At 60.9% G+C, this 57,671-nt stretch carries 51 protein-coding genes and 1 tRNA gene (1 of these 52 running past the window's edge); 20 read left to right on the top strand and 32 right to left on the bottom strand.

The window, feature by feature from the left end; all coding sequences use genetic code 11:
• From ABSB13_RS02950 to ABSB13_RS02935, 4 genes are all read left to right on the top strand, one after another.
• Positions 1-326, top strand: partial view of a sigma-54-dependent transcriptional regulator gene (locus ABSB13_RS02950; RefSeq protein ID WP_428105381.1) — the end only. Its footprint begins 1,009 nt before the window's first position; the window shows 326 of its 1,335 coding nt (coding positions 1,010-1,335); its start codon lies off the left edge, out of view; it ends in the stop codon at positions 324-326.
• Between the two features lie 206 nt (positions 327-532).
• Entirely contained in the window at positions 533-1,954 is a 1,422-nt protein-coding gene (locus ABSB13_RS02945; protein WP_428105380.1) for an outer membrane beta-barrel protein, read from the top strand.
• A gap of 1,705 nt (positions 1,955-3,659) precedes the next feature.
• Entirely contained in the window at positions 3,660-4,688 is a 1,029-nt protein-coding gene (locus tag ABSB13_RS02940; RefSeq protein WP_428105403.1) for a DUF1646 family protein, read from the top strand.
• A 34-nt stretch (positions 4,689-4,722) separates the two neighbouring features.
• Positions 4,723-5,154 carry a universal stress protein gene (locus ABSB13_RS02935; RefSeq protein WP_428105379.1) on the top strand — a complete coding sequence of 144 codons (432 nt, stop codon included), beginning with the start codon at positions 4,723-4,725 and terminating at the stop codon, positions 5,152-5,154.
• Positions 5,155-5,760: 606 nt separating this feature from the next.
• On the opposite strand, the gene ABSB13_RS02930 is transcribed toward ABSB13_RS02935, so the two are convergent.
• A protein-coding gene (locus ABSB13_RS02930) for an IS3 family transposase (protein ID WP_428105378.1) occupies positions 5,761-7,145 on the bottom strand; the annotation gives its coding sequence in 2 pieces (ribosomal slippage) (positions 5,761-6,809 and positions 6,809-7,145; 1,386 coding nt in all).
• Between the two features lie 151 nt (positions 7,146-7,296).
• On the opposite strand from ABSB13_RS02930, the gene ABSB13_RS02925 reads away from it, so the two are divergent.
• Positions 7,297-7,506 (top strand): helix-turn-helix domain-containing protein, encoded by a 210-nt coding sequence (locus ABSB13_RS02925; RefSeq protein WP_428105376.1) that lies wholly within the window; start codon positions 7,297-7,299, stop codon positions 7,504-7,506.
• A gap of 432 nt (positions 7,507-7,938) precedes the next feature.
• Here ABSB13_RS02925 and ABSB13_RS02920 read toward each other — a convergent pair whose 3' ends face one another.
• Positions 7,939-8,427, bottom strand: coding sequence for an integrase core domain-containing protein (locus ABSB13_RS02920; RefSeq protein ID WP_428105374.1), 489 nt, complete (start codon positions 8,425-8,427; stop codon positions 7,939-7,941).
• 347 nt (positions 8,428-8,774) lie between these two features.
• On the opposite strand from ABSB13_RS02920, the gene ABSB13_RS02915 reads away from it, so the two are divergent.
• From ABSB13_RS02915 to ABSB13_RS02900, 4 genes are all read left to right on the top strand, one after another.
• A complete protein-coding gene (locus tag ABSB13_RS02915; protein WP_428105373.1) occupies positions 8,775-9,734 on the top strand; it encodes an integrase core domain-containing protein in 960 nt (319 codons plus the stop codon).
• A 688-nt stretch (positions 9,735-10,422) separates the two neighbouring features.
• Positions 10,423-11,775, top strand: a complete 1,353-nt coding sequence (locus ABSB13_RS02910) for a TolC family protein (RefSeq protein ID WP_428105371.1) — start codon at positions 10,423-10,425, stop codon at positions 11,773-11,775.
• Complete coding sequence (locus ABSB13_RS02905; protein ID WP_428105369.1) at positions 11,772-13,259, top strand: FixH family protein; 1,488 nt, start codon at positions 11,772-11,774, stop codon at positions 13,257-13,259. The genes ABSB13_RS02910 and ABSB13_RS02905 overlap by 4 nt, the downstream gene beginning before the upstream one ends.
• Before the next feature lie 10 nt (positions 13,260-13,269).
• Positions 13,270-16,416 (top strand): efflux RND transporter permease subunit, encoded by a 3,147-nt coding sequence (locus ABSB13_RS02900; protein WP_428105367.1) that lies wholly within the window; start codon positions 13,270-13,272, stop codon positions 16,414-16,416.
• A gap of 70 nt (positions 16,417-16,486) precedes the next feature.
• Here ABSB13_RS02900 and ABSB13_RS02895 read toward each other — a convergent pair whose 3' ends face one another.
• Both ABSB13_RS02895 and ABSB13_RS02890 read right to left on the bottom strand, forming a co-directional pair.
• Positions 16,487-17,083 carry a YbhB/YbcL family Raf kinase inhibitor-like protein gene (locus ABSB13_RS02895; RefSeq protein ID WP_428105402.1) on the bottom strand — a complete coding sequence of 199 codons (597 nt, stop codon included), beginning with the start codon at positions 17,081-17,083 and terminating at the stop codon, positions 16,487-16,489.
• Positions 17,084-17,189: 106 nt separating this feature from the next.
• Positions 17,190-18,275 (bottom strand): substrate-binding protein, encoded by a 1,086-nt coding sequence (locus tag ABSB13_RS02890; protein ID WP_428105366.1) that lies wholly within the window; start codon positions 18,273-18,275, stop codon positions 17,190-17,192.
• Positions 18,276-18,599: 324 nt separating this feature from the next.
• On the opposite strand from ABSB13_RS02890, the gene ABSB13_RS02885 reads away from it, so the two are divergent.
• Genes ABSB13_RS02885 through ABSB13_RS02875 form a run of 3 tightly spaced genes read left to right on the top strand, consistent with a single transcriptional unit; the run spans position 18,600 to position 23,540 of the window.
• Positions 18,600-19,424 carry an FAD binding domain-containing protein gene (locus ABSB13_RS02885; protein ID WP_428105364.1) on the top strand — a complete coding sequence of 275 codons (825 nt, stop codon included), beginning with the start codon at positions 18,600-18,602 and terminating at the stop codon, positions 19,422-19,424.
• A complete protein-coding gene (locus tag ABSB13_RS02880) occupies positions 19,421-22,150 on the top strand; it encodes a molybdopterin-dependent oxidoreductase (protein WP_428105362.1) in 2,730 nt (909 codons plus the stop codon). Before ABSB13_RS02885 ends, ABSB13_RS02880 begins: the two co-directional genes overlap by 4 nt.
• A gap of 7 nt (positions 22,151-22,157) precedes the next feature.
• Entirely contained in the window at positions 22,158-23,540 is a 1,383-nt protein-coding gene (locus ABSB13_RS02875; RefSeq protein WP_428105360.1) for a carbohydrate porin, read from the top strand.
• A gap of 9 nt (positions 23,541-23,549) precedes the next feature.
• On the opposite strand, the gene ABSB13_RS02870 is transcribed toward ABSB13_RS02875, so the two are convergent.
• Both ABSB13_RS02870 and ABSB13_RS02865 read right to left on the bottom strand, forming a co-directional pair.
• Positions 23,550-24,680 (bottom strand): hypothetical protein, encoded by a 1,131-nt coding sequence (locus tag ABSB13_RS02870; RefSeq protein WP_428105358.1) that lies wholly within the window; start codon positions 24,678-24,680, stop codon positions 23,550-23,552.
• An 83-nt stretch (positions 24,681-24,763) separates the two neighbouring features.
• Complete coding sequence (locus ABSB13_RS02865; protein ID WP_428105357.1) at positions 24,764-25,726, bottom strand: antibiotic biosynthesis monooxygenase; 963 nt, start codon at positions 25,724-25,726, stop codon at positions 24,764-24,766.
• A gap of 459 nt (positions 25,727-26,185) precedes the next feature.
• On the opposite strand from ABSB13_RS02865, the gene ABSB13_RS02860 reads away from it, so the two are divergent.
• Positions 26,186-28,051 (top strand): APC family permease, encoded by a 1,866-nt coding sequence (locus ABSB13_RS02860; protein ID WP_428105355.1) that lies wholly within the window; start codon positions 26,186-26,188, stop codon positions 28,049-28,051.
• Between the two features lie 96 nt (positions 28,052-28,147).
• Here the strand turns inward: ABSB13_RS02860 and ABSB13_RS02855 are convergent, their stop codons facing one another.
• The 13 genes from ABSB13_RS02855 to ABSB13_RS02795 form a co-directional block, all read right to left on the bottom strand.
• The gene (locus ABSB13_RS02855; protein WP_428105354.1) at positions 28,148-28,318 is read right to left on the bottom strand and encodes a hypothetical protein; all 171 of its coding nucleotides are present in this window, start codon (positions 28,316-28,318) and stop codon (positions 28,148-28,150) included.
• A 599-nt stretch (positions 28,319-28,917) separates the two neighbouring features.
• Positions 28,918-29,607 carry a hydrogenase nickel incorporation protein HypB gene (hypB, locus tag ABSB13_RS02850; protein ID WP_428105352.1) on the bottom strand — a complete coding sequence of 230 codons (690 nt, stop codon included), beginning with the start codon at positions 29,605-29,607 and terminating at the stop codon, positions 28,918-28,920.
• Positions 29,607-29,948, bottom strand: coding sequence for a hydrogenase maturation nickel metallochaperone HypA/HybF (locus ABSB13_RS02845; RefSeq protein WP_428105350.1), 342 nt, complete (start codon positions 29,946-29,948; stop codon positions 29,607-29,609). Before ABSB13_RS02845 ends, hypB begins: the two co-directional genes overlap by 1 nt.
• Before the next feature lie 13 nt (positions 29,949-29,961).
• A complete protein-coding gene (locus tag ABSB13_RS02840; RefSeq protein WP_428105348.1) occupies positions 29,962-30,798 on the bottom strand; it encodes an enoyl-CoA hydratase/isomerase family protein in 837 nt (278 codons plus the stop codon).
• Positions 30,799-30,818: 20 nt separating this feature from the next.
• Positions 30,819-31,859 (bottom strand): hydrogenase expression/formation protein HypE, encoded by a 1,041-nt coding sequence (hypE, locus tag ABSB13_RS02835; RefSeq protein WP_428105346.1) that lies wholly within the window; start codon positions 31,857-31,859, stop codon positions 30,819-30,821.
• The gene (gene hypD, locus ABSB13_RS02830; RefSeq protein ID WP_428105345.1) at positions 31,856-32,986 is read right to left on the bottom strand and encodes a hydrogenase formation protein HypD; all 1,131 of its coding nucleotides are present in this window, start codon (positions 32,984-32,986) and stop codon (positions 31,856-31,858) included. The genes hypE and hypD overlap by 4 nt, the downstream gene beginning before the upstream one ends.
• A complete protein-coding gene (locus ABSB13_RS02825; RefSeq protein ID WP_428105344.1) occupies positions 32,979-33,245 on the bottom strand; it encodes a HypC/HybG/HupF family hydrogenase formation chaperone in 267 nt (88 codons plus the stop codon). Before ABSB13_RS02825 ends, hypD begins: the two co-directional genes overlap by 8 nt.
• 14 nt (positions 33,246-33,259) lie before the next feature.
• Entirely contained in the window at positions 33,260-35,599 is a 2,340-nt protein-coding gene (gene hypF, locus ABSB13_RS02820) for a carbamoyltransferase HypF (RefSeq protein ID WP_428105343.1), read from the bottom strand.
• A gap of 64 nt (positions 35,600-35,663) precedes the next feature.
• Entirely contained in the window at positions 35,664-36,239 is a 576-nt protein-coding gene (locus tag ABSB13_RS02815) for a hydrogenase maturation protease (RefSeq protein WP_428105342.1), read from the bottom strand.
• Positions 36,236-37,936, bottom strand: a complete 1,701-nt coding sequence (locus ABSB13_RS02810) for a nickel-dependent hydrogenase large subunit (RefSeq protein ID WP_428105401.1) — start codon at positions 37,934-37,936, stop codon at positions 36,236-36,238. Before ABSB13_RS02810 ends, ABSB13_RS02815 begins: the two co-directional genes overlap by 4 nt.
• A 14-nt stretch (positions 37,937-37,950) precedes the next feature.
• Positions 37,951-39,135, bottom strand: a complete 1,185-nt coding sequence (gene nrfD / locus ABSB13_RS02805; RefSeq protein WP_428105341.1) for an NrfD/PsrC family molybdoenzyme membrane anchor subunit — start codon at positions 39,133-39,135, stop codon at positions 37,951-37,953.
• Entirely contained in the window at positions 39,132-40,022 is an 891-nt protein-coding gene (gene hybA / locus ABSB13_RS02800) for a hydrogenase 2 operon protein HybA (protein WP_428105340.1), read from the bottom strand. The genes nrfD and hybA overlap by 4 nt, the downstream gene beginning before the upstream one ends.
• A gap of 4 nt (positions 40,023-40,026) precedes the next feature.
• The gene (locus ABSB13_RS02795) at positions 40,027-41,193 is read right to left on the bottom strand and encodes a hydrogenase small subunit (protein ID WP_428105339.1); all 1,167 of its coding nucleotides are present in this window, start codon (positions 41,191-41,193) and stop codon (positions 40,027-40,029) included.
• A 346-nt stretch (positions 41,194-41,539) separates the two neighbouring features.
• Between ABSB13_RS02795 and ABSB13_RS02790 the strand changes: the two genes are divergently transcribed.
• From ABSB13_RS02790 to ABSB13_RS02780, 3 genes are read left to right on the top strand one after another with little or no spacing between them, the layout of a single operon-like run.
• Positions 41,540-42,811, top strand: a complete 1,272-nt coding sequence (locus ABSB13_RS02790) for an acyl-CoA dehydrogenase family protein (RefSeq protein ID WP_428105338.1) — start codon at positions 41,540-41,542, stop codon at positions 42,809-42,811.
• A gap of 41 nt (positions 42,812-42,852) precedes the next feature.
• A complete protein-coding gene (locus ABSB13_RS02785) occupies positions 42,853-44,424 on the top strand; it encodes an AMP-binding protein (protein ID WP_428105337.1) in 1,572 nt (523 codons plus the stop codon).
• 59 nt (positions 44,425-44,483) lie between these two features.
• Entirely contained in the window at positions 44,484-45,266 is a 783-nt protein-coding gene (locus ABSB13_RS02780; protein WP_428105336.1) for a nitroreductase family protein, read from the top strand.
• 21 nt (positions 45,267-45,287) lie between these two features.
• Here the strand turns inward: ABSB13_RS02780 and ABSB13_RS02775 are convergent, their stop codons facing one another.
• From ABSB13_RS02775 to ABSB13_RS02755, 5 genes are all read right to left on the bottom strand, one after another.
• On the bottom strand, positions 45,288-45,713 hold the full coding sequence (locus ABSB13_RS02775) for a cupredoxin domain-containing protein (RefSeq protein ID WP_428105335.1): 426 nt from the start codon (positions 45,711-45,713) through the stop codon (positions 45,288-45,290).
• Between the two features lie 339 nt (positions 45,714-46,052).
• The gene (locus tag ABSB13_RS02770) at positions 46,053-46,859 is read right to left on the bottom strand and encodes an SDR family NAD(P)-dependent oxidoreductase (RefSeq protein WP_428105334.1); all 807 of its coding nucleotides are present in this window, start codon (positions 46,857-46,859) and stop codon (positions 46,053-46,055) included.
• On the bottom strand, positions 46,856-48,022 hold the full coding sequence (locus ABSB13_RS02765) for an acyl-CoA dehydrogenase family protein (protein WP_428105333.1): 1,167 nt from the start codon (positions 48,020-48,022) through the stop codon (positions 46,856-46,858). Before ABSB13_RS02765 ends, ABSB13_RS02770 begins: the two co-directional genes overlap by 4 nt.
• 4 nt (positions 48,023-48,026) lie before the next feature.
• On the bottom strand, positions 48,027-48,380 hold the full coding sequence (locus ABSB13_RS02760; RefSeq protein ID WP_428105332.1) for a carboxymuconolactone decarboxylase family protein: 354 nt from the start codon (positions 48,378-48,380) through the stop codon (positions 48,027-48,029).
• 164 nt (positions 48,381-48,544) lie between these two features.
• Positions 48,545-48,820 (bottom strand): GIY-YIG nuclease family protein, encoded by a 276-nt coding sequence (locus tag ABSB13_RS02755; RefSeq protein ID WP_428105331.1) that lies wholly within the window; start codon positions 48,818-48,820, stop codon positions 48,545-48,547.
• A 128-nt stretch (positions 48,821-48,948) separates the two neighbouring features.
• On the opposite strand from ABSB13_RS02755, the gene ABSB13_RS02750 reads away from it, so the two are divergent.
• Entirely contained in the window at positions 48,949-49,773 is an 825-nt protein-coding gene (locus tag ABSB13_RS02750) for an enoyl-CoA hydratase-related protein (RefSeq protein WP_428105330.1), read from the top strand.
• The gene (locus ABSB13_RS02745; RefSeq protein WP_428105329.1) at positions 49,719-50,630 is read left to right on the top strand and encodes a CPBP family glutamic-type intramembrane protease; all 912 of its coding nucleotides are present in this window, start codon (positions 49,719-49,721) and stop codon (positions 50,628-50,630) included. The genes ABSB13_RS02750 and ABSB13_RS02745 overlap by 55 nt, the downstream gene beginning before the upstream one ends.
• A 104-nt stretch (positions 50,631-50,734) precedes the next feature.
• Here the strand turns inward: ABSB13_RS02745 and ABSB13_RS02740 are convergent, their stop codons facing one another.
• The 6 genes from ABSB13_RS02740 to ABSB13_RS02715 form a co-directional block, all read right to left on the bottom strand.
• Positions 50,735-52,498, bottom strand: coding sequence for an amidohydrolase (locus ABSB13_RS02740; RefSeq protein WP_428105328.1), 1,764 nt, complete (start codon positions 52,496-52,498; stop codon positions 50,735-50,737).
• 36 nt (positions 52,499-52,534) lie between these two features.
• Complete coding sequence (locus ABSB13_RS02735) at positions 52,535-53,731, bottom strand: lipid-transfer protein (protein ID WP_428105327.1); 1,197 nt, start codon at positions 53,729-53,731, stop codon at positions 52,535-52,537.
• 156 nt (positions 53,732-53,887) lie between these two features.
• On the bottom strand, positions 53,888-54,223 hold the full coding sequence (locus ABSB13_RS02730; RefSeq protein WP_428105326.1) for a type II toxin-antitoxin system PemK/MazF family toxin: 336 nt from the start codon (positions 54,221-54,223) through the stop codon (positions 53,888-53,890).
• A complete protein-coding gene (locus tag ABSB13_RS02725; RefSeq protein WP_428105325.1) occupies positions 54,210-54,434 on the bottom strand; it encodes a ribbon-helix-helix protein, CopG family in 225 nt (74 codons plus the stop codon). The genes ABSB13_RS02730 and ABSB13_RS02725 overlap by 14 nt, the downstream gene beginning before the upstream one ends.
• A 135-nt stretch (positions 54,435-54,569) precedes the next feature.
• Positions 54,570-54,646 (bottom strand) — tRNA-Met (locus ABSB13_RS02720).
• Positions 54,647-54,774: 128 nt separating this feature from the next.
• Positions 54,775-54,954, bottom strand: coding sequence for a hypothetical protein (locus tag ABSB13_RS02715; RefSeq protein ID WP_428105324.1), 180 nt, complete (start codon positions 54,952-54,954; stop codon positions 54,775-54,777).
• Between the two features lie 156 nt (positions 54,955-55,110).
• On the opposite strand from ABSB13_RS02715, the gene ABSB13_RS02710 reads away from it, so the two are divergent.
• On the top strand, positions 55,111-56,268 hold the full coding sequence (locus ABSB13_RS02710; protein ID WP_428105323.1) for a thiolase family protein: 1,158 nt from the start codon (positions 55,111-55,113) through the stop codon (positions 56,266-56,268).
• A complete protein-coding gene (locus ABSB13_RS02705) occupies positions 56,265-56,666 on the top strand; it encodes a Zn-ribbon domain-containing OB-fold protein (RefSeq protein ID WP_428105322.1) in 402 nt (133 codons plus the stop codon). Before ABSB13_RS02710 ends, ABSB13_RS02705 begins: the two co-directional genes overlap by 4 nt.
• An 86-nt stretch (positions 56,667-56,752) precedes the next feature.
• Here ABSB13_RS02705 and ABSB13_RS02700 read toward each other — a convergent pair whose 3' ends face one another.
• Complete coding sequence (locus tag ABSB13_RS02700) at positions 56,753-57,325, bottom strand: isoprenylcysteine carboxyl methyltransferase family protein (RefSeq protein WP_428105321.1); 573 nt, start codon at positions 57,323-57,325, stop codon at positions 56,753-56,755.
• 10 nt (positions 57,326-57,335) lie between these two features.
• On the bottom strand, positions 57,336-57,671 hold a 336-nt coding region (locus tag ABSB13_RS02695), incomplete at its 5' end, for a 3-oxoacyl-[acyl-carrier-protein] synthase III C-terminal domain-containing protein (protein WP_428105320.1).

The following is a 57,671-nucleotide window of genomic DNA, read 5'->3' as shown; positions in this document are numbered from 1 at the left end:
GATTGCAGTTTTCGGACGAAGCTCGCAAAACTCTGGTCGCCTATTCATGGCCGGGCAACATCCGCGAACTGCGCAATGCCGTCGAGCGCGCAGTCGTGCTGAGCCGCGGCGCGACGCTGCGCAAGGAAGATCTGCCCGACATCCTTTTTCAACCGAGCGCTCCGCGCAACGGAAACCTTCCCGAGCAATCCACGCTCGAGCAGATCGAGCAGGAGCACATCCGGCGCGTGCTCGCATTGGCGCCAACTCTCGAAGATGCGGCGGCGACCCTAGGCATCTGCATCTCGACCCTGTGGCACAAACGGAAACGGTATCATCTCGATTGAGCCAATAGCGGCCGGCAAGGATGTTACATGTGTGTATCGCAGGGTTCGAGACACAGGCAAATGCCTCAACTCAAGCCTTTCAGGGAAGTATCGATGAAACCTACGTATGAATCTTGTAGCCAAGCCAGCCGGTTCATCACCGTAGCCCGCTACGTGCGGGCGCAGAAAGCCGCGGCTGAAGGCGGCACATTTCGGAGGAGGAGAGAGTGAACAGAAGAAGAACGACCCGGGTCGCTGCCAGGCTTCACCTGATTGCCGGCGTCGCAGTAATTGGATTGCTGTGCAACGCGAATGCCTGGGCAGAAACGACGACGACGAAACATCACCACAAGACGGTCACCACAACCACCGTCGTCGCCAGCACCAGCGAGCAGCAGCGGCTCGACGCGCTGTCTGGCCAGATGAGCAATCTGCAGAAGCAGACCGACGACACAACCAGCGAGGTCAAAAAGATAGAGGCGGCGATGACGGTCGCGGTGCCAGCGACGGCCGGCGCGAAGCCGGCCACAATCGGCGAGCACGTCGGCCTGGTCGAAAAGGATGTCAGCGATATCAAGAAAGATCTGTCGGACAACCTTGGCATCAGCGTCCACGCGCTGGTGGATGCGGGCTACGAGCATAACTTCAATCAACCGAACGGCAACGTCAACGTGTACCGCGCCTGGGACGAGGACGGATTCCAGCTTACGCAGGGCAACCTGCATATCGAGCGCGATGGAACGGTCGGATTCGTGAGCGATCTCAACTTCGGCCAGGTCGCGAACTCGATTTCGGCGGTTACGCACTACTCGAACACCTCGCACGTTGGTCCTCAATGGTTCGATCCGACGCAGTACTACCTGACTTATACTGCACCAATCGGATCGGGCGTCAGCCTGCAGGCAGGGCGTTTCGTGACGATGATGGGCGCGGAAACGATCAACACGTACAACAATCTGAACTTCAACGAGAGTCGCGGCCTACTGTTTACCCTGGGCGAACCGCTGACTCATACGGGCATCCGCGCGGGCTACACCTTCAACGATTACGTTTCTGCCACGGCCGGCCTCAACAACGGATGGGATGATCCCGCAGCATTCAACAACGGCGGTCCCAACTATGAAGGCGCATTGACACTCAACAACAAGGACAAGTCGCTGAGCTTCGTGGTCAACAGCATGTGGGGGCCGAACCTGTTGGGCAAGTCCAATTCGAATCTAGGCACGATCGATGGGATCGCGACCTGGAAGCCGTCGTTCATCCCCAACCTGACGCTTCAGAATGAATACCTGTACGCGTCCGAGGAAGGACCGGTGATCAACGGTCACAGCGCGTCGTGGCAGGGAATGGCGCAGTACCTGGTGTACGACTTCACCCCTTCGCTCGAGTCGGCGACTCGCGGCGAATTCTTCCAGGACAAGGACGGAGCGCGCACGACGGGCACCGGCCAGACGGTGTGGGAGATCACCGAAACGTTGAGCTACAAAATACCCGAAGTGACGGGACTCCTCGCACGTTTGGAATACCGGCATGACAATTCGGATGAGAAAGTGTTCACCAACAACAATCGCTTCGACCCTGTGACCGGCGCGCAGCATCTGTGGCGCGGCCAGGACACCCTGGACGCCAACTTCATTTATGCCTTCTGACGCGCGGCGGCGCAGCTAAACCACTTAATCGCGCAGCGATGCGCCGGCGGCGGGTCCGAACAAGCGGACCCGCCGCTTCTCTTTGCAGGGGCGATAGGGCCGCGCCGACCCTGGGCATCCGCATCTCGACCCTGTGGCACCAGCGAAAACGGTATCGTCTCGATTGAGCTCTGTATTGTGCTGTGCATACCGAGAACTCGGATCCGCAAACCTAGCGATGACGTACTCCTCCGAGGACTTGACAGCGATCCGATAGTGCTGATTACGCTGCACTCGCCGGAAAACGGTGTCTCTTTGTTAAAGGAGAAATGCGTTCGAACTTATTTGTCTTCGGATGCATAAGCCTTTGAGGAGCTGAGGCCGAGGCGAGGACTCGATTCGGCACGCCGATGATACCGGTATCATATAGTGCGATCGGCGGGTAGCATTGACGTTGAACCTTCATCGGACGCGTCGCCTTTATTGTAGGGTGCTTTTGGAAGCCCGGCCAAACTGATGGCGGACGGTTCAAGCATGGCTTTACGCGCCACGGGCAATTGACTTGCCGGTAATGAGGCCTATCAATCAGACGAACGACTGAGCCAGTGCCAGCCGCAACGCGAACAGAAAGCCTGCGACGGTCGGCAGCACAACAAACGATCCCCCCTCATGGATCGATTCCAAATCATCGCGTGCGCAACCACTGCGAGCACTGCGCCTCCGGCTATCGCCTGGGAGAAAATCGCCACGTGGGATCCGGTACCGACGAATATCTTGGGCGGCGGCAGGCACGATTCCCGCCACAAGAACGGCCGACCATCAGGCAAAACTCGTGAACGGGCTACAGCCTGCCCGCTGGACGAGGACGTCGCCAGGAGTCCCAGCAGCGAGACGATAAAGGATTTCGTGCAGACCGATCATCGCCGGTTCACTCCAAGCCAGCGAGCCTCGCTGGCCGTTTCGCCTAAGGCAAACTTTTGAACTTTTGGGGTGAATTGCGCCGCGTTGACGTTTGCGGCTGTGTATCGTGATCGAATTTAAAGATTGCGATGCTTTCAGGATGGACCGATTCGAGAACGGCGTGAACGGTGGGCTTGGTCTCTTCATCGAGGACCGCGAAATCCACTTTGAACCTCGACGTGGCGTCGGGAGCATACTCGCCGGCGGTAGCGAGTCGTTGATGGTCCCGACGCTTGGTACGGTCCTCGGATAGGTCAAATCCGAAGATTCCAAGCTGCCTGGCGCATCGGTGAAAGTCGTCCAAGGCCGAGCGCTTCACTACTGCTTCTATTCTCTTCATGTCCGTCTGTCTGGTTTGGTTGCCGCCACCCTTACACCGAGCAGGAACCATGCCCGCGGAAACCTCAAGCCAGATTGGAAGGTTTTGGTCGGTTGGGTTTTCCAAACATTCGATTTTTGAAAGTCTGCCATTTCATTCTACAAAGCGTTACAATTTGGTTGGCAGTTGCTAGAGTTCTTCGGGCTGCTCCCCCGGGAACCGCGTCGCCGTTGTATACGGCGGGAAAGGCACACAGATCACAGCGAGATCTGACCCCTGTCCCTACCAACAATCCCGTCTGGACCGTAATTTGAGCTGATCCACCGCGAAACTAGGAGACTGGGAGTTGGCGCGCCAAAGGCGCACCCGTTCCAGTTCGCTCCGCGAAGAAACCTTGATGTTTTCGTGATTGCACGAACGCTGCATTGCTGTATTAGTTGCGGGGAGATGATGACAGTGATCCTTACATCCTTGACGATCCTAGCGGTCCTGCTAGGACCAATCCTTGTAAAGCCGATCGAACGGAACACCGAGATTTTTTTCCTACTGATCGGAGTGCTGACAGCCTGCGTCATGCGACAATTCGACGCGACGCTCGTCCGGGCAGCCTTGACTGAACCTCTGTCATTCACGGTGGCCGTTTTGGTTTTTGGCGCCACTTTTCGTCTTCTGAGGGACTATCTCGATCAAGTACTTTGCCGGGTAATCCGACTGCTGGACCCGCGGATTCTCTGTTTCTGTCTCGCGATCGTACTCGGCTTCCTTGCAGCCTTCATAACTCCGGTCGTATCTGCCCTCGTGTTCGTGGAAGCAGTTTCCCTGCTTCGTTGTGAACGATGGGCAGAAATTGCCGCGACGGTATTTGCGTGTTTCGCAATCGGCTTCGGCGCCGGCCTCACGCCTTTGGGCATGCCCGGTATTGCAGTCGTTCTCCGCTCTCTGCACGCCGACTTCTGGTACCTTACTCATCTTCTCGGCCCATTCGTTGTTGTCGGCGTCATTCTCGCCGCGGTTCCCATCTTGTTTTTACCGTTCGCTTCCAGCGAGCCGCTGGATACAACTCAAGAAAAGGATTCGTGGTGGACTGTCCTGTTAATTCGTCCCGGCAAGGTGTACGTTTTTATCGCCGGACTTGTGGCACTTTCGGGCGGGCTCAGGCCGGTGGTCGATGCGTACATCCATCGCCTTCCAGAGGGATTGCTGTTTTGGATGAACACCCTTTCTGCAGTCGTCAACAATTCGACTCTGGCGGCCGTGGAGATATCACCCTCTCTGAGTATGAATCAGCAGCGCGCGGCGTTCCTCGGTTTGCTGATCAGCGGAGGGGCGCTTGTCACCGGCAACATACCCAATATCGTCGCCGCGAGCCGACTGGGAATCACGAGCCGCGAGTGGGCAAGGATCGGCCTTGGCACCGGGGTCCTGTTGCTGATTTTCTGTTTCGCGGTTTTGCACTCGATGGCTTTTTTCCAATGAATCTTGAGCATTTTTCTTCGTCTGAGGAAGAACAATGAAAATAGAACGGATTCTGGTGCCTACGGACTTTTCCGAACATTCGCTCGCGGCGTTGAAATACGCGATAGAATTGGCGCGCGAGCACGAATCCGAAGTGGTGCTCGTTCACGTAGTTGAGCCGTTACCTTACGGGGTCGGGCGTTGGTATGAGCCCACAAAATTGCTCGAGCATTACGGCGAGACGGCATCGGTCGAGCTCAAGCGTTTCGAGAACGAAGCTATGCAGCTCTACCCAAAATCCCGTTCCGAACTCCACTTTGGCGTCGTTCACGAAGTAATCGGGGAGCTGGTGGGCAAGCTCAAGGTTGACCTTATAGTCATGTCTATGCGTGGACGAACTCACCTAGTTGATCTTTTGATCGGCGGCACTGCTGAAAAACTCCTGCGCTATGCACCATGCCCCGTCCTCAGGATACGTACAGTCTGACTACAATAACCCGGAAAATGCGCCAAATTATCCGACAAGATGCCGATGATTTGTTCCGCGGCCCCTTGTGGCTACTAAAAACTCCATCTTCGTCGTCGTATGGCACTTCCGTGAACCCCCAATAGGGATGTCCCTCCTCCAAGGCGCTCACCTGCCGCGGCTCAAATACCGCCGGCGGCTTTCCCAGCGCTAGCATCAGCGCTTCGGCGCGATCGTGCTAAGCCTTCTGGACGTCCTTAAAGGTGCGGCGGCGAGCTTCAGACTCGAAAGCGATTATTACGAATAACAAATCGAAGAAGGCTCTGCACTTCCTCTCGGCCGAAGACGACGCTCATTCTGCGAGACGTGTGGAGTGACATTGAGCGCGCGGCGGCTCGCCACGAAGGCGACAGTGTCGTAGCCAGTGTCGCGCCTCTACCAAGCGCCTGGGTGTCGGCGGAAGTGGCGAGCGAGACTTCCAGGCGCCCAGCCGTCCCAGCGCCGACTCCGTGGGGATCTGTAATCGTCCTCGTCAAATGGATCCTCTCCTGAGTCCTGCCGTAGCCTCGGAAGATCACGGATTGAGTTGTACGTCGTCAGAACCTATTGGACAAGTTAGCATCGGAATTAAGAGAGGATCTGGCTCATCTGGGTTGAAGTTTTGGCTGCGAACTCAAGATGCAGCCGGCGTCGATCTTCGATGGTTTTCAGTTTGACATTCTCCCTCCGCAACAAAACGGTTGGACCACGGCCGAAGTAGACGTCGGCCGGGGTGAGGTTGTTGAGGCTCTCGTGGTAGCGGCGCGAGTTATAGTAGTCGACGAACTCGGCCAGGCGCGCTTCGAGCTGACCGGGCAGGTAATAGTTCTCGAGCAGGATCTGGTTTTTCATCGAGCGGTGGTAGCGTTCGATCTTGCCTTGGGTCATCGGGTGATAGGGCTTACCTCGGGTGTGCATCATGCCGTGCTGCGCGAGCCAGGAGCCGAGTTGAGCTGACACGTACGACGGCCCGTTGTCGCTCAGCAGACGTGGCCGATGCCGAACGCGGACCCGCTCCAAGCCGGAACTGCGCAGAGCCATGGCCAGCGTGTCGGAAACATCGGTCGCGGTCATGGTGGTGCACAGCTTCCAGGCCAGGATGTAGCGCGAGAAGTCGTCGAGCACGGTCGACAGATAGAACCAGCCCCAGCCAATCACCCGCAGGTAGGTAAAATCGGTCTGCCAGAGTTGATTGGGGGCGGTGGTGGGCTCAGCGAACGTGTCGGCAGCTTTGAGCAGGATGAAGGCCGGGCTGGTGATCAGGTCGTGCGCCTTAAGGAGCCGGTACACCGAAGCTTCCGAGACGAAGTACTGCTGCCGGTTGACGAACGACACCGCCAGTTCCCGGGGTGACAACTGCGGCTCCTTGAGCGCGAGCTCGAGCACCGCCTGAGTGACTGCGGCCGGGAGCTTATTCCACACCCGCCGCGGCGCCGGCGTGCGATCCTGCAGCCCTCCAGCCTGGCCGCTGCGATAGCGATCGTACCAGCAATAGAAGGTGGAGCGCGGGATACCGAGCTGTTCCAGGGTGCGTCGCACGGGCAACGACGACTGCTCGACCAGCCGGATGATCTCCAGCTTCTCGTCCGCGGCGTACCTCATATATCGGACTCCCCATCCGCCAGCACGCTTTTTTTGAGCAGGCGGTTCTCCATCATCAGCTCGGCCAGCAGTTCCTTGAGCTGCTGAGTCTCCGCCCGCAGCCCTTTGACCTCGTCGCTGGTCGCTTCACGCGCGGTATCGCCGGCCAACCGCTTCTTGCCCGCCTCCAGGAAGTCCTTGGACCAGCGATAGTAGAGGTTCTGGTTGATCCCTTCCTTGCGGCACAGCTCGGCCACGCTGTCCTCGCCGCGCAGGCCCGCGATCACGATCCGGATCTTGTCCTCAGCCGACAAGTGACGGCGGGTCGCCCGCCTGATGTCGCGTACCGCCTTCTCCGCCTCATCCGACTGTGCCTCGATTTTCGATCTCATCTCTCCGCTCCTTCCGCGGTTAAAGATGAGCCAAAAACTCTCTCTTCCTCAATCGCCTTAAACTGTCCAACTTGTGCTGACGGGGAACACGTAGCTTCGGGCGTTTGCAATTGCAAACGCCACGATGCCGCCATTTTGCTACTTCCCCGCCGTGGACGAGGAAGCTCTGTTCCGGCGACGCTTGCAGCAACTCGTGCTCGAGAAGTACGGGTCGCTGGATCGGTTTTACTTGGAAACAGATTTTTCGAAAGGCCATTTGTCCCAAATTCTTCGGGGCAAGCGCAGTCCCTCGCTCGCGACCATGACGAAGCTGGCGAAGGTGCTGAATGTCAGAGTGGCGGAATTCTTTCGACCGGTTTAGATCATCCGCCAAATTCGCCGCGTGGAACCGTCGTACTAGTTTCGCGGGGCGGATCAAATAACGACCGACTCTACTTCTGATTGGCTGGAAATTGGGGAGCAGGCCAGGGTCTTTGACGAACGCTCTTCTCACAGACGATGACGCGAAGCGCACCGGCTCGGTTCTCGACAGAGAGAAGCGAGCATGAATGAGCTGCTGCCGGCCGAAACTGAGACTCTCCGGTGCTGTCCCTCCTAGAAGCTCCATCTGAACCGGAATTTGAGCGGCTGCGATAATAGCTGTCGAATTGATGCGATCGAATGAACCGGGCTGCGACCTGAACCAAAGGCGACCAATTACGGATCGAGGTAAAAAAGCCTCTGATACAGAGATTTTCACACGACGGCGTACCGGGCGGCTCGCAACCATCGGTGAGCAGGAATCAGGGACAGATCAGGCGGCCAGACGCTCGTAGCGGTGATGCAGGCCGCCGACCTGCGGGATGGCGATCACCTTTCCGATCCGGCGCGGCATGATCGGGCGCGGGTCCAGACAATCCTTGTCGAGCGAAAGATGCGTGCGGGTGCGTTGGTAATACTCCACGTACGAGGACAAGACGCGGCGCAGATGGCGTTCGTTAAAGATCACGATGTGATCCAAACACTCGCGGCGAATTGAACCGATCACGCGCTCGACGTATGCGTTCTGCCACGGCGAGCGTGGCGCCGTAACGACCTGCGTGATCCCCATAACCCGAGCCCGCTCCTGAAAGCATCCCCCGTACGACGTGTCGCGGTCTCGCAGCAGGTAGCGCGGAGCGGTGTCCCACGGGAAGGCTTCGGTTACCTGGCGCGAGAGCCAGGCTGCGGTCGGATGCTCGGTGACGGCCGTGCCTGCTAAAAACCCTGAATGCGCCGACAAATCTGGAGTTCTACGAGTCACCGCCGCTGTTCCTTCTCAAAGTCTTAGTCCGCGCGAGCGGGAGCAAGAGTGACTCGAACGGAAAATAACAGCGTTTTAGGAATTTGGTCATGCGCGTCAACCACCATGCGTCAACCGCCGCTCAAGTGTCAACCGCCTTGTCAACCGTCAACCGGTTGACGGGGAGAGCGGTTCGCATCGGACTGCGTCATCCGCCACACAGTCTGTAGTATTTACCTACAAATTGGAGATGGCGGCAAATTCGGGCATGGGCGGACCTGTGTGTGGCGAATTGCTGATTCTGGCACAGGACGGTCGCGTAGCGCAGGCTCGCGAATCGGTGGGAGAGCGTTAAACTCCGGCGCCGCATGACGTTGTGGTTCAGGCTGTTTGCTCACCTGCTGGTGACCCTGGCGCGGCTGGCCCGTCCCGGCGGGGTTCGGGCGGTCGCGGCTGAATCGCTGGCCGTCAAATACCAGTTGCTGATCATGAAGCGCTCGAAGCGCCGGAGTCCGAATTTAACCTCGTGGGATCGAGTGATTCTTGGATTCTGTACGCTGCTGGTGTCGCCCAGACGCTTGGGCAAGATCGACGCGGTGGTCGAGATGAAACGGCGCAACCCATACTTCGGCTGCCGCAAGATCGCCGAGCAAATCTCGAATGCCTTCGGCATCGAGCTCAACAAGGATGTCGTCCGGCGCATCCTCATCCGCGACTATCGACCGGGACCTGACGGCGGTCGCCCGTCCTGGCTCTCGGTAATCGGACAGGCCAGAGACCGTCTGTGGAGTGTCGATCTCTTCCGCACTGAATCAATTTTGCTCAAGAGCTATTGGGTCATGGTGGTGATGGACATATACACCCGTCGGATCGTCGGCTTCGGCGTCGCGCCTGCCAATCTCGATGGCATCCGAGTCTGCCGGATGTTCAATCGCGCGATCGCGCGGCAGACTCTGCCGAGGCATCTATCCTCGGATCATGATCCGCTGTTTCGCTTTCATCGCTGGCGAGCGAACCTTCGGATACTCGAAGTCGATGAGATCAAGAGCATTCCCGCAACGCCCCGTTCGCATACTTTCGTCGAGCGGCCGATCGGAACCATCCGGCGCGAGTATCTGGATCGGATCTGTTTTTGGAACCAGAGCGACCTCGAACGCAAGCTCGAGGACTACAAGGTGTTCTACAACCAATATCGCTGTCACACCGGACTGACAGGGGCGACACCGGCGCAGCGGAGCGGCGCACCCGCGCTACCGCACGCGTGCTTCGACTCCTACCGGTGGCAACAGCATTGCTATGGATTATTTAAGACCCCAGCTGCCGCGTGAGTTGGAATTCGACACAGACTGGCAGCTGGATGGCAGCGATGCCCGATCTGCGGCGGTTACACTGGTGTACCTAACTTGAATCGCGCCCTCTGTGGAACTGCCATCAGGTCCCTGGATATGGAGCAGATTGCACAAGCTGAACAGTCCGGTTATGGTGGTGGTCGTGCGCTTTCTGGCCATAATTCTGATCGCCCTGCTGCTTCCGCAAAGCACGAGTGTGCCGTCGGCGATGGCGTGCCCCACTATGGCAGGTTGCGCGAATGGCTCGAAGAGCGCTCCTGTAAATCAGCCGAGCTGCTGCCGAGCGCCAGCCGTTCCAGACAGAGCGACTAATCAAGTGCGAGGCGCGCAGCATTTCGACTCGGTCGGGAGCCTGCCGGTCACCGCGGTGATAACTGCGATTTCGCACGCGCGAAGTAGCGTCATCACTTGTGGGTACTCGCCGCCCGGTCGCCTCCTTTCGTTAGCGCTTCTCTGTTCCCGTCAGATCTGAGCCTCCCTTAAGCACGTGAGTTGAAGCGTGGATGCTTCGCATCCGCCGCTTACGCTTGCGCGCTACTCGCTCGCAACAATTGGGAAAGACATTTGCCGATATGATCGGCAGATAGAGACGCGGGGTTTCAAGAAAACCTGCGGATGCGCATCAGCGCCGCGATCGATCGCGGCTGGAAGGTTGGATTTTTGTGAAATGTCATATGCAAGCATTCGCCGCATAGCGGCGCGAAATTCATTCGCAGCCCTGATCGCGATCGCAATTCTGATCGGCCTTGTGTCGCCAGCACGCGCCGATGACATTCCCGCTCTGGCGACGGCGCAGGATGTCGCTCAACCGGGACGCGGCACTGAGACATCCATCAGTTCGGATCGACTGCGAGCGCTGGTCAACGAGGCCCTTTCCCGCAGCCCTATCGTGCTCGCGGCGCGGAGCCATTGGCAGGCACAAACGAAGGTCCCCATTCAGGCGGCGACGATCCCCGATCCACAAGTGTCGCTCCAGCATTTCACGGTTGGCAGTCCGCAGCCCTTCTCCGGCTACGAGAGCAGCGATTTTTATTACACCGGCTTCGGTGTCTCGCAGGACATCCCGGGTCCGGGCAAGCTTCGCTTGCAAAAATCCGAGGCCGAAAAAGATGCCGAGTACGCCAGGCGCCGCTATGAAGCTGCGGAGCGTGATGTCGAGGAAAAGGTCAAGGAGGTCTACTTCGAGCTTTCCTATCACGCCAGGACGCTGGCGATTCTCGGTCGCAACCAGGAGGAGCTGAGACAGATCCAGCAGATCATAGAAACCAGGTATCGCCTGGGACAGGGTCTCCAGCAGGACCTGATCAAGGCGCAGCTTCAGACCACCGAGATCCTCAAGGAGCACGCGATGCACCATCAGGAGGAAGACCAGGCACAGCTCGAGCTCAAGCAGATCCTCGGGCGCGATCCCGACTCGCCGAATATCGAAATCGGCGCGGTCGAAGCGACCCATCTGCAGCTCGATACGGCCGAGCTTGCGCGGCTCAGCGACGCCGGTTCCCCGGAACTCGCAGCGGATCGTGCGATGGAGACGCGCAGCACGGAAGCATTGAAACTGGCGCATCAGGGCTACTGGCCGGACTTCACGGTCGGCTACTCGTACCAAAAAACCGGCCCCGGATTTCGCGACTACTACATGCTGAATCTGGGCGCGAAGGTTCCGCTCTATTTCTGGCGCAAGCAAACGCCCGCGATCGAGCAGGCCGCGCTTGAAGCCGCGTCGGCGCGCGAGCAGACCCGTGCGACTCAGCTTCAGGTTTCGTCCGTTGCGGAAAGCAGTTTGGTTGCGATGCGCACCGCGGAGCGAACGATGTCGATTTATCGCGATGGCCTGTTACCGCAGGCCGAAACGTCGGAGGCCTCGGCGATGGCTGCGTATCGAGTCGGCAAAGTCGATTTCCAGACGCTGCTCTCGTCGGTTCTCGATTTACAGAACCTCCGGCAGGAGTACTACCGCAGCCTGACCGACCACGAAATCGCGATCGCCAAAATCCAGCAGGTTATCGGTGACCAAAGATGAATTACAACTCATTGCAATCGCGGCTCAGCATAGTCCTTTTGATCCTGGCGTCCCTTCTCATCCTCGCGGCGCCAATCGCATACGCAGCCGATTCCTCGCTGGCGCCAATCCGGATCGCGCCGGAGCGCCGGCAATTGATCGGGCTGAAGTTCGCGACCGTGGTGCGAAAGGACGTAAGCGATCGCCTCGAGACCGCCGGCAGCATCGAGACCGACGAACGACTGCAAGGCTACGTGCAAACGCGTTTCGCCGGATGGATCGAGCAGGTGTTCGCGAATTCCACTTATCAGTACGTCCGCCGCGGCCAGCCGTTGTTCACGATCTACAGCCCGGACCTCGTCAGCACCGAGAACGAATATCTGCTCGCCGTCGATGCCCGCAAGCGCGTCGAAGACAGCTCGGTCGCCGATGTGACCACCGACGCCGCATCGCTGGTCGATTCCGCCGCGGAGCGTCTCAAGCTCTGGGGAGTGTCGCCGCGCGAGATCGCACGCTTGGAACGCGAGCGCACCGTGCGCCGCGCGGTCGAGATCGATTCGCCCATGAGCGGTTACATCGTCGAGCGCAACGCGCTGCCCAACATGTACGTGCAACCTGACACGCGCCTGTTCACGATCACCGATCTGTCGAAAGTGTGGATCTATGCGGCAGTGTTTCAGGATGAGATCGGAAAGGTCCATCCCGGCGATCGTGCAACCGTTACCGTGGACGCTTATCCGGGTACGAACTTCGATGGGCGCGTCGATTTCATCTGGCCGCAGATCGATCCGATGACCCGCACCGCCAAAGTGCGATGCGAGCTCAACAACCCGAAGGGCCGGCTGCTTCCGGGGATGTTCGCGCACGTCGCGTTGGACCTGCCGATGGGCGAGCAAACGGTCATTCCGGACACTGCGGTTCTACGCACGGGCACGCACAATGTCGCCTTTATCGATCGCGGTGACGGTTATCTCACTCCCGCCGAGGTCGAGCTGGGAGCGCACGCCGGCGGTGTGTTCATCGTGCTCAAGGGACTCGCGCCGGGTCAGCAGATCGTCAGTTCCGCCAATTTCCTGATCGACTCGGAAAGCCAGCTCCAGGCCGCCGCCGGCGCATTCGCGCCGGCTGCGGAGGTCGTCGGCGCGAATCCGGTTGAACAAGCGGCCGAGCCTGTCCCCCAGGCAAGCATCGCGTTCACGAGCGATCCCAATCCTCTCGTGCGCGGCCACAACAAGGTGATCGTCACGCTCCGCGATTCCAAAGGCGCCCCGATCTCGGGCGCGAAAGTGACGGTGTCATTCTACATGGCTGCAATGCCGGCGATGGGAATGGCCGCGATGCGCGCGCAAGCCGTCGCAGACGATCAGGGCAACGGCGCCTATACCGCAAATATCGAACTGCTTAGCGGTGGCACCTGGAGCCTGACGATCGCCGCGTCCAAGGGAGGTCATACGATCGCGACCATGCAGAAGGACGTATCAGCAAGCGGCAACATGGCGATGTGAGGAAAGAAGGATGATCGAGAGAACTATCGACTGGTGTAATGCGAACCGCTTCATCCTGTTTGCCGGTGTGATTGCGCTGGTACTCGCGGGTGTTTGGTCACTCGATCGGATCCCGCTCGATGCGCTGCCGGACATCTCCGATGTTCAGGTGATCATACACACCGAATGGATGGGGCAGCCGCCCAATCTTATCGAGGATCAGGTGACCTATCCGATCGTCACAGCGATGCTTGCTGCGCCGCATGTGAAGGCAGTCCGAGCGCAGACGATGCCCAGCGATTCATATGTGTTCGTCGTGTTCGAAGACGGCACCGACATCTATTGGGCGCGCAGCCGCGTGCTGGAATACCTCCAGCAGATAGCCGGCAAGCTGCCGGCGGGCGTGAATCCCGCGATCGGCCCCGACGCTACCGGCGCGGGCTGGGTGTACGAATACGCTCTGGTCGATAAGAGTCATCTTCACAGTCTCGCCGACCTTCGCAGCTTGCAGGATTGGAACGTGCGCTATGCGCTCGAAACTGTGCCGGGGGTTTCGGAAGTCGCCACTATCGGCGGCTTCGTCAGGCAGTACCAGGTCAAGCTCGATCCCAATCGGTTGCTGGCGCTCAAGGTCCCGCTGGAGACGGTGATCGACAAAATCCGCGACAGTAACGGCGAAGTCGGCGGACGCGTCCTCGAGATGTCGGGAGCGGACTACATGATCCGCGGCCTCGGCTACGTCCATTCGGTTGGAGACCTGGAAGAAGTTTCTGTTGCGACCAACAACGGCACCCCGGTGCTTATAAAGGACCTGGGCGTGGTAAGTCTGGGCCCCGATCTTCGCGAGGGCGCCGCTGAATGGAACGGCGACGGAGAGACGGTCGGCGGCATAGTCGTGATGCGTTACGGGCAGAACGCTCTCACCGTCATCGACGGGGTCAAGCAAAAGCTTGCACAGATTCGAAAGACTCTGCCCGCGGGAGTCGAAATCGTCGCCGGCTACGACCGCTCGGGACTAATTCAGGAATCAATCAACACGCTGAAACGCGATCTGCTCGAAGAGGCCATCATCGTCAGCCTGGTGATCATCGTTTTCCTCTTTCATTTGCGCTCGGCGCTGATCCCGATTCTTGCGCTGCCGATCGCGGTCATCGCGACGTTTATCCCGATGTACTATTTGCAGATCAGCTCCAACATCATGTCCTTGGGCGGGTTGGCGCTGGCGATAGGCGTGCTGGTCGACGCTTCGATCGTAATGGTCGAAAACGGGTACCGGCACTTGTCGGAGGCACAGCACGAGGCGTCGCAGAAAGGCGAGTCGGTTTCCGGACTCGAACGGCAGCGAATTCTGCTGTCGGCCGCGAAGCAAGTCGGCCGCCCGATTTTCTTCTCGCTGATCATCATCGTCGTCTCATTCCTGCCGGTGTTCCTGCTCGAATCGCAAGAGGGACGGATGTTCCGGCCGCTGGCTTACACCAAGTCTTTCGCGATTGCGTTCTCCTCAGTTCTCGCGATCACCGTGGTACCGGTGCTGATGGTCCTCTTCATCCGTGGCAAACGGCTGCGCCCCGAGGAGAACAATCCCATCTCGCGCTTCTTCCAGGCCATTTATCTTCCAGTGATCCGATGGTGCCTGCATCATCGCGCGCTGACGATTGCCGCCAACGTTATTTTCCTGCTGCTCACGATTCCGCTGCTCTTCAAGATCGGCAGTCAGTTCATGCCGCCGCTGTATGAGGGATCAAGTCTCTACATGCCTACTGCGCTGCCCGGGATTTCGATCACGTCGGCGGTAAATCTGATGCAGAAGCAGGATCAGATCATCCGCACGTTTCCCGAGGTCGAGAGTGTGTTCGGCACCGTAGGACGGTCGGATAGCGCGACCGACAATGCACCGCTGGATATGTACGACACGACGATCATGCTCAAGCCGCGCGAGCAATGGCGAAAGGGCATGACTTACGATCAGTTGGTTGCCGAGATGGATGACCGACTGCATTTCCCCGGCTTGTCGAACTCCTGGACGATGCCGGTCGAGAACCGGCTCGACATGGAGCTGACCGGGATCAAAACTCCCGTCGGACTCAAAATTCAGGGTCCCGACGTCGAGCGGATTCAGCAGATAGGTTCTCAGATCGAAGAAATACTCGGTCCCGTTGCGGGCACGCGGGGAATTTTCGCCGAACGGGTTTCTCAAGGATTCTACATCAACGTTAATGTCGATCGCGCCGTCGCCGCGCGGTATGGCCTGACGGTAGGAGACGTTCAGCGGGCGGTCAGCTCCGGGATGGGCGGCGAGAATATCGCGAACACCGTGGAAGGGCGCGAGCGCTACTCGATAAACGTTCGCTATCTCGCGGATTATCGCAACGACCTGAACGCACTTCGTCGAATATTGATCATGACGCCGACCGGAGCGCAGATCCCGCTCGGCGAAATCGCGAGTATCAGCCTGGGCCCGGGGCCGTCAATGATACGTGATGAAGACGGGTTGCTGACCGGCTACGTCTATGTGGACCTGGCTACCTCGGACTACGGCAGCTACGTCAACAACGCGCAGCGGGTGCTCGATCGGCATCTGCATCTGCCCGCCGGATACACTGTGAATTGGTCGGGAGAGTATGAGTTCCAACTGCGCGCGCGAAAGCGCTTGACGGTCATCCTGCCGATCGTTTTCGGTCTGATCTTCGTCCTGCTGTACATGCTCTTCCAGTCGGCGACTGAAGCGATCGTTCTGATCCTTCCGACCGTGTACGCGATGACCGGCGGGCTGCTGCTCCAGTACATGATGGGCTTCAATTTCAGCGTTGCCGTGTGGGTCGGGTACATCGCGTTGTTCGGCATCGCCGTCGAGACCGGCGTCGTCATGGTGATTTATCTTCACGAAGCTCTGAATCGTCGCATCGCTGCCGGCGATCTCGCGCATGGGGACATCGAGTTGGCGGTGATCGAGGGTGCAGTCCAGCGGCTTCGACCCAAGCTGATGACCGTTGCCGTCGTGATGCTCAGTCTCGCGCCGATTCTGTGGGGGAGCGGGATCGGCTCCGACGTGATGAAGCCCATCGCCGCGCCAATCGTCGGCGGAATGATCACCTCGACGATTCACGTCCTGATATTGGTGCCGGTGTTCTTCGCGATCATGAAGGAGCGTGCGCTGAAGAAGGGAATCCTGCTCTAACGATCAGAAGGCACGTCCTCATTTGAGTGCTGACGGTATAGACCGAACTCGGCATCAACACTGTCCAAAATCATTGATGAGACGGAGCGAGGTTCCCTTTCCCATAGCCCTGATGCCAGAGTCCGGAAACATCGTTCCCATGGAAGGGTTTTCCAGAAAACGGTGATTCAGACGTGTATATCGCCACAAAGAAGTTCGAAGCTTTGGGGTCTCCTAGCTGATAAGTATCGAGAAAGGTGGAGTAGTCGAAGTTCGTTATAGGTCCGAACAAAGCTGCAAAGTCGATTCTTTTGGTCTGTTCGAACAAGTAAATGCCGTATCGATCCGAAACCACTGGGATGTGGGGAGCGCGATATGGTTGCAGGACACTCATCCTTTTGATTGCCGAATCACTCCCGGACTCCACGTATCCGGTGCCGCGCAGCAGATCACCGGGAATGTTTCCCGCGATCCAATGCCGCACGGGAGCATTCTCTCCCGCAGCAACCGGGTCCGGCCAGGATCCATTGGCATTTCCATCGAGGTCAAGCATCATCAGGGTATAGAATTTTGTCGCATCAGCTCTTTTCCATCGGACCACGGGAGCGGTGGGTATGTCCGATTGGAGAAAGAGATTTCCGCAACTCACCGTCCCTGTATAGTGACGGTCTTTCACCGCGAACGTCACCTCCAATTGCGGCTCCGAGCACCCGTAGCTCAACTCTCTCGCACAAGCGAGATGAGGGATCCCAAACAGCACGCAAAGGATGAGTGACGCGTGTAGCACTGTATGCTTATTCATCTGACTTACAGCCAGGCTCCGGCGCGATCTCGCCTAGCGCACGGACAGTAACGAGACCGGGCCCCTCAGTCTTGGCAAGAAACATATTCATCGTCACGTGGTGGTTCTTGCCGATCGTCACTGCTCCTGTGGGTGATTGGATCGCCAGCCCTTCCAGCGCGTTGATCATAGCTTCTTTGTCGACTTTACCGGCCTTCTCGAGTGCCGCCTTCATCGCAATCAGGGCGTCGTAGTGCGTCATCACGTAGTTCGAGACTATAGCACCGGCGCCGGCTTCGGCCTTGACCTTGGCGACAAACGCCTTGACTGATGGCATGTCGCTCGAGGCGACGAACGGCACGACAACGAACATGTTCTGACCCTTGCCACCGAAGGCGGGGAGGTCGGTCTCAGACAAGCCGAGGAAGGCGACAGTGACGTCATTGAGGAGTCCGAGGTCATGCGCCTGCGGGATGAAGCTTAAGCCATCGCCCTTCAGCGCGAACAACAGAACCTTCGCCTTGGTCGCGACGATCCGTCCGATCAGAGGGGTGAAATCCGTTTCCCTTCCAGTGGTGAACTCCTTGCCAAGAATGTGGCCGCCGAGCCCCAGGATGATTGGCTGCGCATCCTCGAACATCTTATGCGGCCAGGCATGGTCGGCTCCAAGCATGTAGTAGGTGTTGCCGAAGGTCTGGTTCATATAGGGCAGCAGTTGGGCGAGCTCCTGATTGGGAACGCTACTGAACGAGAAAATATAGCGACTGCATGCGCCTCCCTCGTAGTTGGTGGCATAGAGCAGCGGGGTTTTCATGCGCTCGATCGTAGGCTTGATTGCATTTAAGTTTCTCGAGGTGATTGGCCCGACCACGGCTAGCACGCCGTCGCGCTCGATCAGCTTGCGCGTCGCCTTCACCGCTACCGCCGGATCGGTTTGGTCGTCTTCGTAGATGACCTTCAGCGGCTGGCCGAGGATGCCACCGCCGGCGTTTATTTCCTTCGCAGCAAGGTCAAGGCCGAGCTTTGCTTGTATCCCGTAAAGCTCTACGCCGCCCGAGAACGGCAGCACCGCGCCAATCTTGATCGGGTCGGCGGCCACTGCACTTGTTGATATCGCCGGTCCGGCGCAACAAATTAGAAATGCAAACGATAAAATACAGACGGATTTAAGTAGATCTCGTCTCATGTGGCTCTCTCTCCATCTTCCTCGTCGATAGTCGTCCCGATCTTGGAGCTAATCCACTGCCGCATCAACTCCTCGACGCTTCCTCAATTGCGCCAAATCTCTCCAACTTGATTGTGACGACGGGGTACAGTACTTAGAAGTGCCGCCTCACGCGACTGAAGGCAGGCGTCAACTACTGCCGGTAGTCAAAAAACCGACAAGAAGTTACTGCTCGACACGTCCGTGCGGGGGAATTGCGTGGACTTAAATACCATCGGGGAGATTGCGCGTCCGAATCCTGTGGACGCAACGATCGATTGGCGCGAGGGAGACGCATGGCTCGCGGGAGGCACTTGGCTGTTCTCCGAGCCGCAGCCTCATCTGCGCCGTCTGATCGATCTGCAGGGCCTCGGCTGGCAGCCGTTGACCGTCAGTGAACAAGGCCTCGAGATTGCCGCCACTTGCCAGATCGCCAAGCTCGTCGCCTTGACCGCACCGGCGGATTGGACCGCCGCGCCATTGATTGGTGAATGCTGCCGCGCGTTCCTTTCGTCGTTCAAAATCTGGAACACGGCCACCGTTGGCGGCAACGTCTGCATGTCGTTGCCCGCGGGTCCGATGATTTCGCTGACCGTCGCGCTCGAGGGCATTTGCAGGATCCTGAATCGCGATGGCGGCGAGCGTCGCGTGGCGGTAGAGGATTTCGTCACCGGCAACCATAAGAATGTGTTGCAGCCGGGCGATTTGCTCAGAAGTATCGACCTGCCGGCCTCCGCTCTGCGCAAGCGAACCTGCTTCCGTCGAGTATCGCTGACTCATCTGGGGCGATCGACCGCGCTGCTGGCCGGCACGCTGGAGCCGCAGGACGGAGTCTTCATGCTGACGGTTTCCGCTTCGACCGAGCGGCCGCATCGGCTCAAGTTTCCGAAACTTCCCGACGCGGACGGTCTGCGCGCCCGGCTCGAGCGTGAAATTCCGAAGTTCTTTGACGACGTTCATGGAACGCCGGAGTATCGGAAGCACATGACCTTTTATTTCGCGGAAGAGATTCGGCGCGAACTCTCGAACAAGGTGCAGCCGTGAGTTACCTCGTCAACGGCAAAACTTTCTCGGAAGAGCCACGGCCCGGCCAGTGCCTGCGAACTTTCCTGCGCGAGATGGGATGGTTCGGAGTCAAAAAAGGTTGCGACGCCGGCGACTGTGGCGCCTGCACCGTGTGGCTCGACGGCGTCCCGGTTCATAGCTGCCTGATCCCGGCCTTTCGCGCCGACGGCCACGAGGTGACCACTATCGAGGGCCTCGCGCAGAACGGGGAACTGCATCCGATGCAACAGGCGTTCATGCAAGCCGCTGGTTTCCAGTGCGGTTTCTGCACCGCTGGCATGATCATGACTGCCGCGAGCCTGCGCGAAGAAGACATCAAGGACCTGCCGCGCTCGCTCAAGGGCAATCTTTGTCGATGCACCGGTTATCACTCGATCGAAGACGCGATCCACGGCGTCAAATCCGTCGAGGAAGACCAGCCCGGCAAGTCTTGCGGCGCGGACTTGCTGGCGCCAGCCGCGGAAGCGATCGTCACCGGCAAGGTCCGCTACACCCTCGACACCGCGATCGACGGCCTGCTGCATCTGAAACTGCTGAGGTCGCCGCACGCCCACGCGCGCATCGTGGCGATTAGCAAGGATGCCGCCCTGGCCGTTGCGGGCGTCCGCGGGGTGTATACTTGGGAGGACGTGCCGCGGCTCCTGTTCACCTCCGCCACTCACGACGACTATCACGTCGATCCCAACGACACCTACATCCTCGACAACGTGGTGCGTTTCGTCGGCCAGCGGGTCGCCGCCGTCGTGGCGGAAAGCGAGGCAGCGGCGGAAGAGGGATGCCGCAAGATCGAGATCGATTACGAGCTGCTGCCCGCGGTCTTCGATCCCGAAGAAGCGATGAGCAAGGGCGCGCCCGTCATTCACGACAAGGGCGCGGAGTCCCGTATCCGGCGCCCCGGGCAAAATATCCTGCTCGAAATCCACGGCAACGTCGGCGACGTCGAGGCGGGATTCAAAGCGGCCGACGTGATCCACGAGGGGACTTACACCACGCATCGCGTCCAGCACGCGCATCTCGAAACGCACGGCTCGATCACGTGGCTCGACAAGGATCGGCTCAACGTCCGCACCAGCAGCCAGACGCCGCACATCACCAAGCAGAAGCTCTGCTACCTTTTCGATCTCATGCCCGACAGCGTGCGCGTCTTTTGCGAACGCGTGGGCGGCGGCTTCGGCGGCAAGCAGGAAGTGCTGACCGAAGACATCTGCGCGTTCGCCACTTTGAAGACCGGCCGTCCGGTCCAGCTCGAGTTCACCCGCGAAGAGGAATTTATCGCCGCGACCACGCGCCATCCGATGAGCGTCATGATGAAAGTCGGGGCGCGACGCGATGGCACTCTGACGGCGATGGAGTTGCGCGTCGTTTCCAACACCGGCGCCTACGGCAATCACGGCGGCGAAACCCTGTATGCCGCGTGCGGCGAAGCGGTCGCCGTGTACCGCTGCCCCAACAAGAAGGTCGATGGCTACACCGTTTACACCAACATGGTGCCGGCCGGCGCGATCCGCGGTTACGGAATGACGCAGACGATTTTCGCGGTCGAGTCCGCGATGGACGAACTGGCGCGCAGCCTGAAGATGGACCCGTACGAATTTCGCCGCCTCAACGTGGTCAAGCCCGACGACCCGATGATTGCCGAGAGCAACGCCGCTTCTGACACCGAGTTTGGCAGCTACGGCCTCGACCAGTGCATCGACCTCGTGCAGGCCGCCATGACGCGCGGCAACGGCGTCAAGCGTCCGCCCGGCGCCGACTGGCTCGAAGGCAGTGGCATGGCGATTTCCATGCATGGCGCCGTGCCGCCGACGGAGCATCGTTCGGAGGCGCGGCTCGGCCTTGGCGCAGACGGCAATTATCACCTCGCGATCGGCACCGCCGAGTTCGGCAATGGGACCACGACAGTTCATCGGCAAATCGTGTCCAGCGTACTCAACAGCACCGCCTCGCGCGTGCGAGTCATCCAATCCGACACCGATAGCACCGGCTACGACACGGGAGCGTTCGCCAGCGCGGGCACGGTCGTGGCGGGGAACGCGGCGCGGATGGCGGCCGAAGCGCTGCGCGACAGGATGCTGACCTTCGCCTCGAAAAATTATTCCGTCGGCCGTGACGCCTGCCGCCTCGAGCACGACGCCATCTTTTACAACGACACGCGCGTTGCGCTGACGGATTTGTTCGCGGCGTCGCGCAAGGCTGGACGTCCGCTGGAAGTTGTCCGCAAGGCTTACGGAACTCCGCGCAGCGTCACGTTCCAGGTGCAGGGTTTTCGCATCGCGGTCAATCGCATCACCGGCGAAATCGTCATCCTGCAGAGCGTTCACGGCGCCGACGGCGGCGTGATCATCAATCCTATGCAGTGTCGGGCGCAGATCGATGGCGCGGTCGCACAAGGGGTTGGCTGGACGCTCCAGGAAAAGATGGTCTTCGATGAGAGCGGACGCATGATCAATCCGAGCTTTCGCAACTATCGCATTCCGGCTTATGCCGACGCCCTGGAACGTACCGAGATCTTTTTCGCCGACACGCACGACGCGTTCGGTCCGCTCGGCGCCAAGTCCATGAGCGAAGCGCCGATCTATCCGATCGCGCCGGCGCTGGCCAACGCGCTGACTGACGCTACCGGCATCCGCTTCCACGACTCGTCGCTGACGCCCGATCGGATTTACCGGCGCATTTTCGAGAGCAGCCAGAACCAAGGCGCGTGAGCGTCAGATGAAGCGCTCTCTCAGCCGGCAGGTGCTCGCCACGGCGGGGATGCTGTGCGCGATCAGCTTCCTGTCTTCTTTGCCGCGTGACGCATCCGGCGCCGACGCTGTCCCGCAGGCAGTTTCGTCATCGAACCCGGCCGCATCAAGTACGCCGTCATCGTCGATCGCGGGGGCGCTCTCCAGCGATACGCTCCAGCCGATCAGCGCAAACCCCGGCGCCGCCAACATCATTCCCGGAAGGGGTTTGCTGGGCCGGCTGATCGGACTCGACAATATTCCCGGAGTTCGCGTCGGCGGCTTGTGGATCGGTAACGCGGACTATCTGTTCACCGGCGGAGTGAAGCCACGGACGTGGAGCTTCGACAGCCTGCTGCTGCTGAACCTGAACGTGGACGCCGAGAAGCTGGCTGGCATTCCCGGCGGCTCGCTCGACGCGGAATTGCTCCAGCTCAACGGCGAGGCCGCGAACGCCAAGGCTGGCGTCGTCACTGGACACGACGGGCTGACGGGACCGAAGCCGCTGGTTCGCACCCAACTGTACGAACTCTGGTGGCGGCAGATCCTGCTCGCCGGCAAGATCGTGATTCGAGTCGGCAAGACGGTGCCGACCTATGACTTCAACAACGTCTCGCGGGCTGTACCCACCGCAGATGCCAGTCTCCAAATCCCGGCGGTCACGGGACTCATTTACACGGCTATCTTCAAGAACCCGACGCTGATTGGTGCAGCGCCGGGATACTACAATTCTGCGTATGGAATAACCGCGAACCTCGCGCCGACCAGAAATTTCTATCTCACCTACGCGTTTTATGACGGCGCTTTGGCTAGACACATAGAGACAGGGCTGCGCGAGGACCCGGTCTTCGATGGACACTATTTCACGATCGCCGAGGCTGGCTACGCCTGGAGTCTCACCGATCAAAAACTGATTGGGAATTTGGCCGCGGGTGGATGGGCTCAAACCGGCGAGCTGTACGGTCCCAACACCATGCAGAGCGGAGCCGAAGGGTTATATACGTTTGGTTCGCAGCGTCTGTGGAGGCAAAACGCCGGCGTGGACAACAGCGGTGTCTCGGGCTTCTTCCAGTTCGGCATCAACGACTCGCGCACGATGCTCGCGAACAAATTCTTCGGCACTGGGTTTACCGGCTTCGGCCTGATACCCCATCGGCCGGTGGATTCAATCGGCACGGGGCTGGCCTGGTCGTGGCTGAATCGGAGATACGGCTTTCGCAGCAACGAGGCCATCCTCCAGACGTACTACCAGATGCATCTGATAGGCGCCTCTTTCCTGGAGCCCGTGCTCAGCTACATTCCCAATCCTGGCGAGAGTCCGCGCACGCACGGCGCGGTCGCGATGACGGCGCAGCTCACGGTCCTGTTCTAGGCTCGACGGCTACTTGATATCTTCGATGGTTGCGGGCCCTTCGCCCTGGCTCGGATCGATCCTGAAAGGCCATTCGGTGGAATGGAACGGCACCGCTGGCGGCAGGAACACCGCAACGCCGTACTTCTTATCCTCGGCTTGTATCGCTTTACGGCCATCGCCGCCCATCAGCTCGTAGTCCATGAGATAGTAGTTGCCGAAGAACACCTGGCCGACCGAGCGATCGGCAACGGTCCGAATGAGCACGTCGAGCATTTGCTCGGGAGTAGTAACGAACGCCGACGTCTCGAACAGAAACAGGCGCGTGTTCATCGCGTCCTTGCCGAAGAATTGGGCGAGCACGCTGAATAGGACGTTGTTCTGGCGCGCCACATAGAGTGTATTGCTGACCCCGTAAGTCTTATCCCAATCCGGGCCGAGTATCTCTTTCCAGTCCTTGACCACCTTCATCCAATGCTCAACCTGCGTCGTCGCCCCCAGCCAAACATCCTTGGCGAGGAAAGGCTTCACTTCCTGGGCGTATTGCTGGATGTCGGCGAAAGTGTAGCTGCCTTTGCTAAGGCATAGGTCCATGAACTTGAGATTGCCCTCGAGGATTTTGCGCTGGTTCTCGCGCGCGTCGGCGCTTAAGTCGATCGCGTCAAGACTGTCGAGCGCGGTCTGGTTCGAAGCACGGAAGGCGCGCATCTGCCCCATCCACGATTGATCGGAAACGGTACCGAGGTGAGAAGCTGCAAGCTCGAACACCGCCAGGGCCGAATGCCCCACAGATTTGTAAACCTGATAGCGAATCGGGACCTGCGGAGCGTCCAACGGCGGCTTGCCGGGCCGGTAGAGCGTGAGCTTCCCACCCTGATTGCTGAACAGGGCCATGATCACGGGATGCTGTGCGAGAAAATTTTTCTGAAACTTCGCCTGCGCGTCGTCGTACAGGCCAAACATCGCAATGTCGAGCGCGAGCACATTCTGTTCGGCGACCTGGGGTTTGGCCGCGGGCGCGCCGTTGCCGACGATCACGTTCATGTAATCGGGCAAGCTTTGATCGGACGCGCTTTGGGCGTTGGCGCGGCAGCCGATTGCGAAGCTGACAATCAGTGTTACGGCGAACGCTGCGGGAAGACGAAATTTAGATTTGCGCATCAGCATCCATACCTAGAAACGGGCAAATCTTCAACCAGTCGCCGGATGAAAGCTGTCACGCACCGAAAAAATTCAACAATCGGTCACACGGCCTGAAATATGAGGACAAACAAGACGAGGCCGGCTGCGACCGCAAATAGCCCGAGCGCCTCGTTCTTCCAATCGCGAACGCGCGCTGCCAGCCAGAAATTCAGAAATTGGCTCACCCGCGGCATGACCAGCCATGTAAGCAATGCGACGGAAAGAATATTGCCGATCAGCATCTGAACCGCGAACGACAAATTGTGCATCAGCGGATTAAGAAAGCTCAGCACCATGACCGTGGGATAGAGCGCGAACAATACCGCCAGCGCCTGCTTCCATGACGGCGGTCCGCTGACCGTCGCGGCGCGCCCGCGATTGAGCGCAAACCATCCTTCGAGGCCCGTCACCCGATGCGCATGCATGCTTTCGACGATCGGCTCGAGTTCCTTGAGCAGCGCTTGCCGCTCTTTCGACTCCATCCAATGAGTGAGATGGTCAACGGAATCGTAACGCACGATGTCCACCCACTCATTCTGAAACGTGCCGTGCGGCTTGAAAAACTCGGTCGCGAGATAGCCGGGGAAATGCGCCTGCGCATCGATCGCCTTGCGCCGCCACGCCAGGTAGTCCTCCACGTTGTCCTTGGGGACGCGATGCGTAAAAACCATCGCGACCGGCGGTTCAGCGTCATCATCGCTCGCGAGCAGCAACGTGTGCGAGGGCTCCGAGAGACAGGCCTCGATTCGCGCCGTAAGTTGCGCGCGCTCCGGACTGTCGAGCCATCGCTTCATCGCTTGGTTGGATTCGAGACGGAAAATCGCCACCCACTCTGCCTGCAGACCGGGAATCGGGCTAAGTACTTCCGTGCCGACGAATCCAGGGAACTTCCGGGCCGCTTCAGTAATAGCAGTCTGCGCCTTGAAATATTCGTCGGCCTTGTCAGCGCGCACCAGATGAGATGCGATCGCGGTGGCCGGCTGGAGAGCGTGCGCTTCGCGCGATTCAGTCGAGTCATCATTCATAGAAGCCCCCGATTGGTGACGCTGGTGCTGTCATGCATCCAGTTATGGCAGATACCCAAGCCCGAGACCGCAAACTATCGCGATTGAGTGATCATTTCGCAAGACTTCCCTCCGCCAAAGAGTTCCCGTGTCTGCGGATTCTCTGCTCGAAGCAGCGAAATAGCGTGCACCTGCGGGTTCATTCGCATGCTGCGCGGCACTGGAGAAAACCACTCTCCGGCCGTTTGCGCGCGCGACGCGGCCAAAATCTCTGTTGGCAAGTGAGGCGGTTTCATCCACGCCTGACGCACAAGAGATCGACTCGCGATTGATCCATCTTCAAAAGAGAACGGTCGGGCTTGGACGGTTGAGTAAGGTTGAGGGCAGCGTCCCACTAGTCCCTTATCGAGAGTTTCGCGTGGGACGGGCTATCTCATAAGATAACCGGGTGCCCTCCCGCGCTAACTCACGGCCCAGGCAATGTCACTGATCGACGCGATTCTTGGCCGCCGGCTTGCCTCCGACGAGGCGGGCGGCCAGCGTATCGGCACAGCTACCGGCGTGCCGATCTTCGGACTCGATGCGCTCAGTTCCGCCGCATATGGTCCCGAGGCGGCGCTAACCGTACTGCTGCCGCTCGGTGCCGCGGGACTGACGTTCATCCTTCCGATCACCGTGGCGATCGCCATTCTGCTCGGCATCATCTACATCAGTTACCGGCAGACCATCGCGGCCTATCCCAGCGGCGGCGGCTCCTATACGGTCGCGCGCGCAAACCTCGGCACGAACGCGAGTCTGTTGGCCGCGGCCGCGCTGATGACCGACTACGTGCTGAATGTCGCGGTCGGAATCTCGGCCGGCATCGGCGCGTTGATCTCGGCCATACCGGCGCTGCAGCCTTACACGCTCATGCTATGCTTGGTCGTTCTGACTCTGCTGACCTTCGTGAATATGCGCGGCGTCGGCGAGGCGGGCACGCTGTTCATGCTGCCGACCTGCGCCTTTATACTGACTCTCGGCGCCGTTGTATTCTGGGGCGTGCTGGCGACGATTTCCGCGGGTGGGCATCCGCATCCCGTGGTTTCCCCGGCGCATCTCGCCAAGGCCACCGAAGCCGCGGGCGCGTGGGTGCTGTTACGCGCGTTCGCCAGCGGCTGCACCGCAATGACGGGCGTCGAGGCGGTCAGCAACGGCGTTCAGGCGTTTCGCGAGCCGGTAGTGCCGGCCGCGCGCCGCACTCTCACGATCATCATTGTTATCCTGATGGTGCTGCTGCTCGGCATCGCCTACCTCGCCCATGCCTACCGTATCGGCGCGACCGAACCGGGGACCTCACAGTACCAGAGCGTTCTATCTCAATTGATCGGCGCGGTCGCTGGCCGGGGAATCTTTTACTGGGTAAGCATCGTTTCGATTCTGCTGGTGCTGTGCCTGTCTGCGAATACTTCGTTCGCCGACTTCCCGAGACTTTGCCGCGCGGTGGCTGAGGACGGCTATCTGCCTCGCTCATTCGGCAACCAGGGGCGGCGGCTGGTCTACTCGGAGGGCATCTGGCTGCTGGCGATTTTATCCGGAGTCCTGCTGTTGGTGTTTGACGGCGTCACCGACCGGCTGATTCCGCTGTTCGCAGTCGGAGCCTTTCTGGCCTTCACCCTGTCGCAGAGCGGGATGGTCGCGCATTGGTGGAAGAAGCCGGGGCGCGGCGCGCGCGCCAGCATGGCGGTGAACGGGCTGGGCGCAGCCGCCACTGCCGTGACGGTAGTGGTCGTGGCTACCGTCAAGTTCATGGCCGGCGCCTGGATGGTGGTGATCCTGGTGCCGTCGCTGGTGGTCGTGATGCTCGCGGTCGGCCGCCATTATCGAAAAATCGACCGGGAAACTGCGGCGCCCGGCAATCTGAAGCTCGATAATTTGCAAGAACCCATAGTGATAGTGCCGATCATCGAGTGGAGTTCGATCGCCGAGAGCGCCTTGCGGTTCGCGATGACGCTGTCGCGCGAGGTCGAAGTGCTGCATATCGAAAGCGAAGACAGTAGCAACTCGCTCAAGCGGGTGTGGCCGTCGCGCGTGGAAGAGCCGGCGCGTGCGGCGAAGCAGACCGTCCCGCGGCTGACGGTGCTCAAGTCACCGTTTCGATTCGTGGTGCAGCCGATCATCGATCATGTCCTGGAGATCGAGCGGCAAAACCCGGATCGCACCATCGCGGTGCTGCTCCCGGAGCTGGTCGAACGGCATTGGTACCAATATTTTCTTCACAACCAGCGCGCCCAGACGATCGCGGCTCGCCTGCTGACGCAGGGGACGCACCGAATCGTGATCGTCAAAGTGCCCTGGTATCTGCGTTGACGGCGATCGAGGCGGGTTGCCGGGCCAAGCAAACGCGCAGCCTCGATCTTACCAATTGAAGTGGGCGAACAACCTTCGAACCCAGCTTCATCTGGCTCAGGCATTCGAGACCGCGCCTCCCGCCGCGCCCGCGCGCAAAAATCCATCTGGTGTGAGATTCGGGGCTGCGGCGAGGCGTTCGTAGCGATGGTGAAGCCCGCCGAACAGCTGCAAGGTGACTCGATCGGTCAATGCACTGTAAACGGCGATCAGCGATTTCGTTTTCATCCCGCAGCTTCGACTGGAGGTCCGCCTTTCTGGTTGTCAGATCGACCGGCACAGAAACGTGTTCGTGCGCGATTAGCCATTCGCCGCCGTTTCGCCAAAAGAACGCGTTTTAAATGATATGCGCCTCGGTTGACAGGCGGATTGCGGCCATGCCGATGATCAAGCGAGGTCCCGTCGATGATCCAATGTGTCATGGTGTATGAGCGAGATTTCAGTTACCACAGAGTTGGGGAGGCTGAAGTCGAAGACTGGGAGGAAGTCCTGGAGGCGATCGAGGGAGAGCCCCAATTGATCAAAAGCATCGAAGGATGGCCTCCCTACACCCACGTGTATCGCCTGCCCGATGGCTCGATCTATCTGGTCGCATCTGGAACTCAAGACTGACGATAGTTTCACGACCGCGTAACCCGGACTTCCGTTTCGACTCTCTGATTCCTGTTGCCGTGCAAAGTTGGCGCCCCGCCCAGCCTTCGCGGCCGGACAGGGCGCCTGGTTCTATTGCGGACGGTGCGGCTGCCTGCAGAGACGGTTCGCGCTGATGCGGTGGCCCGGACGCGGAGCTGTTCTTCGAGCGGCGCCCTTCGGAGCATTCTGAATTTTCACACGCGAGGGCGGCTCGCTTCGAGCCACTCCAGCCATCGATCCATTCCCTCGCCGGTGAGCGCCGAGACCGGAAAGGTCCGCGGCTCCGGCATCACTCGCGCAAGCGCATCGTTGAACATCTGGAGACTCACACCGCCGAGATGAGGCAGCAGGTCGATCTTGGTCAGCAGCACTGCTTGCGCGTTGCGGAACATCACGGGGTACTTGAGCGGCTTGTCTTCGCCCTCGGTGACGGAGAGTGCGACGACGTTGAGCGTCTGGCCGAGATCGTAAATCGCCGGGCAGACGAGATTACCCACGTTCTCGATGACGAAGATGTCGAGGCTGTCGAGGGCGAAGTCGTGCAGCGCACGATGCACCATCTCGGCGTCGAGATGGCACGCGGAGCCGGTGGTGATCGTCGCCGCCGGGATTCCCGCGGCGCGCAACCGCTGGGCGTCGCGATCGGTGGCGAGGTCGCCGCTCACGGCGCCCAACCGGTGGCGCGAGGCGAGCGCTCGCGCCGTGGCCTCCAGAATCGCGGTCTTACCAGAACCGGGCGAGCCCATCAGGTTGATTGCCAGCACGTCGTGCGCGGCGAAATGCTCGCGGTTATGGCGCGCAACCCGGTCGTTGCCGGACAGGAGGCGTTCGTGAACTACAACCGGCACGATCTCCGGGTCACCGCATCCGCAGTCCTGGCACATCACGGCACCTCCATTTCGATTCGTTCGAGTATGATTTCGTCACCTGACATCAGGCGCGCCGGCATTCCGCATCCTTCACAGCTCAGGACTGCACCGCGTGCGAGGGTTCGGCCGCACACGGGACAAACCCATCGCTCCGCGACGGGCTCGATGCAGAGTTCGGCGCGGGCGCAGATCGTGCCGGCGCGAAAATGTTCGTAAGCCTTCGACAACAGATCGGGCTCGACGCCGGCGCCGTCGCCGATCCGCAGTGTGAGGCGATATACCGAGGTTGCGTTGTGCGCCCGCGCCTCGGCGCTAACGCGTTCGAGCAGCGCACTTACTATCGAATATTCGTGCATCGCGGCGGACCGCCTACCTGCCGTTGAAGCGCGGGGGCTGTTTGGAAAAGAACGCGTCGATTCCCGCGGCGAAATCGCCGGTGTCCGCGATTCGGGCAAGGCTCTCGAGTTCGCGGTCAAGATGGTAGTCGAGCCGGTCGACGCCCGCCGCCTCGTTGATGAGACGCTTGGCGACCGCGTATGCGGCGGTCGGTCCGTCGGCAAGCCGGCGCATAACCGCCATCGTCTCGGCCTCGAACAGGGCCGCGGGATAGACCTCGTTGATGAGTCCGATCCTCAGCGCGCGTTGAGGATCGATCCGCGGATTCATCAGCACCATTTCCATCGCGCGGCGAAGCCCGATGAGCTTGGGCAGAAAGAACGTCGAGCTCTCGGCGCCGGTGAGGCCGGTCTTGCTGTAGGCCCATTCGAAGCTCGCGCGGTCGGAGGCCAGCACGAGATCGCACGCCATCGCGATTCCGAAGCCGCCGGCGGCGGCGACGCCGTCCACCGCTGCGACAAACGGCTTCGGCGCGCGTTTGATCTCGGAGATGGTGCTGTGGATGTACTCGAGGATTTGCTTGAACAGTTCACCGTAGCGATCATCACCGCCGCCGCCTGCTTTGGGTGCGAGATAACTCAGGTCGGCGGCGTCCCCGCCGGCGCGGATATACTTCAGATCGGCGCCGCTGCAGAAGATTCCGCCAGCGCCACGAATTACAACGGCGCGCACGCCGTCGTCGCGCGCGAGCTGAAGGCCCGCCTTGCGCAGGTCCTGCGCCGTTGCGACATCGAGCGAGTTGAACCGCTCGACGCGGTCGATCGTGATGATGCCAATCCCGTCGTCGCGCTCCACTTTGATATGCTTCATCGCTGCATCACCGGATTCGCTCAGCAGATTCGTGGCAAAAGCTCTCCCTCCGGCTCGGTAAGCAGGCGCAGCCCAAACCCGGTGTCGAGGATAACAAAGCCCGGGCGTTGTGCGACGCAGCTCCCGACGATCTCGGCGCGCATTCCGAGCGGATGCGATCGCAGCGCCGCAAGCACGCTCGCAGCCGCGTCGGGGCGCACTCCGAGCACCGCTTTGCCCTCGTTCGCCGCGTGCATGGGATCGATCCCCAGCAGCTCACCGGTGGCCTGAACACTGGTGTTGAACGGAATCCGGGACGCCTTGAGCATGATACCGACGCGGCTCTTCGCGGCCATCTCGTGCAGCGTGCTGGCGAGTCCGCCGCGGGTCGGATCCTTCATCGCGACCACGCCCTCGCCACCGGCCTCGAGCGCGCGCCTGATCAAGCCGTTGAGCGGGGCAACGTCGGAGCGCAGCTCGCCTTCGAGCTCCAGCGAATGCCGCAGCGCCATCACGGCGAGCCCGTGATCTCCGATCGTGCCGGTCACGATAATCTGGTCGCCGAGCGCAAGCCCGCAGTCGGGCACGAGGCGGCGCGTGAAGGCCACGCCGGCTGTATTGAGCACGATTCCGTCGATCTCGCCGCGGCCCATCACCTTGGTGTCGCCGGTAACGATCGCGGTTCCGGCCTCCGCGCAGGCGGCGCTGATCGACGCCTTGATTCGTTCCAGGTCGGCGCGGGGGAAGCCCTCCTCGATAATCACGGCGCAGGTCAGCGCGGCGATCTCGGTCGCGCCCATCATCGACAGATCGTTCACCGTGCCCGACACCGCGAGGCGGCCGATGTCGCCGCCGGGGAAAAACGGTGGCTTGACCACATATGAATCAGTCGTCATCACCAGCCACTGATCGCCCACGCGCAATGCCGCGCCGTCGTCCATGGCGGCAAGTCCGATGCCGCCGTCGGCCGGCGCTTTCGCATCGCCGACGAACACCTGCTGGATCAGCTCGCGCATCGCGCGCCCGCCGGCGCCATGCTTGAGCATCACCTTTGCGTCAGGCGCAATTCCGGACGCGTTCATGAATCCCTCAGGTCGAGTTGCCCGCCGTACTGATGCCAGATCCGGCAGGTGCCTTCGCTGCTGACCATGCACGCGCCAACTGGATTGTCGGGCACGCATTCCTTGCTGAACAGCGTACAGGCCGACGGCGACGCGATGCCCGCCATGATGTCGCCGCAGATGCAGCTTTGCGCGAGGCTCGGCGGCGCAAACTCCCAGAGCCTGCTCACGTCGATTTTGAACCGCCGGCGCGCGTCGAAGTGCGACCATTCATCGCGCAGGCGCAGGTTGCCGTTGGGAACGTGCGCGATTCCGCGCCATCGCCCGCCCACAGTCCGAAACACCTTCCACAGCACTTCCTGCGCGCGGAGGTTGCCTTCGCGCCTGACGCATCGCGGATACATGTTTGCAACTTCGGCCCGGCGGTCGCGGATTAGTTCGAGCAGCTTGCCGAGCCCGGCCAGGATATCGAGCGGTTCGAAGCCGGCCACGACCACCGGAATCCCATGGCGCTCGACGAAGCGTTCGAAAATGGCGCAGCCGGTGATCGTCGCCGCGTGCCCCGCAGCGAGGAAACCCTCGACGCGCGTTTGCGGCATCTCGGCGACGATTTCCATCACCGGCGGGATGTACTTGTGTGCGGAGAGTATCGAAAAGTTTGCCGGCGGTCCGCTCAGGATCAACGCGGCTGTCGCGACGGCGGTGGTCTCGAAGCCGCTGGCGAAAAAGACCAGCTCCTCGTCGAGCTTCGCCGCGAGCTGCGCCGCCTGCGCCACGCTGTACACCACATCGATCTTCGCGCCCGCGGCCTGTGCGTCGGCAAGCGATCGCGCAGTCCCGGGCACACGGAGCATGTCGCCGTACGTGGCGATTCGCACGCCATCTTCCGCCAGCGCGACCGCCTCGTCCACTTCAGGCATGTCGGTCACGCAGACCGGGCATCCCGGGCCCATGATGACTTCAAGCTGGCGCGGGAAGATCGCGCGCAATCCGAAGCGCGCGATCGCCTGCTCGTGGCTGCCACACACATGCATCACGGACACGGGATCGCGGCCGATTTCCCGCACCAGGCGCTCGAGCATTTCCGCCATCGCGGCCGCCCGCGCGGGATCGCGGAACTGGAGCCGGTTGCCGCCGATGTCACTCATTTTTCTTTTCGCCGGCCGGGCCGATCTCGGCCCGGATGTCGGCGGCCAGCAGATCTTCTTTCGAGATTGCTGCCAGCAGGTGCTCGTACAGCGCCAATGTTTCGTCTACTTCAGCGGGCGGGATGCGGCAAATGGCAAAGCCGACGTGATTCATCACGTAATCGCCCGGTTCGACAGGCTCATCGACGATATCGAGCCGCACGTTGCGGCGGATGCCGAAGAAATCGACGGTGGCCAGCAATCCATCGATCGACACCACCTTGCCGGGAACGCCTAGGCACATATCGAACCCCCTGCGCGCGTGCGCGCGTCGGCGACCATCGCCTGTCCCAGTGCGATACCGCCGTCGCCGGGCGGAACCGAACGATGCGTGTAAACGTCGAAATTCCGCGCGAGCGCGGAGGCGATTCCTTCCGCAAGGCGCGCATTCTGGAAGCATCCGCCGGTCAGCACGATCGGCACCCGCCCGACGCTCGCCGACGCCGCGCGCACGACCTCGGCGGCCGCGCACACAAGAGTATTGTGAAAGCGAGCCGCGATCACGCCCGCGCCGACACCGCGCAGCAGATCGCGCACCGCGTCGCGCACCGCCTGGCGCAGATCAATTTCCCATGGCGACGAGTTGCGATCGACGTCGAAGCGGTAGTGCGCGCGTTCGGCCGAATCGGCTGCCCATTCCAGGCGCATCGCGACCTGGCCCTCGTAGTTCGCCTGCGTAAGTCCCAGCACCAGCGCGCCGAAGGCGTCGAAGTAGCGGCCGAGGCCGTGCGCCAGCGGCGCATTGAATCGGGTCGCGATCATCCGGCGCACGACGGTCAAGTCGCGCGGCGCGATCTCCGCGAAAAGCGCCAAGTCATCGAGCGGCGCCGCCGCGGCGAAAGCGTCATCGAGCATCGCAAGCGCGATCCGCCACACCTTTCGAATGGCAGTATCGCCACCGGCAAGCGCGAGCGGACGAAAGGTCGCAAGCCGCGTGAAGCCGGCGAAATCCGCGAGCAGAAATTCACCGCCCCACGCGTGGCCGTCGCTTCCATAGCCGGTTCCGTCAAACGCGAGGCCGAGCACCGGGCCGGTAAGTCCGTGCTCCGCCATCGCGCTGGCAACGTGCGCATGATGATGCTGAACCTGCACCGCGACCAAGCCGCTGCGCGAGCGCGCATACAAGGTCGAAAGGTAGTCGGGATGCAGGTCATGGGCGATGACCTCGGGATTCACCTCGAGAAAGCGCTCCATCCGCGCGATCGATTCCTCGAACGACTGGAAGGTGTCGAGATTTTCAAGGTCGCCGATATGCGGCCCGAGATACGCCCGGGCGCCGACGCCGATGCAGAACGTATTCTTGAGCTGCGCTCCGCACGCCAGCACGGGACGGCTGAACGCTCGCGGGAGCGCGATCGCGCGCGGCACATAACCGCGCGAGCGGCGGATCACGGTGGGGGCCCCGGCAAGCACTCGCACGACCGAGTCGTCGCATCGGGTCACGATCTCGCGGTCGTGCAAAACGAACAGGTCGGCGACCGCGCCGAGCCGCGCGATAGCCTCGTCGTTGCGATAGGCAATGGGTTCCTCGGACAGATTGCCCGAGGTCATCACGAGCGGGCGGCCGGCTTCAGCCACGATCAAGTGATGCAGCGGCGAGTATGGAAGCATCAGCCCGAGCATCGGATTATCGGGCGCAATTTCGCCGGCGAGTTCGGCGTCGTCGCGCCGTCGGACAAGAACAATCGGCCGCTCGCTGGAGACCAGGACGGCAGTTTCGGCTTGGGTAAGATCCGCCAGGCGTTGGGCCTCAGCGAGATCGCGCACCATCACGGCGAGCGGCTTTTGCTCGCGGCGTTTGCGGCTGCGAAGGCGCCGCACCGCGGCGGAACTGGTCGCATCGCAGGCGAGGTGAAACCCGCCAATTCCCTTGATTGCGACAATCCGGCCCGCCGCGATCGCGCGAGCGGCGGCGCGAATCGCGTCGGGCTCGGCCGCGGTTTGATCAGCGCTCGGATCGAAGATGCTAAGAGCAGGGCCGCACCGGGGACACGCGTTCGGCTCGGCATGGAAGCGGCGATCGGCGACGGCTTGGTACTCGCAACGGCACTCGGGGCACATCGCAAAACGCGCCATCGTGGTAGCCGGCCGATCGTAGGGAATGTCGCGCGTGATGGTGAAGCGCGGCCCGCAATTGGTGCAGTTGGTGAACGGGTAGCGATAGCGGCGGTCGGCTGGATCGAAAATTTCGGACAAGCAATCGGCGCAAATCGCAATATCGGGCGGAATCGCAAGCCGACGCTCGGCACCGCGGCGGCTCTGGACTATTTCGAAACGTTCGAGATGCTCGGGCGGAATCGTTTCGCAAACGATGCCCTCGATTCGCGCGGCTGGTGGTGCTGAGGCAGAAAGCAGGCGGACGAATCTATCGAGCATCTGCGCTGTGCCGAACGCCTCGATCGTGGCGCCCGTCGAGCTGTTCCACACCCGCCCGCGAACGCGTTCGCGGCCGGCGAGCCGATGCACCCAAGGACGAAATCCGACCCCCTGAACCGTGCCCCCGATTCTAATCCGCCGGCCTTCGGTGCGATCCCCGGGCGGCGCAAGATTACAGCTTGGGTGCGGTGCGTCCATCACTTCAACCCGGGCCCGTCGACCGAGAGCATATAGGCGACCAGTTCCCAGGTTTCTTCATCGCTCAATGTGATGCGACAAACTTAGACTGCTCATCACCAGACAGCCACCAGAAATTCGGCGGGACCGGAGCATGCCGGCGCCGGCAATCGACGCCGCGCTCCACCAGCAAGCGAGCGATGTTATCGACAGCAACCGAGGAGGTGCTCAGCACTGAGGGGCTAAAACCCTTGCCCAGGTCGCACGACTCGGGAACGACACCTATGATGATGAGTTCGGACGGGGCGTGACCGGTCAGCCTCAATCGCGCGAGAGATTCCCGAACTCCCGGATCGTGCGCCGTCAGGCGAAGCTGGGCCCGGCGAGCCAGAAGATCGTCTTCGCAGTAGATGCACAACGTGCCGGGCTTCTCCTGGGCATGAACAGCATCTGCGATTACGACCAGGTCCGCGGCGTACAAATACGGCGCGAGATCGAACCCAGGCGTGCCGAGGTCGAGAATTTCAACGTTCGAGCCGCATTCGTACCTGCTACGGAACATTTCCACGGCCAATGGGCCAAAGCCGTCATCGCCAAGAAGAACGTTACCTATGCCGACGACGCGGGTTCGCGCGGGTATCCCGCCGGCACGAGTGCTCATAGCACCTTCACTTGAGCGATTTCGCGGCCGCTTGCATCGAACGTGTGACACGCGCACGCCATGCATGGATCGAAGGAGTGGACGGTGCGGAGTACTTCCAGCGGCCTGGACGGATCGGCCACCGGGTTTGCAAGGAGCGAACTTTCGTACGGCCCGGGAACGCCCTGCTGGTCGCGGGGGCTGGCGTTCCAGGTGCTGGGCACAACCGCCTGATAGTTGGAGAAGGTCCCCTTGTCGATGACAACCCAGTGCGAAAGCGTGCCACGGGGTGCTTCATGCAGGCCCACGCCCGTAATCTGGGATTGCGGGAATACGGGAGGATTGTAGGTGGTGTCGTCGCCTTTAAGAATGTTGGCGGTGAGCAACCGGCAGTGCTGGAGCGCCAGGTCGGAGAGCATCGCCGAGCGGATCGCGCGGGCAAGGTACCGCCCCATTGTCGATTGCAAATTATCCGGCGTCAGATTCGGACCACGGAGCGACGAAATTTTCTTGAAAGCGTTGTCGGTCCATTTGCGCGTGAGCGGATGGCCTGCGGCGTAGCCTACGAGAACATTCGCAAGCGGACCGACCTCCATCGGGTGACCGTCGTAGCGCGGCGCTTTTACCCACGAGTACTTGCCGTCCTCATGGAAGTCGGTGTAGTCGGGATCGGTCTTGCCCTGAAAGGGAGGCTGCGGGCCTTCTCCCTGGTACCACGCGTGCGTGACATCCTCGGCAACGGCAGAGCGGAGGGCCTGGTCATTCCAATTTTGAATTGTCCGCACGGAACCGAGATTCCCGTTGAGGATAACGCCGCCGGGAAGATCGAATTGCGTGGCCTTTGCATCCAGCGGCAGGTCAGGGACGGCAAGATAATTCGCCGCGCCGCGTCCATAGCGGAACCACTCGGGGTAGGAGGCGGCGAGCAGGCAGGCATCGACGAAATAGGCCTGTTGCACGAACGGAATCAAATCCTGGAGCAGAGATTGGATCATCCCGAGCCGGTCCATGTTCATCGTCGCGAGGCTGTTCAAGTTAATCGCGTTCATCACGCCGCCAACAGCCAGATTCTGAATGTGCGGAGTTTTCCCGCCGAGAATTCCGACCACCTGCAAGGCTTTGCGCTGAAATTCCAGCGCCTGCAAATAGTGAGCAAACAGAATCAAGTTCAGTTCCGGGCTCAAGTGCATCGCCGGATGGCCCCAGTAGCCGTGAGAGAAAATCCCGAGCTGGCCGCTCCCAATCAAGCCATTGACCTTGTTCTGAACATCCTCGAGCCTGCGACGGGAGTTTCCCTCCCAGGCGCCGACGCCGTCTGCGATAACGGCTGCGCGGGTGGGACTCGCCTTGGGGATGGTCGTGACGTCCACCCAGTCGAGTGCGGACAATTGATAGAAATGAACGATGTGATCGTGCAGGGCGTGCGCGATGAGAATCAGGTTGCGAATGAACTGCGCGTTGGGCGGAATCTCGAGCTGGAGCGCATCCTCTACGGCGCGCACCGAGGCGACGGCGTGGACCGTGGTGCAAACTCCGCAGAAGCGCTGGGTGAAAACCCAGCCTTCGCGGGGATCGCGCCCGAGCAGAATCGTCTCGATTCCGCGCCACATGGTGCAGCTCGCCCATGCTTTCTGCACGGCGCCCCCATCGACCTCGACATCGATGCGCAGATGCCCTTCGATGCGAGTTATCGGGTCTATCGAGATGCGAGCCATAATGTTTTTCCTTCTGGTCAAGCCGCCGCGGTTCGCGGCTCACCGGCCATGATCGGGAAGAGTTTAATGAGCACGATGAAACCGGCGATCTCGCCGGCCACGAGCCCGCTGGTCACAAGGATCTCGGTGACGCTCGGAAAGTACGACCAGTTCGGGCCCGGCTGGAAGGCTACGAGGAAGACGTCGAAGCGATAGAGCGCGCCGGCCAGCACCAGCAACATCGCGGCGCGGAACAGGTTGCCCGCGTCGCGCCGTTGGCGGTCCGTCAACAGCATCACCCCGGCCGCAGCGAACAGCGCCAACTCGATGAGCGACATCACGCTGTACATGTCGAATGCAAACAGCGGCCCGAACTGTCCGCGGACGCCAAGATCAATCAGCCGAATGCCGAGGTACAGCCCAAGCAGCGGCAGCATCGCGTAGCCGAGTCCGGCGAGCATGTCAGTTTCGGATTTGCGGCCGAGAAATTTCGCGGACAGCGCGCTCTCCATCACGACTGCCCCGAACCCCATCGCAATACACGAAAGGAGGAAGAGCAGCGGGAGCAGCGACGTGTTCCACAGTGGATGCAGCCGCGGCCCGCTCAGCAGCATCAGCGACCCGAGCGACGACTGGTGCATCGTGGGCAGCAGCATGCCGAGCGCGGCAAGCCACAGCAGGCTCTTTTCCGCCACCGGGAGCCCGAAATTGCCGATCCGGCGGAACGCGGACCAGGTGCTGGTGCGCGCCCACTCGAGGAACGCCGGCGACAGCTCGAGCCACAGCACGACCGTGTAGGTCATGATGCACAAGGCCACTTCGAGCAGCACCGAGTTCAAGTTCCAATGCCAGAAGAACGGCAGCTTGTAGGCGATCCACGGCCTGCCCACATCGATCACCACCGAGAGGCCGGCGATGGTATAGCCGAAGGCGCTGGTGACCAATGCGGGCCGCATGAGCGGGTGATACTTTCCGCGGTTGAGGATGTACACGAGCAACGCCACCGCGTAGCCGCCACAGCTCAACGCGGTGCCGGTGACTACGTCGAACGCGATCCACAGACCCCATGGGTAGCCGTCGTTGAGCGCGGTGCTCGCACCCAGGCCAACAATGAACCGCCAGACGATGAGCAGGCCGGCCATCCCCGCGAAGACCGCGAGCGCCAGCACCGGTCGAGTGAAGATGGTTCCGCCGAGCGGTTGCGGACGATCGTGGGCGTTCATGGTTGGCCATCCTCGCGCTTCGTGCTGTCGGGCTTCTCGCGGTTGCGCAGCATCACCGCCGCGAGCAAGCCGTACAATGCCACCGGGGCTACGAAGCCTTTGTAAATGGTGTCCTGAATCGTCCGCACGCGCCTCGGCACCGGCTCGTCGCTGTACGCCGGCAGGCCGAGCTTCTCGAAGTCGACGTGCGCCAGATACAGCACTTGCGTGCCGCCCGCTTCGTGCTCGCCGTACACCTTCGGCACATAGCGGCCGGGATTCTGTGCGAGCCGTTGATGTGCATCAGCAAGGAGATCGGTGCGCTTCCCGTAGATGACTGCGCCCACCGGGCACACCTCGCAGCACGCCGGACCCTGGCTGCGGTGTCGGCACAGCTCGCACTTGACCAGTTTCGGGATGGCCTTGGACCATTCGAACTTGGGGACGTTGAACGGGCAGCCCATCTCGCAGTACCGGCAGCCGATGCAGAGATCCGGATCGTAGGACACGATGCCCTTGTCGCCTTTCTTCATCGCGCCCAGCATGCAGGCGCCGACGCACGCCGGATCGAGGCAATGCATGCACTGCCGTTTGACGAATGACTGTGCGCCGGTGGCCGGATCCCGGTAGAGCTTGATGATGTTCTTGGCGTGCTCGTTAAGGTCGAGCGGCATGTCCCACAGACCGCCGGACGCACTGGTGTCCGGCGTCACGTCGTTGGCTTCGTTGCACGCCACCATGCATGCCTTGCAGCCGATGCAGCGCGTGGCGTCGTACAACATCCCCACCGCGTCGGGTCGGGGCACGACCGCTGCGGCCTGCGTCTGATGCACGCCGAGTGTAGTGCCCACCATGGTCGCGGTGGCGGCGGCCATAACCTTGAGGGCGGAGCGTCTGGATATGCCCACGGGACTACTCCTTCTTAGGTTTCGATTCCGACTCGGAATCGCCGGCCGAGCCCAGTTTTCTCGACGCCATGAAACCTGCACCGACCAGAGCGCCGCCGATGAGGCCGGCCACACCGGTGGCCACCGGACTGATGTTGCCCTGCGGCGTGTAGATCGGTGCGTAGGTGTCGGGCGGTGTCACCTCGTGGATCTTCACGGTCTGGAACATCGGGACGCGGAACGCGATGCTTTTCTCGGTACATCCAACGCAGGGCGCGCCGATACCGATTGGCCACACGTCGGGAATCTCGTTGAAATGCCGCGTCGAGCATCCTGCGTGTGTGTCAGGACCCTTGCAGCCCATCTTATACAGACACCAGCCTTCGCGGTGGCCATGGTCGCCGTATTGTTTTACGAAGCGGCCGGCATCAAAGTGCGCTCGTCGCGGGCATTGGTCATGAATGTTGCGATCAAACGCGAACTTCGGACGCCGTTGCGCATCGAGTTCAGGCAGCGTGCCGGATTCGGCAAATTGCAGGACTACCCCGAGCAGCGTGTAGGGATTGGGTGGACATCCCGGGATGTTTACGATCGTTTTTTGTGGCAGGAGATCGGCGACGCCGACCGCACCGGTTGGATTCGGATCGGCCGAGGGAATCCCTCCCCAGGAAGCGCAGGAGCCGATGGCGATTACGGCCGCAGCCTTTCCCGCCACGTCGGCGAGGACTTCCGTGGCTGGCCGCCCGGCCACCTTCATATAGACGCCCTTGTCCCGAGTGGGGATTGAGCCCTCGACCACGCAGACGTACTTGCCGGCGTAATCGTGCATGGCCTGCGCGAGCGCTGCTTCGGCCTGCGTGCCCGCACCCGCCATTAACGTCTCGTGGTATTCGAGCGAGATGATGTTCAGAATCAAATCGTCCACGCCCGGGTGGGAAGTCCGCAGCAGCGTCTCGGTGCAGCCGGTGCAGTCCTGAAACTCAAGCCAGATCACGGGCGGGCGAATAACTTTGCCGAGTACCTGGGCGACGGCCTCGGGCGTTTTCAAATCGGTGATCGCCAGGCCGAATGGTGCGGCGATCATCAGGGAGGAGCAGAACCTCAGGAAGGCGCGGCGGCTGATGCCACTCCGCTTCAGGCGCTCATCGATGGTTTCGAGAACTCTTGAGGAATCGGCGAGGGGAGTACGCATGATGTCACCGCCTATGTGTCTTCCTATACTCTTTCGGGAGAACAGAAGCCAACCTTATATTACATCGGCCATTGTATCAGTTCGATACACTCTCTCTGTGTACTCCTCCAGGCGAGAAATCCACCACCGTGCTCGGCAATTTGTATCGAAAGCACCCACGTGAGCCTTTTCGCTCCATCCGATCTGGACTCGCCGATTGTATTGCCGGATAAAGCATCTAACGCGTTTGCGCGAAGTCTGGTGCGGGCACGCATGGCACGTTCGATGCTCACCTATCGAAAGTCAAAACCGATCAATTATGCACCAGCGACTCTCTCGAGCCGCATAGCGAGGAGAAGACAGGCCGATGGATACTTACCGTGAACTCTCTATCGGGATCCCGAAAGAGTACGAGTCGATTCGCACGACCGCTCATCGCTTCGCGAAAGAAGTGATGCGTCCGGCGGCGATCGAACTCGACCGGATGGCCGATCCCCAGGATGTCATCGCGCCGAATTCCCCGCTGAGACAGGTTATGAAGAAGGCGTACGGCCTTGGCTATCATGTGGCGGGAATCCCGGTGGCGCTGGGCGGGCTGGGACTCGATCCGCTCGGCAGTCACATCTTGCATGAGGAACTGGCGTGGGGATCGGTTGATTTGTCGATAGCAATCGGGGTCGCGGGTTTTCCGGCCATGATCGCCGGCCTCAGCGGCAATTCCGATCTGTACGAAACCATCATGAAGCCGTTCATCGAGGACCGCGAAGCCGCGTTCATAGGATGCTGGGCGATCACCGAGCCCAACCATGGATCCGATCAGTTGATGGTAGGCACGCCCGAGTTTCACGATCCGAAGGTGAAGGGCGAAGTCGTCGCGCGTACCGAAGGCGACTCCTACGTCATCAGCGGCCAGAAGGCGGCGTGGGTTTCCAACGGCACCATCGCGACTCACGCGGCGCTCTATCTGAGGATCGAACCCGGATCGCCTGGTGCAGCGACGGGAATGTCCGGCGGCGGCGTCGCAGTGGTTCCACTGAACCTGCCGGGAGTGTCGAAGGGCAAGCCGCTCAACCAAATGGGGCAGCGCGCGCTCAACCAGGGCGAGATCTTTTTCGAGAACGTGCGCATCCCGCGCCATTACATGGTCGTGAACTCCGATACCTATGAGCAACAGACGATGGCGACCCTGACCATGGCCAACGGCGGCATGTCCACCGCATTTACCGGGCTTGCTCGCGCCGCATATGAGGTTGCGCTGGACTACTCGAAGGAACGCATCCAGGGCGGGCGTCCCATCTGTGAGCATCAGCTGGTACAGAAGCGCCTGTTCGAAATGTTCACCAAGGTCGAGGCATGCCGCGCGTTGTCGCGAGCGGTCACCGTTTACAACAGCTCGTCGGGGGCGCCTTCGCTGCAACATGCGATCGCCGCGAAGACCTTCTGCACGCAGGCCTCGTTCGAGGTGGCCAACGACGCCTTGCAGATTTTCGGCGGCAACGGACTGAGCAAGGAATATCCGATCGAGAAGTTGTTCCGCGATGCGCGCGCCTCGCTAATCGAGGACGGCACCAACGAGGTCCTGAGCCTGGCTGGCGCGCGACACATCCTGGCCGAGAGCGATGGCCACGGGCACGCATAGCAGCTACGGTCGCATTTAGCCGGTCGCGATGGAGGTAGCAGATGGCGCGTGCACAGGGAGCGATTGAGCAGCTGATCAGGCTGCGCGTGAAGCAGCATCCGCACGAAACCTGGCTCAAGTTCAAAGACCAGGAATTTTCGTGGGAGCAGGTGTTGAATAATATTCATCGCGCCGCCAACGGCTTGCTTGCTCTGGGCATCGCGCCCGGCGACCGCGTGGCGATCATGATGGGCAATCGCCCCGAATTTTTGTGGATACACTTCGCGATCGGTTTCATCGGCGCGGTGAGCGTTCCCGTCAACACCTCGCAGCGCGGCGTGACATTGCATCACGTGCTCGCAGACTCCGACTCCGCGGCGGTGATCTTCGAAGAGCTGCTGCGCGATTCGGTGATGGCGGTAAAGGACTCGCTCCCGAGCCTGAAAGCTACCGTGGTAGCCGACGGCAAGACCGGCAAGGGAGTAGATACGACGCTGGATGCCCTGATGGCGCATCCCGATCGGGAGCCCGACGTCGATGTCGGCTCAGGCGCCGGTGGCGCCAACATGATGTACACCTCGGGCACCACCGGGCCCCCGAAGGGAGTCATCGCCAGCGGCGGAGATACTACCGCGCTCGCGGCGGTGCTGGGCGCCATCAAGCTGCGTCCCGGCGAGACCATCTACACGGCGCTGCCGCTGTTTCACGGCAACGCGCTGATGATCTCGGGATTCGGCTCGATGCTGCTCGATGCCAAATTCGCGATCGCCGAGCGCTTCAGCGCGTCGCGATTCTGGGACGAATGCCGCAAGTACCACGCGGTCGAGTTCAACACCCTGGGCGGCATGATTCCTATTCTGCTCAAGCAGCCGCCGCGACCCGACGATCGCAAGCACGAAGTGCGGGTGGTGCTCTCGGCAGCATGTCCGCCATCGGTGTGGAAGGAATTCGAGGATCGTTTCGGCGTCAAAATCATCGAAGTTTATGGAATGGTCGATTCGCCGGGTTTCCTTATGAACGACGTTGACCGGGTCGGGTCGATGGGCAAGCCGGTCGGCGAGGTAGAGTTTCGCGTGGTTGACGACAACGACAATCCGCTCCCGGCGGGCAAGATTGGCGAGCTCGTTTTCCGTCATCCCAAGGGGCAGCTAAGTCATTATCACAAGCTTCCCGATGCGACCGCGGACGCATACCGCAACGGATGGTTTCATTCGGGCGATCTCGCCAGGACCGACGAGGACGGTTTCTATTATTTCTGCGGACGCAAGAAGGCGTCGATCCGGCGCCGCGGCGAGAACATTTCCGCCTGGGAGATCGAGACCGTCGTTAATCAGCATCCCGCAGTGCTGGAGTCGGCGGCCTATGCGGTGCCGTCAGAACTCGGTGAGGATGAAGTCAAGATCGCGGTCGTGCTGGCGCCCGACGCGAAACTTCGCCCCGAAGATCTCATCGAGTTTTGCCGCGACCGGATGGCCTACTATGCGGTGCCTCGATTCATCGAATTTATCGACGAGCTTCCCAAGACCGGCACTCAGCGAATCCAATATGCGGCCCTGAAGGCGCGGGGCGTCGCAGGCGCGTGGGATCGCGAGCAGGCAGGCATCAAGGTCGAACGAACACGCACGCCGGCATGAACCAGCCGCCATCGAGGCGGCGCAATGGCGGTACAACTTCCGCGACCCGAGGAGGGACAATGGAATTTCAGGAATTAATCGGCACGCGACGTTCGATTCGCTTTTTCGATCCCAAGCGACCCGTCGAACAGGAAAAGATTCAGAAAATTCTGGAGGCCTGCCTGGTCGCTTCATGCGCCGTCAACGCGCACTGGCTTCGCGCAATCGTCGTCAAACGCGACGACATACCGAAGGCCGAACTCGAGAAGCTGAAGAACCCCGTGCAGGCCATCGTTATCGAACTCGCCCCGGTGCATATCTACTTCTATGCCGACCTCGGCGTCGTGAATCGGGTCAAGGGCGCCCGTCTCAAAGAGTTAGTCAATGCAAATGTCATCGCTTCGACCCACGGCTGGAGCGTCAAGTTCGTCGATGAGGTCGTGTATCCGTATATCCTCAAGCCGATGACCGAATCGCCGCACTATCCGACCATGGCCGCTTTCGATTGCGGCATCGCGGCGTGCCAGGGCCTGCTGATGGCGTACGAACAAGGGCTCGGTGCGTGCCTTACCGCGTTCGCCGCACCTATCATCGGCGCGATCACCAAGCCGCCGGCGGATTGGTTCCCGCTCTACCAGCTCAACATCGGTTACTCGCTCGAGTCTCGCGAAGCGGGCGGGCAGCGGCCGCGGCCTCCGTTCGAGGAGCAGTACTTCCTCGGCAAGTACGGAAATCCGTTCCCGCGCGATCCTAAAGTCGTCGAGGAACTGAAGAAATCCAAGGTGCTGCAAGCGCCGGCGCCGCTTCCGGGCCGCAAGGAGGAACTCCGTCGCCTCGCAAAGCAGTTGAATCTGCCGGAGTGATCGCGGGCACGTGAGCGCCGTCTAGCGAGTGTCGGCGGTGGTTGCAGAGGCCGGTTCGTCGGCAAGCACGACGACCTTGCCGATCATTCCGTTGATCACATGGAACTGGCAGACGTATGTGTAAGTGCCGGGCGCCTTGAAGGTGTAAGTGTAGATTTCATTAGGCGCGATGATTCCCGACTGCGATGATGCCGCGCCCTCGGGAGCAGCCTCGCCAACGAACTCGACGCTGTGGGCGATGCCGCCGGTGTTTCTCCATTCCACGGTGTCTCCCGCCCGTATCGTCAGCGCGCTCGGCATGAACTCGGCCGGTGCGTCGCTGATGACGACCACCGCGGCAGGCTCTTGGCGGCCTCCTGGTCCGGATGTGACAGGACTGCTGCCGGTTTGGCACCCGAAGCCGGCCACTGCGGTCGCCGTCGCCACCACAGCCAGAACTCGATGCATATTAGGGCTTATCCCAAACATGGTCCCCCCTCTGTGAATAGACTTCAGAATCTCGGCGCCTGAAATCCACGGAGTAGAGGATAAGTTTGTTTCACGCTTCCGGCAAACCGGGCTAACCTGAAAGCTGCGCGCGGCGGCTACAGTGCGCTGGAAATGGAACTGGTTTTGCGTACGCTTAGCAGGCTGTTGAAAAAGTAATTTTCAACGCCTGCTCCCTCTCTCTTGTCTCCCCCAAAGGGGGAGATGTTGTAGGTAAGAAGACAGTTTTCACGCAGGGTGTTGAAGTGCTTGAAATCGAAAACTACGATTGACCCCAATTTTTCAACACCCTGTTGGAGCCTAAACCGCGAATGAGTAGCCGCCATTTACGGGAATCGTCTGCCCCGTCATCCAGCTCGACGCATCGGAGGCGAGGAACAGGACCATGTTGGCCGCGTCTTCCGGCTCGCCCAAGCGCCGAATCGGGTAATGGCGCAGCACTTTTTTCGTGTACTCTTCCACCTCGAGCATGCGCGCGGTCGTCGGCGTGCGCGTGGTGCCGAGCGCCACGCAGTTCGCGGTGATTGAATAGCGGCCCACATCCTTGGCGATCGCGCGGATGAATCCTGCCGCCCCTGCCTTGGCGCCGGAATATATTTCCAGGTTGGGCTCGCCGACCCGGCCCGCGTCGGAAATCACCGTGACGATCCGTCCGTAACCGCGCTCGATCATGCCGGGCAGCGCCGCGCGGGTGCAGTTCAGCACGCCGAAGAAATTGGTCTGCAGGGCAGCCTGCCATTCGTTTGGCGACTGCTCCCAGAACGGCTTGCGAGAAATGTTGCGCGGATCGGGTCCGTAATTGCCGGCGTTGTTGACCAGGATGTCGACCCGGCCCAACGCGCGCACGGCCTGCTCGAACGCGCCCATCACGCCAGCGAAATCGGTCACGTCGCAACGGGAGGCGAGCGCCTTGCATCCGAGCTTTTCCACTTCCGTGGCGACCGCCTTCGCGCGTTCCTCGTAATAGTCATTCACCACCACGCCGCCCGCGCCGTTGGCGGCCAGATGCAGCGCGATTTGCCTTCCGACGCCCTGTCCCGCGCCGGTCACCAGACCGATGCGGCCCTTCAGATCGAGTATTCCGCCCGCCATGGTCTGCTCCTTCATCGAATCGCCGATTTCCCGGTCAACGCGCGGCCGATGATCAGCTTTTGAATCTGGGTTGTTCCGTCCGGCATGGTCAGCATCCGTGCGTCACGCAGGCATCGCTCGACCCGGTTTTCGGTGGCGAGTCCATTCGCCCCCATGCACTGGATCGCGGTCGACGCGACTTTGACCGCGGCTTCCGTCGCATACCATTTCGCCATCGAGGCTTCCACGTCCGCGCGTCCGCGCCGCAGCGCAAGATAGGCGCGATTGCATAGCAGGCGCGCCGCGTCGATCTCGGTGGCCATCTCGGCAACCATCGCGGCGACCAGCTGATGGCGGATGATTTCCTTGCCGAACTGTTTTCGTATCTGCACGTATTTAAGCGCGATTTCGTAGGCGCGGCGCGCGATCCCGACCGCCATCATCCCGGTGCCCGCGCGCGCATGCGAAAACAACGCAAGCGTACGCTGGAAAGCGCGTTCCGGCGACACGTTTTCGCTGCTCCATCCGCCGAGCACATTGGTTTCCGGCACTTCCACATCGTTGAAGAACATTTCCGAGGTGGGAAAGGAGCGCAGCCCGATCGTCTGGATCTCGCGGCTGTCGAACGGAGACTCCCGCCGGTCAATTACGAAATGGCGGAATCCCAAGGGCCCTTTGGCGGGATCGGTCTGCGCCAGCACCACCGCGATGTCGGCGACGCTCCCGTTGCTGATCCAGGTCTTCGCGCCGTTGATTACCCAATGGTCGCCCTTGCGCTCGGCTCGGCTTCGGATCCCCGACGGATCGGAACCCGCCTCGGGCTCAGTGGTCGCGATACATCCGATCAGATCGGCGTGAGAGAGCGGCGCAACCAGCCGCCGCGCCAGGTCGGGATGCGCACTGGCGGCAATCAGCGAGGCCGCGCCGGAGGTTATCCCCGACATCCCGGACAGGCCCGGAAAAGTCGCCGACAGTTCTTCGCTCTGGACGCATCCGATGATCGGGTCGGAGCCGCCGGCAAGGATTCCTTCGGCGTCCGCATAGCCCCACGGTATGAGCATCTTGAGCAGCGGCTTGGCGCGCTCGGCGGTCATCTCGATGTCGCCCCACCGATCGTCGAGCGGGCGGACCTCCGCGTCGAGGAATTTCCGCAAGCTGTCCCGGAACATCCGCTGCTCTTCGTTCAATTCGAAGTCCATAAGCTTACGCGGCTCCCTGCCGGCGCGCCTTGCGTTTGCCTCCGAGGCCGCTCTTCAGCACGTCATCGATCCACGACAGACCCGCCATGATCCGCGGAAACCCGACCGTGGTCATGCCGAGCAGCGCGACTTGCCGGATTTCTTCGGGTTTGGCGCCTGCCTCCAGCGCGCGCCGGGCATGCGAATGGACCGCGCCCTCCTGTCCGGATGCGACCGCCATCGCGAGCTTGATGAGCTGGCTATGCTTTTCGTCGAGCGGGCCCGCCTCGGCGATCATACGTCCGAGATCGTCGTAGGCTCCACTGATTGCGGGAAATTGCCGTCTGAAATCCCGATATCGCCCCGGTAACTCTTTCATCTCTGAACTCCTCCGACGTGCCAGACCTCAACGGGCATCTGAGCAGGAAACAAAATAGTTCTCAAGGATAGAATCGCGTGGGCGGCGGGTTTTGCGACCGCGCCGAGGCGCGCTAGCCACGCCGGGACGCGGCGCAAACCCCACCTGCCCGCAACCGATCGATTTCAGGAAATAGAATCCGCCGCGCTACCTTGGCCGTATTGCGTCAGGCATTTTCGGAAAGCGCGGTTGCGTTTCAGGTGCCATTCACGGCTCATCGCTTGTTCGCGCGACGCGTGACGCTCGGCATACAGCAAGAACCAAACGCGGCCGCGCGTTGATCGCGCGCCTTTCCCGGCGTTGTGCTGAGCGAGGCGTCGATCGAGATCGTTGGTCCATCCTACGTAGGTTCGACATCCGTCTGGGCCGGAACTACCTAGAACGTAAACGAAGCATTCCATTCGCCAGCGGCCTCGGGTTTCGACTATGTTCGATTCGAAGTAACAACACAAAGTCCGGGCGCGAAGAAGCAGCTGAAGTCTTAACGGAGACGAGGAATCGAGAAGCGCCCGCGCATGGAGCAAATCACATGGCCAGTGGACACGTTTTGAAGGAAGTCAAAGACGGCGTCGCGACTATCACGCTCAATCGCCCCGAGAAACTCAACGCATTCTCGGGCACGATGGCCGCGGAGCTTTACGCGGCCTTTGCCGAATACGACAAGGATGACGAGGTCCGCGTGATCGTCGTCACCGGCGCAGGCCGTGCGTTCAGCGCGGGCGCGGATCTGTCGGGCGGCGGCAACACGTTTGACGCCGACGCGCGCGCGGAGCGCCGCCAGCGGCCGGCGCCTGCGATTCGGCCGTGGAACGTGCGCAAACCGATCATCGCGGCGATCAACGGGCCGGCGGTCGGAATGGGAATCACGCTGCCGATGCAATGGGACATCCGCGTCGCGGCCGAGAGCGCGCGAATCGGATTCGTGTTCGTGCGGCGCGGAATAACTCCGGAGGCGCTCAGCCTGTGGACCGTCCCGCGAATGATCGGACTGGCCAAGGCCAACGAACTGCTGATGACCGGGCGGATAATCAGCGCGCGCGAGGCGCTCGAATTCGGAATCGTGAGTCACGTATGGCCCGACGCTGAGTTCATGGCGAAGGTGCGCGAGATGGCGCTCGATATCGCCCGTAATACGGCGCCGGTGTCGGTCGCGATAACCAAGCGGCTAATCTACGCACTGCTCGCGGAGCCCGAGGCGGAGAAGGCGCAGGCTGTAGATACGAAGGCGTTCGTGTGGGCCGGCAAGCAGCCGGACGCGTACGAAGGCGTCAGCGCGTTTGTCGAGAAGCGCAAGCCCAGGTGGAAGATGAAGCCGTCGAAGGACATCCCCAAATTTATCCCGGCAATCAAGTGATCGAGCCGTCCGTCGATGGCTCCGGCGGCGCGCGGGCGCCTCACTCGGCGTGGCGGCGCGAGTCGGCGCTGCTGATCGCGCTGGCGATAGCCGGCGCGGCGGCCGAGTATCCGCTCGCGATGGCGATTAAGCCGATCGACGGATCGGAAATCTGGCGCGTGATCCCGTTCCTCGGCGTCACTCTCGTGCTCGCATCGCTGGTACCGGTAGCGCTTCGAATCAACGGACAGCTCGGGTTGCCCGGTGCGCCGCTGATCGCGGCAAAGATCGCGGGCGCGAAAATCCATTTCTCAATTCGCAGCCTGGCGAGAGTTTCGATCGGCTACGCGATGCTGGCCGCGGCGGCAGGCGCGGGCGTGCTGGTGATTGTGATCGTGCCGCTGGTTTTTATTGCGCGCGGCGGCGCCGGCATCAGCCTTCCGAAGCCGCCGATGCTGACGGTGGCGCCGGGCCGTATCGCGATCGTCGGAGCCTCGGTCGCAATCGCGGCTGCGGTTAGCGAGGAGATCCAGTTTCGACTGGTGATGTATGCGATCTTCGGATGGATCGCGCGGCTGATATCGCGCGACTCAAGCGGCTACCCGGGACGCCGCGCGCTTTGGATAATCACGATTGCCCAAGGCTACCTGTTCGGAATAATTCACCTGATACCGGTGGCCGGGGCGCTGTTCCATAGCACGTCGAAATTTCTGATCGGCGGCTTGGTGATGCCGCAGACGTGGGAGGGCGTCGTGTTCGGGCGCCTATACTTGCGCCGCGGACTGGAAGCCTCAATGCTCGCGCACGCGTCGATGGACGTCGCGTTGTTCGCGTTGGCGGCGATCGGAATGTTGCGGTCTCATCTCGGCGCGGGTTGAACGCGCGCGAAACTCAGGCCAGATTTGCGCGGCGATACATCGTGACGACCGCGGCTCCTCCCAGCCCGAGATTGTGCTGGAGGGCGACCTTGGCGCCTTTGCTGCTACTTCGCCGTGTAAACCACTTCCCCGCCTACAATCGTTTTGAGCGGCTTGACCTCCTTGAGGCCTTCCGGCGGCATCGTGAAAATATCGTCCGATAGCACGACCATATCGGCGTATTTTCCGGGCTCGAGCGAGCCCTTGACCTGAGCCTCTCCCATCGCCTTGGCCGCCCAAAGCGTCCACATCTTAATTGCTTCGGTAACGGAGATTGCCTGCTCGGGATGGAACACACCCATGTCCGAGTGACGGGTCACTGAAGCCCATATGCCGAGAAACGGGTTGATATTCTCGAGGTAGATCCCGGTTAAATCAGTGCTCCCGGCCGGTTCGAGCCCGGCGTCAATCATTGCGCGGTAGCGAAAGCCGGTATCTGCGCGTTTTGCGCCCATGTTGTCGAAGTTCGATTTGACTAGATCCAGCAACCACACCGGCTGCGCTGAAATATAAAGACCGTGCTTTTTCATCTCTTTGGCGCGCTTCAACTGCTCGTCGGTGAGCTGAAACGTCCCAAAGTGTTCGATCCGCATTATGGTTTCGGGCCGTCCCGAGTTGATCACCTTTTCGTAAGCGTTCAAGCCGACGTCAGTGGCGCGATCGCCTGAACAATGGAACATGCACAGCGCGCCGGCTTTGTTGGCAATGGCCGCAAACCTATCGGCGTGTGGCTGGTCGGTGACCAAGATTCCCTTATTGCCGGGCGGGTCGGTATCGAAATGCCCAACATACGGCTCGTACATATAGCCTGTGCGAGCGTCATTTTCCCCGTCTATCCATGCCTTTATCCCCGCGAACCGATACCACTGCCGGTCAACACCCTTTGGCATGTCGAACTTGCTCAAATCCTCGGGCATGTCCTCGCCGTCGGCCGATGTCCAGACCGAAATCGTGTAACGAATGGTGGGCTTGGTTGGCAATTGCGCGACCGCTTGGAGAACAGGCAATGCCTTGGCGGGGGTAAGTGCTAGAACCGACGTAAACCCATTCGCATTCCAGAACTCCTGGATGTTTTTGGTATAGTAGCGCTCCAGCTCGGCCGGAGTCGGGTCGTCCGGTATATCCGCCAAGGCATCCGTCAGCACCCCGGTAGGTTCGCCGGCCTGGTCGAGCATTACCGAGCCGCCGTGCGCGAGCCTCCTCGTGCCCTTCTTGATGCCCAGCCTTTCTATAGCCAGAGAGTTAACCATGGCCATGTGACCGCCGTTGGCGAGCAGCAGGGGGTTATCGGGAGCCACAGCATCAAGCTCAGCTTTGGTCGGGATACGCTTCTCGACAAACTTGTTTTGACTGGCTGAAGCGCAGGCGACCCAAATCCAGGTGCCCTTTGGCGTCTTCTTTACCGCGCTAGCTATGTTAGCCAGCGCCTGCTTGACTGACTTGGTCCCGGGGTAGCGGTCATCCACCCAGTCTTCTTTCAAATAGATGGATTCCATCGGGTGGCAGTGCGCATCGATCAATCCGGGCACCACGGTCTTGCCACCGAGGTCCACCATTCGAGTTGAAGGCCCCGCAAGCTTCTTTAGCTCATCGGTCGCGCCGACGCTCAATATCTTGCCGTCCTTGACTGCAACGGCGCTAACTATCGACCCTGCGGGATCGAGCGTGACAACCTTGCCATTAAAGTAAACCACGTCTGGCTCAGCCGCCGGCGCGATGCGGGCAAATGCCCCCACCACGAGGGCGACCATCGCTACGCTAGCCAGCAGACGTTTCGCCACGGTTGTCGCATTCGTGTGCATAGGTAGCCTTCTGTCGGTCCCGATCATGGCGAGCTAATAGTTGTTGAGCGCGGGCCGCGGAACTCAGGCCAGATTTGCGCGGCGATACATCGTGACGACCGCGGCGCCTCCAAGTCCGAGATTGTGCTGGAGGGCGACCTTGGCGCCCGATACCTGCCGCTTGGCTGCCTCGCCCCGCAATTGCCAGTTGAGTTCCGCGCACTGCGCCAGGCCGGTTGCGCCCAGGGGATGGCCCTTCGAAATCAGCCCGCCCGATGGATTCACGACCACTTTGCCGCCGTAGGTGTTGGCGCCCGCGTCGACAAATTCACCGCCCTTGCCCTCGGGGCATAGCCCTAGCGCCTCATAAGTGATCAGTTCGTTGCACGAGAAGCAGTCGTGGAGTTCGACCACGTCGACGTTCTCGGGTCCCAGACCGCTTTGCTCATAGACCTTATGCGCGGCGGTCTTCGACAGGTCAGAGCCGACCATCTTTATGCAACTCCGCTCGGAAAACGTGCTGGCAAAGTCGGTCGCCATCGCCATCCCGAGAATCTCGACGGCCTTGTGCTCGAGGCCATGCTTCTTGACGAAGTCGGCGCTGGCCAGGATTGCCGCGCCCGAGCCGTCGGAGGTCGGGCAGCACTGAAGCTTGGTGAGCGGCTCATACACCATCGGCGCGCTGAGGATTCCTTCCAGTGAATACTCATCCTGGAATTGCGAGTAAGGGTTGTTCACCGAATGCTTGTGGTTCTTCCATCCGATTTTTGCGAACTGCAACGCGGTCGTGCCGTAGCGATCCATGTGCTCGCGTCCGGCGTTGCCGAACATCTGCGCCGCCGGCGGCGCCGGCGCGAAGCCGCGCAGGTCGGCCATTAGCGTGATGTGCTTGTCCATCGGATTGGTGCGGTCCGTGTACTTGGCGCCGAGCGAGCCCTTCTCCATCTTCTCGAAGCCGAGCGCCATCACGCAGTCCGCGATGCCGCCCTCGACGAATTGCTTGGCCATGAACAGCGCGGTCGATCCGGTCGAGCAGTTGTTGTTGACGTTGTAGATCGGGATGCCGGTCATCCCGAGTGCGTAGAGTGCGCGCTCGCCGCAAGTCGATTCGCCGTAGCAGTAGCCGACCACCGCCTGCTCGATGTTTTCGTAGGCGATCCCGGCGTCCTGCAAAGCCTTGGTGCCGGATTCCTTCGCCATGTCGGGATAGTCCCAAGCCCGCGAACCCGGCTTCTCGAACTTGGTCATGCCGACGCCTACGACGTATACTTTGCGTCCCATTTTTTTTCTCTCCCTGATGGCCGCACTTGCGCGGCTGTGGCTACTAAAACTCCAAAAGCGGTAAGAAGTCCAGAGTTTTGAGATTCAGCACCGCAGCATCGCCGGCGTGCCCGTCCTGTTGGGTTGCAGATTTGATCGAGGACCGGTCGAAGCGATCTAGAGATCAAGGTGAAGCCGCATTGCGTCTGCAGCTTTGCTCATAACGGTTGCATTGAGACGGCCCAACGCTGCGCCTCGGATTCGTTCCTTGGAGATAGTTCGGATCTGCTGCGCCTGAGCCTTCGAGGGCTTCGGCAGGCCACTATCTTTAGGGGACAGTGCAATTTCAAACGGATATATCCTGCTGACGTTGGAAGTGATGGGCAGGACGGTCACCGTGTTTGAGGCCCGGTTATTCGCTTCGTTACTGACGATGAGCACCGGGCGGCGCTTGTTTATCTCCGTGCCGATAGTTGGGCTTAAGTCGGCGAAGTAGATATCACCACGTCTCATCGGACAGCCCATCTGAAGTCGGGGTGTCCCAGGCCTTGTCGAATTCCGAGTTCGCTTGGCGGTAAGCAGTTTCCAACTCGCGGCTTCGGAGCAGCTTGAGTGCTTCCTCGAAGACCTGGGATCGGCTCTTCAAACCCCGCCTTTTTCGATAGTTCTCAACGAATCCGGCTAGTGAGCGAGGAAGCGATACCGAAAGTTTTGCGGCACTCATCGGCGAATTGTTCCTACCATTGGTAGGAGTAATGGTAGCAGAGAGAGTACGCCCGTGCCAGGGCCCGCATTCGAAGTGCGGGGGCGCGTTGCGCGATCGCGCAACATGTTGATGTTCCCTGGATTCCAGATTTGATGGTTGCGGGGGAAGGATTTGAACCTTCGACCTCCGGGTTATGAGCCCGGCGAGCTACCAGACTGCTCCACCCCGCCCCGGCAGTGTATCTGCCGGTCGGTCAGCCGGTCAACATCGAACACATTAAAATGCGCGCGGGCGTGTGGAAGCGATGCGCCGGGAATCGAGCCGGCGATTGCGTCGCGGACTCGACTGCGATCCAAAACTAGCCGGCGAGAATCCGGATGTTGCAGTTGCGATGTTTAATCCCGAACTCGATGATCTCTTTTTCGATCGGGGTTGCGCCCGGTTTTGCGTCGGTCAGCATCAACTGCTTCGCGACGGCGTTGTCGATCCCGTCGGCCTCGACGTCAAGGTTATGGTCGTCACAGATGATAAATGCCATTTGGTTAAAAGCACCTCGAACCAACCAAGCTACAAGATTTTTTCACCGATTTGAACCGCGCGGGCGGCAGACCCCCAAGCCGCGATTTGTGGTAATCGTGATCGAGATGCGCCCACGCGCGAACTGGAAAACGCAAACGCGGGAGGTGGATGCGAATTGAGCCTGAAGGGAAAAGCCGCGGCAATTGGAATTGGCGAACTCAAACCGGTCAAGGAACCCGGCGACCTCACCGCGCTCGGACTGATGGCGCGGGTGGCGGCCGAAGCGATCGCGGACGCGGGGCTGGAGAAGAAAGACATCGATGGCTTCCTGGTCGGCGTGCCGTTTTCGGACCCGGGGATGATTTACCCGGCGAGCGCGGCCGAGGTGCTGGGGCTGAACGTGCGGATGCTGAACCAGGTCGATATCGGCGGCGCGAGTCCGGCTGGGATGATCTGGCGCGCGGCGGCGGCGATCGACGCGGGAATGTGCAGCGCGGTGTTGTGCATCGTCGCGGATTTGAACAAGGTCGGCGACCAGCGCCCGCCGGTGATATCGGTGCAGCGCGAGTTCGAGGCGCCATACGGGAATATCGGCGCCAATTGCGGCTACGCGATGATCGCCCGTCGCCATATGCATGAATATGGCACCACGGCGCGGCAGATGGCGAAGGTCGCGGTCGATCAGCGAACCAGCGCGCTCAAGAATCCGCTGGCGACATTTAATGACAAGGCGCTCACGATCGACGACGTGCTGAACTCGCGGATGATCGTCGATCCGCTTCATCTATATGAAATCGTAAGCCCGGTGAGCGGCGGCGCAGCGATAATTGTCGCGTCGCCCGAGCTGGCCAAGGGCGCAAAGAATCCGCCGATATGGCTGCTGGGGGCGGGCGAGTACGCCAATCATTCGACGATCACGTATGCGCCGTCGATCACCGAATCGCCGATCAAGCCTGCGGCGGCCGCCGCGTTCAAGATGGCGGGTCTGCAACCGAAGGACATGGACATCGCATGTCCCTACGACTGCTACACGATTACCGTGATCGTCACGCTCGAGGACGCGGGCTTTTGCAAAAAGGGGCAGGGCGGGCCGTTCGTGATGGAGCACGACCTGACGTACGCGGGCGACTTTCCATGCAACACGCACGGCGGGCAATTGTCGTTCGGCCAGGCGGGGCTGGCGGGCGGCATGAGTCACGTGACGGAAGCGATAAGGCAGCTGATGGGACGCGGCGGCGAGCGCCAGGTAAAGGGCGCGGCGCTCGGCTACGTCAACGGCAACGGCGGAATCATGAGCGAGCAGTCAAGTCTGGTGCTGGAGCGCAGATCATGAGCGAGTACTACAAACCGCTTCCGAAGCCATCGCCAACCAGCCGGCCGTTCTGGGAGGCGGCGCGGCGCCATGAGCTGACGCTTCAGCGCTGCGGCGCGTGCCGCGCTTTCATCTACTATCCGCGCGATCGATGCCCAAAATGCTTCTCGGACAAGCTTGCGTGGGAACGCATGAGCGGGCGCGGCAAGGTGTACAGCTTTACGGTCGTGCGGCGAGCGTCGAGCCGGGCGTTTTCCGACGCGCCGTACGTGCTGGCGATCGTCGAGCTGGCCGAGGGGCCGCGCATGACGAGCAATATCGTGGCGCCGCCGGAGGATGTGCGCGTCGAGATGCCGGTCGAAGTATTCTTCGACGACGTGACACCGGAGCACACGCTGGTGAAGTTCAAACCGGCGTAAATTTCCGCGCTCACGCCAATAGCACAGCGACGATCGCGTAGAAAAAGAGGAACGGTGCGAAAAACACCGAATGATCCTGGCGCTGTCTAGCCGTGCCGCAAGCCGGGGAAAAAACGGCGGCGCGAGCCGAGCGCGTCGGCGTATCGTCCGCCCATCGCGCGTTCCTCGGCCGGAATTCGCACGGCGAGAATCAGAGCGTTGCCTATCGAGAACGCGATCGCCGTGAAGATCGCGCCGCCGATCATCGGCACGGCCGCGATCTCGATGACGACCGCAAGATAGTTGGGATGGCGCATGAAGCGATAGGGTCCATCGGTCGCGGGGGCGCGGTCGGGACTCACGATGATTCGCGTGTTCCATCGATCGCCGAGAGTTGCAACTGCCCAGTAGCGAAGCGCTTGCGCGACGATTTCAGCCGACAGCGCTAGCCACGCCACCGCGGGCGCAAATGCGTGCGGAAAAAACGCCGCCTCGGCTGCGCATGACACGATGAACAGCGCGTGAAATACGACCATCACGCGATAGTGCGCCTGCCCGACTTCGACAGCACCGTGCTGGAACGCACGGCGCGCGTTGCGGCGCGCGCGATCGATCTCGAAAACCCGCTCGACGACCAGGATCGCGAGGATCAGCAGGTAGGTGCGAAGCGAGATCACCACGTAAGCAAGATCACCACTTCAGAAGAACCAGCTCGACCGAGAACCCGGGGCCCATCCCGATGATCAGGCCGTAGTCGCCGGGAGCTGCGGCGTTGTCTTCCAGCAATTCGTCGAGAATGAACATCACCGACGCGGACGAGAGATTTCCGACCGATTGCAGCGAGCGCCACGAACGCGCCAGCGCGGCCTCGGGGAGAGCCAGCGCGCCCTCGAGGGTCTCGAGCACCTTGGGGCCGCCGGCGTGCGCGATCCAGTGGCGGATATCCGAGCGGTCGATTTGTTGCGTGGCAAGGAATGAATCAACTTCGTCGAGGATATTGGCGCGGACGAGGTCGGTGAGCTTCGA

The sequence above is a fragment of the Binatus sp. (SeqCode) genome (genome assembly GCF_050013435.1).
Classification (GTDB): Bacteria; Desulfobacterota; Binatia; order Binatales; family Binataceae; genus Binatus.
The sequence above is the reverse complement of the archived record's forward strand: the minus strand, read 5'-3'. Positions and strand labels throughout refer to the sequence as shown.

What these genes read in the sequence shown, in the direction of transcription:
- ABSB13_RS02750 (WP_428105330.1), top strand. Translation starts at nt 48,949, where the DNA reads ATGGCCAGTGGACACGTTTTGAAGGAAGTCAAAGACGGCGTCGCGACT.
- ABSB13_RS02760 (WP_428105332.1), bottom strand. Translation starts at nt 48,380, where the DNA reads ATGAAAGAGTTACCGGGGCGATATCGGGATTTCAGACGGCAATTTCCC.
- ABSB13_RS02845 (WP_428105350.1), bottom strand. Translation starts at nt 29,948, where the DNA reads ATGCACGAATATTCGATAGTAAGTGCGCTGCTCGAACGCGTTAGCGCC.
- ABSB13_RS02905 (WP_428105369.1), top strand. Translation starts at nt 11,772, where the DNA reads ATGAATTACAACTCATTGCAATCGCGGCTCAGCATAGTCCTTTTGATC.
- ABSB13_RS02715 (WP_428105324.1), bottom strand. Translation starts at nt 54,954, where the DNA reads ATGGCATTTATCATCTGTGACGACCATAACCTTGACGTCGAGGCCGAC.
- ABSB13_RS02915 (WP_428105373.1), top strand. Translation starts at nt 8,775, where the DNA reads ATGACGTTGTGGTTCAGGCTGTTTGCTCACCTGCTGGTGACCCTGGCG.
- ABSB13_RS02775 (WP_428105335.1), bottom strand. Translation starts at nt 45,713, where the DNA reads ATGCATCGAGTTCTGGCTGTGGTGGCGACGGCGACCGCAGTGGCCGGC.
- ABSB13_RS02910 (WP_428105371.1), top strand. Translation starts at nt 10,423, where the DNA reads ATGTCATATGCAAGCATTCGCCGCATAGCGGCGCGAAATTCATTCGCA.
- ABSB13_RS02770 (WP_428105334.1), bottom strand. Translation starts at nt 46,859, where the DNA reads ATGAAGGAGCAGACCATGGCGGGCGGAATACTCGATCTGAAGGGCCGC.
- ABSB13_RS02740 (WP_428105328.1), bottom strand. Translation starts at nt 52,498, where the DNA reads ATGATCGGGACCGACAGAAGGCTACCTATGCACACGAATGCGACAACC.
- ABSB13_RS02815 (WP_428105342.1), bottom strand. Translation starts at nt 36,239, where the DNA reads ATGAGCACTCGTGCCGGCGGGATACCCGCGCGAACCCGCGTCGTCGGC.
- ABSB13_RS02940 (WP_428105403.1), top strand. Translation starts at nt 3,660, where the DNA reads ATGATGACAGTGATCCTTACATCCTTGACGATCCTAGCGGTCCTGCTA.
- ABSB13_RS02730 (WP_428105326.1), bottom strand. Translation starts at nt 54,223, where the DNA reads ATGAGACGTGGTGATATCTACTTCGCCGACTTAAGCCCAACTATCGGC.
- hypE (WP_428105346.1), bottom strand. Translation starts at nt 31,859, where the DNA reads ATGAACGCGTCCGGAATTGCGCCTGACGCAAAGGTGATGCTCAAGCAT.
- ABSB13_RS02840 (WP_428105348.1), bottom strand. Translation starts at nt 30,798, where the DNA reads ATGAAGCATATCAAAGTGGAGCGCGACGACGGGATTGGCATCATCACG.
- ABSB13_RS02795 (WP_428105339.1), bottom strand. Translation starts at nt 41,193, where the DNA reads ATGCGTACTCCCCTCGCCGATTCCTCAAGAGTTCTCGAAACCATCGAT.
- ABSB13_RS02705 (WP_428105322.1), top strand. Translation starts at nt 56,265, where the DNA reads ATGAGCGAGTACTACAAACCGCTTCCGAAGCCATCGCCAACCAGCCGG.
- ABSB13_RS02785 (WP_428105337.1), top strand. Translation starts at nt 42,853, where the DNA reads ATGGCGCGTGCACAGGGAGCGATTGAGCAGCTGATCAGGCTGCGCGTG.
- ABSB13_RS02935 (WP_428105379.1), top strand. Translation starts at nt 4,723, where the DNA reads ATGAAAATAGAACGGATTCTGGTGCCTACGGACTTTTCCGAACATTCG.
- ABSB13_RS02875 (WP_428105360.1), top strand. Translation starts at nt 22,158, where the DNA reads ATGAAGCGCTCTCTCAGCCGGCAGGTGCTCGCCACGGCGGGGATGCTG.
- hypD (WP_428105345.1), bottom strand. Translation starts at nt 32,986, where the DNA reads ATGAGTGACATCGGCGGCAACCGGCTCCAGTTCCGCGATCCCGCGCGG.
- ABSB13_RS02855 (WP_428105354.1), bottom strand. Translation starts at nt 28,318, where the DNA reads ATGAAAACGAAATCGCTGATCGCCGTTTACAGTGCATTGACCGATCGA.
- ABSB13_RS02900 (WP_428105367.1), top strand. Translation starts at nt 13,270, where the DNA reads ATGATCGAGAGAACTATCGACTGGTGTAATGCGAACCGCTTCATCCTG.
- ABSB13_RS02870 (WP_428105358.1), bottom strand. Translation starts at nt 24,680, where the DNA reads ATGCGCAAATCTAAATTTCGTCTTCCCGCAGCGTTCGCCGTAACACTG.
- ABSB13_RS02780 (WP_428105336.1), top strand. Translation starts at nt 44,484, where the DNA reads ATGGAATTTCAGGAATTAATCGGCACGCGACGTTCGATTCGCTTTTTC.
- ABSB13_RS02860 (WP_428105355.1), top strand. Translation starts at nt 26,186, where the DNA reads ATGTCACTGATCGACGCGATTCTTGGCCGCCGGCTTGCCTCCGACGAG.
- hypB (WP_428105352.1), bottom strand. Translation starts at nt 29,607, where the DNA reads ATGTGCCAGGACTGCGGATGCGGTGACCCGGAGATCGTGCCGGTTGTA.
- ABSB13_RS02735 (WP_428105327.1), bottom strand. Translation starts at nt 53,731, where the DNA reads ATGGGACGCAAAGTATACGTCGTAGGCGTCGGCATGACCAAGTTCGAG.
- ABSB13_RS02725 (WP_428105325.1), bottom strand. Translation starts at nt 54,434, where the DNA reads ATGAGTGCCGCAAAACTTTCGGTATCGCTTCCTCGCTCACTAGCCGGA.
- hypF (WP_428105343.1), bottom strand. Translation starts at nt 35,599, where the DNA reads ATGGACGCACCGCACCCAAGCTGTAATCTTGCGCCGCCCGGGGATCGC.
- ABSB13_RS02865 (WP_428105357.1), bottom strand. Translation starts at nt 25,726, where the DNA reads ATGAATGATGACTCGACTGAATCGCGCGAAGCGCACGCTCTCCAGCCG.
- ABSB13_RS02790 (WP_428105338.1), top strand. Translation starts at nt 41,540, where the DNA reads ATGGATACTTACCGTGAACTCTCTATCGGGATCCCGAAAGAGTACGAG.
- ABSB13_RS02755 (WP_428105331.1), bottom strand. Translation starts at nt 48,820, where the DNA reads ATGGAATGCTTCGTTTACGTTCTAGGTAGTTCCGGCCCAGACGGATGT.
- nrfD (WP_428105341.1), bottom strand. Translation starts at nt 39,135, where the DNA reads ATGAACGCCCACGATCGTCCGCAACCGCTCGGCGGAACCATCTTCACT.
- ABSB13_RS02765 (WP_428105333.1), bottom strand. Translation starts at nt 48,022, where the DNA reads ATGGACTTCGAATTGAACGAAGAGCAGCGGATGTTCCGGGACAGCTTG.